The sequence below is a fragment of the Methylophilus sp. VKM B-3414 genome (assembly GCF_032248435.1).
In the GTDB taxonomy this organism is placed as follows: domain Bacteria; phylum Pseudomonadota; class Gammaproteobacteria; order Burkholderiales; family Methylophilaceae; genus Methylophilus; species Methylophilus glucosoxydans.
In genome coordinates, this window is the sequence record NZ_JAVTLI010000007.1 from 226,356 (window position 1) to 284,026 (window position 57,671).

Here is a 57,671-nt window from a genome sequence, read left to right on the forward strand (position 1 = left end):
TTTCTGCCGTATCAATAAAATTAATGCCTTGTGCCAGCGCATAATCCAGCTGGTGTTCTGCATCCTGTTGGGTGTTCTGATCACCATACGTCATGGTGCCCAAGGTGATTCTGGAGACGCGAATACCGCTGTCTCCCAGCGTGATTTGATCCATCAATGTAATACCTGTTTTTCTACCGGGATGTCCATTACGATACTCGAAACGGACTGAGGTTCCTTGGCTGGCGCGGATGGCAGTGTCCAGCCTGCCTCTTTGCTGGCCAACAGCAACATGCGACTGATCGCCAGCACCAGCTCATGGTTCACATTGATGTTCACGTTAATGCCATTGGCGCACACCAGTTGCACATGATTAAGTTGATCGTTGACCGAGACAAAACGTGTTTCCACCGCCAGCAGGGTTTGCTCGGTGACCACACTTTTGGGCGCCTGATAAGCCGTCTCAAAGTCAAGATCATCCAGCGCCTCTACTGCTTCCGCCTCTTGTACAAACTGCTGGGTGGCTTCCGGCAGGCTTTGCTCAGACAAGGGCAACGGACCAGACACCGGCAAATGCGCCTCCTGATTAAATACCTTGAAAATCTGCCTTGCCACGCGGTAGGTAATCCAGACCTGGATTTCCTGTTCGTCACTCACCGCCGCACGCATGAGCAGGCGGTCTTGATGCTGGTCATAAGAAAGATTGATTTGCTGTATGGATTGCGGTTGCATGCGGATTTAACCTATCACGGGACAGGTATTAGCATACCGTGTTGACCCGCAACTGCCTACCTCTAAGCATGCAGAGTTTACCCTTGCGGCATTTAATGACATAAATCTGACAGCTTGTCATCACAAACAAGCCTCTCCAACAACGATAAATTATCGAGATAACATTTACCAAACAAAATAAAAAAGGTTAAGCTTATCAGCAAATCTATTAAGATTAATTAGCGTATGATTACTTTAAGAACCAACTTACCAAGTGTGTGACCAACTTAATGTCTGCTTTGATGGAGTACCGTTCACTTGTTAAACCATAATAAAGAGCTAGAACGTCTGGCGGCAGTTGAAAGCTATCATATCCTTGACACTGCGCCCGAAGCTGATTTTGATCAGTTAGTCGCCCTGGCCTCGACCTTTTTCTCAACACCGATTGCAAGCGTGACAGTGATGGCAGAGGACCGCTTATGGTTCAAATCTGCCAAAGGACTAGATCTCTGCGAAGCCCCGCGTGAAGATGTCTTTTGCCAACTGACGGTGGAACAAAAAACACGGCTGGTGATTGAAGACACACTGCAGGATGCATTGTTCAAGAATAATCCGCTTGTCATTCAGGCGCCGCATATTCGTGCCTATGCCGGAATACCGCTGATTAATGACCAAGGCTATGCCATCGGCACTTTTTGCGTGATGGACCATGTACCTCGCCACTTTAGCGAGGCCGAACTCACTTTGTTGACCATCCTGGCGAACCAGGCGATGAAACTGATGGAGTTGCGCAGAGAGATCGTTCAGCGTACGGAACTGAGCAAGCAGTTACAAGTAATTTATGAACAGCAAGCCAAAAGTCAGGAGCTGTGGAAACAAGCCATGGATGCCGTCGGCGATGGGGTTTGGGATTATGACCTCATCACTGGGCATTACTTTTTTGGCCCCAACTGGCGAAAAATGCTGGGCTACCAAAGTGAGCCGCTGCTCCCGCAACTAGAGACACTGCGTGCGTTGATTCACGAAGAAGATCAGGAACGCTTCACAAACTCTCTCAATGCCTACCTCTATGGCCAACAGCCTGAGTACAAAATCGAATATCGGATTCGCTGCAAAAATGGCGATTACAAATGGGTACTCTCTCGCGGCATGGTGGTGGAACGCACCGCCGAAGACACCCCCAAGCGCATGATAGGCACGCATACCGATATCTCGCAATCGAAATTGCTTGAACAATCCATCTGGCAGCAGGCACATACCGATAACCTGACCGGCCTGCCCAACCGTCGACTGTTTCTGGATCGCTTACAGCAGGCCATTTACAGCAGTCAGCGTGAACAGAAAAAATTTGCGCTGTTTTTTATGGATCTGGATGGCTTCAAAGCAGTGAATGACCTCCATGGCCACCTGGCAGGCGACCAGCTACTGATTGAGATTGCCAGTCGTATCCAGAAAATGTCGCGACAAGCGGATACCTTCGCCCGTTTCGCCGGGGATGAGTTCGCCATTCTAGCGATCAATATCAGCAATAGCGAAGACATGCTGTTGCACGCCCACAAAATCCTGCAAGTGGTGAAAGAACCCATCCCACTCAATGGCTATGCTGCGTCTGTCTCCATCAGTATCGGTATCGCCATCTTCCCCGACCATGGTTGCACAGTCGATACGTTGATTCGTCACGCAGATCAGGCAATGTACGAAGCCAAGGAGTCCGGCAAAAATACCTGCGTTGTGTACCATCCGCACCGTCAATAGCCCCGCTCAGGTGCTTTAAAGATACACTCCGTTACAAAACCAAGCCCGCTCATCGGGAGGGTTTTGCAAGTCCTTCTGTCAGAATTGTTATGTACATAACGTTTTCTGGAGGGCTTATGCAACCGCTAACATCCACACTCAAAAAGATGATTTACCTTAGCCTGGGCGTCTGCTGCGCCCTCGCTAGCCAACTTGCATACGCACATCCGCCTGGCCGCGGCTGGCATGGTGGCGTTGGTCTGTATTTTGGCGCCCCTTACCCGTTTTTTCCTTATGCCTACGCACCCTACGCCTACCCTTACCCGTATGTGTACAGTCCACCGCCCGTGGTGATTACCCAGCCGCAGTCACAGGTATATATCGAGCAGGACAGTAACAATGCCACGAATGCAGCCCCAGGCAACAGCACAGCACCAGCCACCAGCACCAGCAACAATAATGCCTACTGGTATTACTGCGAGGCTGCTAACGGCTATTACCCCTATGTTAAAGAGTGTCCCGCCGGCTGGAAACAAGTCACACCGACGCCGCCAACAAACACACCAGCCAAATAGGAGACTGTCATGCATCTCAATAGGCACATGACCTTGCTACTTATGCTGAGCCTGACTGCCTGCGCGACTAACCCCACAGGCCCCAGCAGCATGGCCCTGCCAGGCACCAGCAAAGACTTCAACGCCTTCAGGGCAGATGACCTGTCTTGCCGGGATTTTGCGCTGACGCAAATTGGCGGCAAGACCGTTAACCAGCAATATAACGCCAGTCTCGCTACCACGACCGCTGTAGGTACTGCCATAGGGGCAGCCATTGGCGCTGCAACTGGTGGCGGCGAAGGCGCAGCGATTGGTGCTGGCATGGGTGCGCTGTCTGGTGGAGCCATCGGCGCCAATACAGCGACCGTCAGTGGCATGAACGCCCAAGACAAATACGACAATGCCTACTATCAATGCATGTATGCAGCTGGACATAAAATCCCGGTGCCTGCCAGCATGGCAAGGACCTATTCACAAGGCAGCCAGCGCGCCTCATCAGCAAGTGTTCCAACCTATTATCCACCGCCCCCACCTCCTCCGGGTTATCAACGTTAGTCCAGCCATCAGGCAGTGGCGTGCTGCCTGATGCGCCTCACTCCCTTGCCAGACCGAGCACGAGAGGGGCAGGCCGAAAGCGCCTTTGTATTAGCACTGAAAACAGTGCTAATACAAGTAGCCAGTATCGCAAACTTAGTCCGGCAATCCTGGTCGTAGAAACATGCGAATCATCAAAAAAATTTTAATCCTCACCCTCGCTCTTTCACTCATGAGTTGTAGCCTGGTCAAGACCGCTTACAACAACGCACCGGCACTCATCGCATGGCGGCTGGATGATTATTTTGATTTTAGTGCAGCGCAAAAAGCCAAACTCAAACCCGCCCTGCGGGACTTGCATGCCTGGCATCGTAAAAATGAGTTACCGCGGTATGTGTCTTTGCTGGATGAAATACATGATGACCTCAGCCATGATGTGAGCGCACAAACGGCCTGCCAGCGCATTGAATCCATCAAATCAAATGTGCAGATGCTACAAACAAAAGTCATCCCTATCATCGTTGACGTCGCCGACACGCTAAGTGATAAACAACTGCAGCATTTCGAGAAAAAGCTGGAAAAACGCAACCAGGAATGGAAAGAGGAATGGTGGCAGGAAACGTTAGAAGAACAGCGAGAAGTGAGGTTAGAGAAATCCACGGATTTTGCTGAAAAAGTCTATGGCGACTTGAACGAAAAACAAATAACCCTTTTAAAACAAGCCATTGCCAAGAGTGACATTGATCCGGCTATCATCTATGCCGAAATTTTGCGGCGCGACGAAGATGCGTTGACTATCCTCAAGGCATTAAGAAATCCCGCCTCGTCAAACGAAGAAAAATCGCAACTGGTCCGCGCAGGGTTTGAACGTATGCAAAACAGCCCGAATCCGGCTTACCAAACTCATATTGATAAAGTCACGCAGCAAACCTGTGAAACCATCGCGAGCCTACATGCCAGTACAACCGCCAAACAACGCCATCATGCGCAGCAATGGGTGGAGGATTACAAGATGCAATTTACCCAGTTGCAGAGCAAATGATTTTGAGTAATTTAAAGCGGATAGACTTAAGATCAATGGTCTTCGGTAGCGTACAAAGTAAAAGTACCGTGTACTTTTTAATCTCGCATCCCCGCTCAGCAGCGAAGTCACCTCGTCATAAAAACCAACCTCCGAGTTTTTAACCGAAGGCAAAGCCCCCTTAAAAACCTCTTCAAATGTTTGTAGCTTGGCTTGGGCATGCGGGCTGATCAATAGCACCATCACCAGCAACATTGTTTTAATTGTGTTTGATATCACTATGCTTCTCCCAAAGCTTATGTTTATTTCATTAAACGGTCACCAGCGCTACCATGATTGATCACCATTGATTCCTCTCAATATTCACTTAAAAAAAGACCCTGTACCCACCGGAGGAAAGTGGCAGGCACAGGGGTTGGAGAGCAGACATACCTGTTAGCGAAAGTGAGGGATAAACTTTCTGAGCATGCCTGACTTCATGAAACCGCGCGTTATTCCAGCTTGAAAGAGACCGGTATTGTTATTTTGAAGCTCTTCTTTTTCAGGCTGTCTTTGACACCGAGTTGCGCAATGGCCTTTTTCACCATGCGCAAGGCTTCTTCATCGAGGGGGACATGTTTACTGCTATCAGCAACCGTCACATTGACCAACTCACCGCGCACAAACTGCGCGACCACAGTGGCCTCGCCTTCGAGGTGACGGCGGATGGCAATGGCCGGATATTGTTTGCTTTTATTCACCAGTGAGCGCAGTTGTTCGCCATAATCCCCCCAAGCATCACTATCACTCGCACTGAGCTCATCAGACTCGGTTGATGCAGCAGCGGTGGTGACAGCGGCAGCGCTGGGCTTGGCATCTTTGGCGGTGTTTTCAGTACTTGAGTTTGTCGCATGTGGCGCACTCTCGGCCGTATTGCTGGGCGCAGGCGGCGCCGGGCTTGGCTCAACCTTGGCGGGCGGCTGTACAGGCTGCTCTTGCACGCGGTAATCTGGGTCATGGCTGCTGGGCGCTGCCAATACCGGCTTGGGCGTCTCTACAGGCGTCACAGGCTTTACCATCGGCTTGGGTTCAGCCTTGGGTGGCTCAGCAGGCTTGGGCGTCTCCACGGGTGGTGACACCTGTTGCACAGCTGGGGCAGGCGCTTTGGTCGAAAAAAACTCAATTTCCATGCGCTCGGGGATGGCAGGCAACTGAATCTGGCTCAATGTTGGATACAGCAACACCACGACCAGATGCAACCCCAGCGAAAGCACAACGGCCCGCCAAAGCAGTGAGTCATGCTGAGCTTGAGGATAAATCAGGGTGGTCATGGCGCGTTACTTTCGTGACTCAGGCGACATCACAAAACTGAACTTGCTGATACCCGCGCGCTGAATCGCGGCCAGCACTTTGGCCACCACGCCATACTGCGCATGCTCATCGGCATAAATCTCCACCGCCGGGTCATGCTTCTGCTTGAGTACGCCCAGCTCTTTGGTCAAGGTGTCTAGCGGCATGTTTTGCTGGTCCAGAAACACCTCCCCGGCATCGGTCACGCTAATGTGTGCGGTTTTAGGCACAGTCACCGCCACCTCGGCACTGGCCTGCGGCAATTTGACCTTCACCGCGTTCATCAGCAATGGCGCCGTCACAATAAACACCGTCAGCAACACCAGCATCACATCGACCAGCGGCGTCACATTGATTTCGCTGACCAAATCTTCGCTCTCACCATCACTAAACATCGCCATGGCATTAACCCTCTACGCCAGATTGTGTCAGCAAGGACTGAAAACGGCTCGCCACTTGCTCCATATCGGCCCTGTGCACTTTTTGCTTGCGCATAAAATAGTTGTAGGCCAACACCGCAGGCACCGCCGTGGCAATGCCAATCGCCGTCGCAATCAGCGCCTCACCAATCGGCCCGGCCACCACATCCAACCCGGCAGAGCCCGTCGCTGTGATCGTCTTGAGCGCATTCATAATGCCCCACACTGTGCCAAACAAGCCGATAAACGGGGCGGTAGAACCAATGCTAGCCAACACCGCCACGCCGCCATCCATGCGTTTTTGCTCCAGATAAGCCTGTTGCTTGAGCGAGAGCAAAATCACCTCCTGGCGCTCGTTGCGGCGCAACACCGAATTCGCCATTACCTCATTCATCGCCCGCATCCCCGCATCACACAACCGCGCAAAGCTGCTGTTACTGTGCGAAATAATGCGCGGCAACTCATAAATGGTTTTCACCTGCTGCCACTCAGACAAAAAACTGTTGGACTCACTGCGCAACTTGAACCACACCCAGCTTTTGACGATGATGATGGACCACACCAGCACCGAGAGCGCACCCAGCAAATACAACACGAGATCAACAATATCAGGCACCAAATCCACAGCTCGCTCCAAAAATAGACTTATCAATAAAAACTGCTCAAATGCAAATTACCGGATCAAGGCCAAGCGCAACCCAAAATTACTATCGCAAAAACCAATCGGGAAAATTCCATACACACAACGGGAATTTTTCACATTTACACCCTCTTACTTGTTTAATCGCTGGCAACGCAAAAAGCCTGACGTCGTTAACATAACTTTACCTAAAGGCCATTAAATCTACTAAATTGAGTGGTTAATCAGGGACGAAATGCCAGTTGAGACTAAACCAAACACCACGAGGCGCACCTGGTGCAACAAAGTTAGTGCTTAACCAATCACTAGAGTTGTGGTTATAGCCATCAGGGCCAATTGCACCCAAAATACTTGGCGAGAATGGATTACGTCCTAAGCGACCCGCACTGAAATATTCCTTATCAAAAATATTGTTGACGATCATCGTCGCGGTCCACTCTTTATTGATTTTGTAACTGGTTTGGAAATTGAATGTGGCATAACCAGCCAGAGTTCCTGAATTGTTTGTTTGTTGCCGAGGAACCTCTACAGAACTGCCCACACCTGTTGCAACGGTCCTGTACATAGTCACTCCTTTTTTATGCTCATTATTCTCATTGCCTCGCGCATAGCTGTCAGAGTGCATAACGGCGGTTAGGCCCACCACCCATTTATCTGTCAAGTCATACGTTAAATTCGCATTCAAGTTGTGCAATGCCGTGCCCGGAATCCGATCACCAGGCTTGACCCTGATGACGCCACGACCAATCGCAGGAACATAAAATGAGCTACTGTTATCATTGCTGATCATTAGAAAATCGTCCTCGAAGGTTGCATCTGTCAAGCTGTAGTTAAGACCAAAACCGAGCCGACCTTCTTTGCCAGATAATCTAGCCTCTATCCCACGACGGCGGGTTTTGCCAATCGTGTCAAAGAAACCTTGCCCATTACCGACAGCAACAAAATAGATGTCATTTTTCAAGTCAGTTTGGTACGCACCCAAGTTCCAACGCATGCTCTCGCCAATGGTGCCACGCATGCCTATGTCGTAAGTAGTGGCTTTAATTTGAGGAAGATAAGGGTCGCCGGATAGTGTTGTGGGCAACGTACATTGACGATTTTCCAAAATACTTTTTGGAATCTCGTAAAAGCCCCCTTGCCCATCAGTTGCAAACTTTCCGGTAGGTGTATGATCCAATGCGCAACCGAGTTCAATCACGCTTGGCGTTCGTGTCCCTTGCGCAACATTAGCGTATAGATTGAGGTTTTCTTTGGCCTGCCAGGTTGCTCCTAAGGAGGGATTCAGTGAGTAATAGCTAAATTTTTCCGTTTCGGCAGAGTCTAGTTGATTGTATAAACTTGGGAGCCTGAAGTTCAGAGGCACATTCGAACAATCGCCATTGGGGCACACAGCAAACTCACTTGGTATGGCAATCACATCTCCTATCTCATAAGCAAACAATCCTCGGCGTGCCGCAATTTTATTTTTAGTATTTGTTTCGTTGTATCGAGCTGAGACGTTGAAGTGCCAGTCATCTACTGGTGTCCAAGTTTCAGAAAAGTAAATACTCTTGGTCGTATTCGTACCTGTGAAATTATTATTTTCGATAGGCACAAACGCGCCGACAAATTGTGGATGTGCTTGTGCTGGATCAAGATAGCCATTTCTCTCCGAATCAAAAAATCCCAAGCGTTGTGAGTTGGTATAGTCAGCACTGGCGGCATCAATCGCTGCGCCCACCATGAACTTGTGATGCTCCAGATTCCAGTTAAATTGAATGGAAGCACCATCTACGATTTGATCAATTTGGTTATCAGTCAGGAGCGCGGTAGGCGTTCCCTGAACATAGCCAGGCTGTCCCAGCCCAGCTCCATCAATATAAACAGGATTACCATTCTGAGTAATCTCATATCCTGATGACGATGGCGGCCTTAATGACAAGCATTGAGACTCGTTAGTAGCTGGTAGCAAAATGACATAGTTTTTAATAACGTCACCGCCGGAAGATGTATAAAAGTAACTTTGATCATCATAGATAACACCTGAACCTTGACTATCAAAGGTTTGAAATAAGGTATCGAAATTTCCTCGAAAAGAAACATCATTTGCATCTGGATCAATTGCACCTGTATTGGGTGGCGGTGGTGGCGCATCTCTGTTATAAAACTGTTGCTCGGTAAAGTTACTGTACAAATTGAAGTTGTACCGATACGTATCTACAAGACCAGGGTTAGTTATAGCGGCATTTAGATTATTTGCATAATTAGGGTTAGTTCGAAAATCTACAGTACCAGGAGTACCGCCAGCACCGGGAAAGTTACTAAGCACATCAGTAAAAAAATCGGACGAATCCAGAGTCTGACCTTGAGTAACGTTAATAGGAATGACAAGGTAATCGGGAAGTCCATACCGATTACTGCTCGTGGTCGTGGTAAATGTACAGGTAAATTCCTCAGCAGGCGTACCATTTGCAGGATCAGCTGGTCTTGGTAGACGCTTAGCTGTTAACTCCTCATCCCAATTTGTCATGACATCAGAACCTTTCTGATGTCGTTTACTATTTCTCCGGTAAACCTGACCTGTAATAGAAAAGCTATCATTGACAAAATAACTGCCACTCAACTGAAATTGTTGCAGCTTGTTCTTAGTCTTGTCCGGAGAAGTAAATACGCCATTTCTATCCCGTTCGTACATTTCGCTTGGAACCAAGCCGTTACCCACTAAATCAGTTTGTACAAGTAGAGTGCTCAAATTGAGATCTAATTTGTCACCACGATAACTGGCCTTGGTGAATAGCTGATTCACCTTACTTGGAGAGTTCGTACGCCATCCGTCTTCAAGGAAGAAATTACCAGCCGCGAACAAACCAACCGTGCCATTATTCCAACCACCTTCAAGCTGTAATTGTTTACGCCCAAAAGAACCAGTAAGCACATCTGCATCCACACCAGCGTTATTAAACCCATCCTTGGTTTTGAGGGCAAAAGCACCTCCCAGAGTATTCAATCCAAAAATAGGGTTGGATCCTGGGAATACGTCAACACTCGCCAAAGCATTCATTGGCATCATGTCCCAGTTAACAACATCACCAAATGGTTCATTCATTCGAATGCCATCCAAGAAAACACTCAATCCCTGCGGCGTGCCAATTTGCGGTCCTGCCGTAAAACCACGATATTGCACATCCATCTGGAACGGGTTACCTTGGTAGTCATTTACCGTCACTGACTGAAGCTTGCGGTTCATGAGGTCGGTGATACTTAGAGAATGCGCCTCTTTAATTTCCTTGGCGGAAAGACTTTGTACGTTGCCGGGAATTTCCTCTTTCGTCAGACCAAGGCCAGGCAAAGGCCCAACTTCGTAAAAGCGTTTAGCGCGAACCTCAATGCCTTCCAGCTTGAGTGCTTTATCTTCTTTTTCTGGTGCGCCGGGGATCGGTTTGGCTTTGGGTGCAGCGCGGCGGAGTTGATAGCGGCCGGATTTGTCTTGCACGACTTCTAGGCCGCTGTCTTTGAGCAAAGCTTCAAAGCCTTCTTGCACGCCGTATTGGCCTTTGAGCGCGGGGCTGCGTTTGCCCTGGGTGAGGATGGGGTCAAAGCCGAGCAGGATGCCGGATTCGGCGGCGTAGTCGGGCAAGGTGTCGCTTAAGTCCCCGGCCGGGATTTGATAGCTCTTTTTAGGCAGGCTCACATTGAGTGTTTCTGCCTGTGCCTGCCAGGCAGAGAGCACCAGGCTCAGGCCAAGCGCGAGCCAATGGGGTGTTGTGTATCCTGATGCGGTTTTATTTTTCATGTGGGTAAGCACTTTCTGCATACGCATAATCTGTGTGATTACTGCTATGCCGAACGAGAAATAAAAACCGGAAGATAAAATTGCGTTTTTTAAAAAAAACCTGCAAAGATCGCTTGAGAAAAAACGTTGTGAAGCGCTCCTCCACGACGGCATTGCGGGCTAAGCAGGACTGAGGGTGGTCCAGAAGCGTGTGAAACGCTCGACTTTGACGGGCAGGGTTTGCTCCAGGGTTTGCAAAATGGCGGGGATATCGTTGAGCGGGAACGAGCCGGAGATTTGCAAGTCGGCCACGGCCGGGTCGCAGCGCAACACGCCGGACTGGTAGCGTGAGAGCTCGGCGGCAAAGTCTTGCAGGCGCATGGCGTAGACCACGATGAGGCCATTGACCCAAGCCATTTCGGTGGCTTTGAGTTTGGTTTTGGCATAGACCTGATTGGCGGAGAAGACCACAGACTCACGGGCGTTGACGCGCACCGGGGATTGCTTGCGGCCAAGTGCACGCACATCGACCATGCCATCAAAGACACTCACTTTGGTGTAGTCGCGTTGCTGCTGTTGCCACTGGCGCACGCTAAAGCGCGTGCCCAGCGCAGTGGCCATGCCTTGCTTGGTCACCACGCTGAATGGGCGGTAAATGCGCAGGTTTTCGTGGGCAGTTTCAACCAGGATTTCACCACACACCAGCTCAACAATCCGGTCAGTATTGCTATAGACCACGTTAATGGCAGAGTGGGTATTGAGGTGCACCAGCGTGCCATCTTCGAGCGTTAACTGGCGGCGTTCGCCGACCTCAGTGCTGATGTCGGCCAGCATGCCACGCCAGGGTTGTTCGCGGTAGGCATAGTAGCCACTGCCGCTGACCATGAGCAGCAGAATCAGCTGCTTGAGCAGGCGTCTGCGTTCGGCCGAAGGCGGAGCCTGCAGCGTGGCGAGTGCCAGCGCACCGGGCACTTTGCCAAAGTAAAGCTGCACGCGTTCAATTTGTTGCCAGGCACGGCTGTGTTCTTCATCGGCTTCTAGCCAGGTTTGCCAGGCACGTTTGGCTTTTTCATCCATCTCGCCTGAGAGCCAACGCGCATACCAGTCGCTGGCTTGCTGCATAGCCGGGGTGACTTGTTGTGCGAGTTCAGGCCGCATGCGGAGGCTCTTGCAACAGCGTCATGCATTGCAGCATGGCGGTAGAAACATAACTGCCTACGGTGCGTACGGAGACGCCCAGACGCTCGGAAATTTGCGGATAGCTGGCACCTTCAAGCTGGGCCAGCAAAAACGCGGTGCGGGTTTTGTGCGGCAAGCCATCGAGCATGATATCGAGCCGCACCAGCAGCTCGAGCATGATGGCGCGCGTTTCTGGCGAGCCGACTTCAGCCGGAGCCATGTAGGCCAGTGCTTCGAGGTAGGCGCGCTCAAGATCCCGGCGGCGCACATGGTCTACCATCAGGCCATGTGCAACCCGGCTCAGATAGGCACGTGGCTCGTTTAATACCGGCAGCTCGTGTTTGAGCAACAGATTGACAAAGGTGTCTTGCGTGAGGTCTGCCGCCCAGTTGGGGCAACCCAGACGCTTTTGTATCCAGGCGCGCAACCAGGCATGGTGCTCAAGGTAGAGCCCTCGAATCAAGCCTTGCGGGTTGGATAACTGACTGGACATGGCAACTCTCTTATCGGTGTTTAGGTCTATGAGTGGCAATATTAATGCCAGCCAGCTAACAAATTGAATTGATTGGTTTTTTCAATAATTCCCGGTTGTAAAACTGGCTGCACGCAACCAACTTACATCGTTTACAACCACCAGTTAAGTCAACTTCAGCACTAAAAGCTTAAAGCGCATTACGGCCACTGATGGGTTGTGGCAGATACACAAAATACCATTCACCGTAATAGCGCTTGTCATTGAGATGCTGCAACTCACCGCGGTAGCCTTTGCTTTTAAAAGGCACTTTGTCCGACAGGCTGTATATGCCCATAATGCCGCCACTCGGCGCTTCGACGATGCCCCAGCCTTCACGCTGCGTGATCGGGTCCTGATAGGGTTTGCGCAGATGCCGGCGCGGCGACGGGAAGCGCTCATCGTTGTACAAAGCCTCCAGCGTCGGTGGAAAAGTTTTAATCACACCCGGCGTCTGGTTGTAATAACGGCCGATGGCATCGCGGTAGGCCAGGCCGACCTTGATCAACTCCTGCTCACGCTCGCGCATTACCTGCGTCTGCCAGCGTGTGGCAGCCTCCGACAAGATCAGGCCGCTCAGCATGATCAGCATAAACATGCCAATCAGGATAAAGCCCTGCGCTCGCCTACCACAAGGCATACGGAGTCCCATCCTCTGCCAGCAGTGCCGAGCCGCTATGCACATCAAACACACTACCCTGCTCGTCGATATTGGGCGGCAGTGTAATCACCCAGGTATCGGCACGCTCGGTGATCGGATCGGGTGGCACAGACTTGAGGTATTGGCGCTCGACCAGCTCGTCCAGCGTTTCCGGGTAACGGTTTTTGTCGTTATAAAATTTGTCGATGGCGTCACGCATGGTGACCAGGTCATGACGCAAAGTGGTCTCTTTGGCGCGCTGCAACATGTGCATAAAGCGTGGCGACACGATGGTCAGCAACATGGCCAGAATCGCCAACACCACCAACATCTCGATCAAGGTAAATCCACGTTTCATTGCCTACCACTCGCTGTAAGGTTGCTGGTTGATGCCAATGGCTGTTGAGCGCGACGAAACGTCGTAGACATCTTTGGCCATGTCGTCGATGGCACCATCATAGGCACGGATACGCCAGGTATCGGCATTACTGAGCTGTTGGTCGGTGGCAAACGGGTCGCGCGGGATGCGGCGTAAAAAAAACATTTTTTTCTTTTTGGTATCCTGGGCATTTTCGACGCCGGTGACGAGGATCGCCAGGTTCGGCGGATAGCCACTGCTCTCTGCGGTTTTTTTAATCAGCCCCTGGTCCACTGCATCTTTATAGGCATCAATGGCGTCGCGTATTTGCCACAAGGCGCGCTTGAGTTCGCGCTCTTTTTCGCGCTTGCCGTTGAGTTGCACCACCGGACTGGCCGCCGTCACCAGCAGCGCCAGTAATACCAGTGTCACCAGCAGCTCGACCAGGGTGAAGCCCTTGCTGCGTTTGGCGTGGGCGGGGTTGGCAGAAAACAGTCGCAACGCAAACATGGTCAACTTATCTCAATGCCATCAGGGCTGTACCGCGCCACCATCGGTGCTGTTCATCATCTGGTTGGCAAAGCCGCTGTCATTACGCACATTGCTGCTTTGCGTACTTTGTGGTGTCACCACGGGCGCAGCGGGCGGAGTGGTGTCTACCGCTTGCACCGTACGTGCGCCGCCTGCCCCGACCGGATTCGCCGTCGCCGCCACCCCGGATGGAATCAGGCTGTACACCGCATTGGCCGGGCTCAGGTTGTGCATGATGCGCGGCGTGATGAGCAGCACAATCTCGTTTTTACGCTTGTCCTGATTGTTGTTGCTGAACAGCCTGCCGATCAAGGGCAAATTGGCCAGGCCAGGCACTTTACGCTGGGTGCGCTGCTCGTCATCGCGGAACAGGCCCGCCAGGATTTGGGTTTCGTTATTGCGCAATTGCAGGGTGGTATTGGCGTTGCGGCTACCAATGGTGTAAGCCAGCACGCCGGAACTGGTGGTGACCTGGTCAGTAATATTGCTGACCTCCATGCCGACCTTGATGCTGACCTGGTCCTGCATCTGGATCACGGGCTCCACATCGAGCTTGATGCCGACCTCGATATAATTCACGTTCTGGCTGACAAAGCCTTGCGCACTGGCGACACTGGTCAGCACCGGGATCTTGTCACCGACATGAATCTTGGCACGGTCACGGTTCTTGACGCGGATTTTGGGGCTGGCCAACAAATTGGTGTCGGTATCCTGATGCAACAAATTCAGCACCACGGCCGGATCGTTGATGGAAAACACGCCCAGTTTGCCGTTAAAGTTGCGCAACTCGGTCAGCGTTAATTTGCCCGCCTGTGGCTGCGTGCCACTCGTGCTGCCCGCAGCATTGCCCTGCACACCCACCCCAATCTGGCTGGGATACTGGATGCCCAGGTTTTCCAGGTTACGGCGGTTGATCTCCATCACTTCCACCTCCAGCATGACTTCCGGCTCATTGAGGTCTTGCGAGGCAATCAGTTTTTCGGCCACCTTGATGCGGTCCAGGGTGTCACGGATCACCAGCGTATTGAGCTTTTCATCCATATACACATCGCTGGCGCGCAGCACGGTTTTCATCATATTGAGCGCGCGCTTGGCATCCATGTGCGTCAGGTAAAAACTGCGCACAAACAGCTCTTCATATTGCGCCGCACGTGATTGCGGGTAAATCAGCAAGGTATTGCTGTTGAGGATTTTTTTGCCAAGCTGGTGGCTGGTCAGGATCACCTCCAGCGCCTGTTCAATCGGTGTATCCCGCAGCAGCACATTGACGCGGATGCCATCACTGAGCTCCTGGTCAAACGAGAAATTCAAATCGCCGGCCTTACCCAGATATTCAAACGCCTGCTTGATCGGGGCGTTTTTAAGCTCCAGTGTCACCTTCTTTTTGAGCGATGACTGCAACGGCCGCACCACACTGCTGCGTTCGTTTTTCTTTTGTTCCAGCTGTTCAAATAACTGTCGCGCTTCTGGCTGCGCGGGTTGCTCGGCCAACACGGTGCGCAAGCCAAACTCTGCGCCGGCCCAATCCTCGGCCGCAATCGCGCTTTTAACCTGCATTAATTGCTGGTCGTGCTGGCGGGCTTGCGTGACTTTTTGCAAGCCATCACTGGCCGCGCGGTTATTCGGTGCTGCTTGCAACACTTGTTCATAAGCCGTCATGGCGGCATCGTATTGTTTGGCCTGCAACAAGCTATCAGCTTCCTGCAATTGCTTTTGCAGCTTTTTCTCCTGTAGCAAACTGAGCCAATTTTTATATTGCGGCTGGCGTGGGTTTGCCTCTACCAGTGGCTGCAACAGCCGGATCGCTTCGTCATCCTGGCCGCGCGCTGCGTAGAGCCGCGCTTGCTCCAAGGCCGCATCGCCATTTTTTTCAGCCGCTTGCCAGTGACTGCAACTGAGCAATAATAGCGGGCTGCCGAGTAGCCACATCCAACGCCAGCCTGTTTGTTTCATCTGTTTGCTCAAAGCATTCCCCCATTTTCCAGCATCATTTCAAAGCGCTCTCCGGCATGTTGCAGCACCAGCCTGTGCTGATCTAGCCGCGTGACCCGCCACCCCTCGGCAAACCGGTCACCTTCACGCACCACATATTGTTGTTGTCCATCACTTAAAAACACCTGCCAGCGGCCTTCTTGCAGCAGGCGGCCGGCATAGGTATACGGGTTGACCGGCTCAGCTGCGGCTGACGCCTCTGCAGGCACTGCTGGCGGCGGGAGTGCCGCAAACAGGTTGACTACTGGTGCATCCATTTTTGCTTCATCGCTAGTCGGCGCATCCATCTTTGCCTTATCTCGCCCCGGGATGTCTGCATTCAACGCAGGCAGCAAGCCCGTGGCGGGTTGCGCGTCGGTCAGCGCGGCATGTAATGCAGGCAGCGCCTGTGACAAAGGTTTGCGCTGCTTGGCCGCCCCAACTGGCATGGCATTCGCAGTGACCGGCGTGGGCGCGGTCTCGGTGTCAGACTGACTGACCCACCAGCAGGCAAACAAGGTCATGGCAAGCGCGGCCACTAAGCCGATTTGCCGGTTCATGCTGGCCTCCGTTTGCGCGTATACAAGTTGAACTCAATATAGGCCTCCAGCCCGGCTTGCTGCACATCGGTGCGTTGCAGTTTGCATTGTGCCAGCGCCAGGCTGGGGTAGCGTTGCAAGACCAGCGTCAGAAAATGCCGCAGTTGCACATAATCGCCACTCAACGGCAGCTTGATACGCTGCACATATAAATCACTTTGCGCAGTCGCGCCGGATTGAAACTCGGCGCGCTCAAACACCATGCCCATGGCATCGGCCAGGGCCAGAATCTCGGCACTGACGCGGTCGGCGTCTTCTTCACTCGGCCATTGCGCCAACACTGGCATGGGCTGCGGTAAGGTCTGATTTGCTGAGGACGTGGACGGCCTGGCCGTTTGCGTCTGGGAGCTATACCCGGCGGCTGGTGCACGCAATCGCTGTTGCCAGTCTTGCTGCAGCCACCAGGCTTGTGCCAGCATGATCACCACTGCCAGCGTCAATGCCAGCAGGCCGAGTAACCAGGGTTGACGCCAAGGACTGTGCTGCCAGGCAAACTGCAGGCGTGCCCACACGCGGCTCAGAGCCTCGCTACCATTACGCCCAGAATTTAAAATTGCCATGCGGCCTCCAGTTGCAAGCTAGTCATGCGCTCGCCATTGACCTCGGTGCTTTCGCTGCTATTGAGTTTGACGGCCGCCAGCGAGGCTTGCTGACGCAAACGCTCAACCAGGGCCCAGCCCTGCTGGCGTTTGTGTGCGAGCACCGTCATCCTGACCAGTTTGCGCTTGGCATCGGGCACCAACTGCATCCAGTAAAGTTCCGCCTGTTGCGCGCGTTCTAGGTCATGCAGCAATGGCAGCCACGGCGTGGCAATCTGCGCCTGCGCCTGCGTCAACTCGGCCTGCAAGGCCGGGCTGATAGGCGCAAGCTGCACCACCGGGGCTGGGCGGCTGGCAGACTGCCTGGCCAGCCTCTGCTGCTGCAAGGCCTGATTTTGCTGGTTAAGGTGCTGATAAAGCGGTACCAGCACCAGCAATAGCAACAGCAAGATCAGGCCGAGCGCACAAGCGACCGGGCCAGGCAGCCGACCAGCGGCATGATTAAAGTCCAAAACTGGCATGGCGGCACGCATCAGGCCAGACTCCACATCGGTTGACCCGCTGGCTCAGTCGTGGGTAAAACAATGACTTTAAACGGCGAGAAATCTTCTGGGCGCAGACCTGCGAGTGCGGTCTGGGCCAGATAAACCGGCAACTGCGCCCGCTCAGGATGCAGGGCCTGCTCGCGCAACAACACCTGGCGCAAGGTATGCCGCCAATCGCTGTCAGGGGAATGGCGGTCTACCGGCAACGTGCGGATCTGCTGCCAGGCACCGTGTTGCAGGCAAGCCAGTGTCAGGCTGGTTGACTCACGGCAGACGATCCAGCCAGCCGCTTCACGGCCCTGCTTTCGCATCCACGCCAGGCTTTGGTTAGCCGAAAGTTGCCAGGCTGGCAGCAGTTGGCCGATAGGCAATCCTGCCGCATCAAACTCGCGATGTAACTGCGTCAGCAAGTCCTCGGCAATCGCATTGATCAAAAATGGCTTGCCATAGCCCGGGCACTGGCTGCGTAGCTGCGATGGCTGCGTCTGAGACCCAAACGCCTGCTGCAAACCATGGGCAAAATAGGCTTGCTGATCCGCACGGCTACGGATCTGATCTTGCCAGGGCAAGGCCAGCCAGCGCACAAATTGATTAGAGAGCACGACCACCACATGCCAGCGTTGCCCGGCATAGGTTGATAACACCAGGCGCAAGGTCTCCCACAATGGCGCAGATGGGGATGCAGCATGGGCATCACTGTGATCATCCACCGCATGCGCCGCGTGTTGCAGGCATTGCGCAGCGCCACCCAATCGTCCGCGCCGAGAGCACTCAAAGGCGACAATGCGGTCATGCGTGATCACTATGCGCAACTCTGGCGCAGTGTAGGCTTGCCACCAGCGGCGGCTGGCGGCGGCATGGCAATCGACGCCGGGCTCAGGCCAATGATGTAACACGGTTAATCTCCTGCAAGGTGGTTTCGCCCGCGGCCACCAGGGCCAGCCCGGATTCACGCATGGAACGGGTGCCGGTGGTGGCTGCCAGTGCCTTGATCTGGCTGATGGGGGCTTTGGATACGATGAGCTCGCGCATGCGGTCATCAAACAACAATAATTCAGCAATGCCCTTGCGGCCCTTGTAACCGCTGCCGTGACACTGGCCACAGCCCTGGCCTTTTTTAAACTGGTAATGGCTGGCGGTCGCTGGTGTGAGGCCAGATTTAGTCAGCAAGGCGGCATCAGGGTGGTCGTCCACCTTGCAATACGGGCAAATCACGCGGATCAGGCGCTGCGCCAGAATCACATTGACCGCCGAGACAAAGCTGTAGGCATCGACCCCCATATTGGTAAAGCGGCCAATGACATCAAACACATTATTGGCATGCACCGTGGTCAGCACCAAATGTCCGGTGAGCGCCGATTGCACGGCAATTTGGGCGGTGTCGCCATCGCGGATTTCGCCCACCATGATTTTGTCCGGGTCATGCCGCAAAATCGAGCGCAAGCCACGGGCAAAGGTCAGGCCTTTTTTCTCATTGACCGGAATTTGCAAGACACCGGGCAGCTGGTACTCCACCGGGTCTTCAATGGTGATGATCTTGTCCTGGCCCTGATTGATCTCGGAGATCATGCCATACAGGGTGGTGGTTTTACCGCTGCCGGTGGGCCCGGTCACCAGCAACATGCCATACGGCGCCTCGGCCTGGGCGCGAATTTGCGCCAGCAAGGCCGGGGCAAATCCAAGGACTTCCAGGCTGATGCCCTGTGCCTCGCTGAGGGCTTTGCGGTCGAGCACGCGCAACACCGCATCCTCGCCCAGCACACTGGGCATGATGGAGACACGCAGGTCAATGTCGCGGCCCAGCGCATGCACCTTGCAGCGCCCATCTTGCGGAATACGGCGCTCGGCAATATCGAGCTCGGACATGACCTTGATGCGCGAAATGGCCTGCTCGGCCTGCATCACGCCATTCAAACCGCCGACTTCGGTGAGCACGCCGTCAATGCGGTATTTGACACGCAAGCCTTGCAGCGTTGATTCGAGATGGATATCACTGGCCCCGGCCTTGAGCGCGTCGTACAAGGTAGAGCGTACAAAACGCACCACCGGGCTACTGTCTTCGCTGATGGATTTGAGCGAGAGCTCTTCCACCGGCGCCTCTTCTTCATGGCTGGTAGCATCACCCGCATGCACCTGATCCATCGCCCGCATTTGCGCCTCGTGAAACTGCAAACAGGCCGCAATATCATTGCGATGCGCCAGTGACCACTGCACCGGTTGCCGCACCAGATGCTGCAAGCGTACCTGCAAGGCCTCGTCAAACGGGTCGGCCATCAGCATGTGCAAAGACTGATCCTCCGCTTGCATCAGGATCACGTGCCAGGCATTGGCGTCATTGAGGCCCAAGGTGTCAAACATGGGCTGCATGGCATGCATGGCCAGCGCGGTCTTGACCGGATAGTGCAGCCAGCGGCCCAAGGCCTCGACAAAGGCATCGGCGGCCAAGCCACTCAGTGATTCCAGCACCTCGACCAGCGGCCGGCCGCTTTGCGCAGCTAACAGTCGCGCCTGCTGCAGCAAGTCGCCGGACAACACGGGGGCCTCGCCCAGAGGCTGCTCCAACATGGATAAATCCTGCATATTCATTTTAAGCTTGCATCCCGTCTACAACCTCTATCCTCTGACACGCCTACTAAAACGCACCTCTTTTTTGGGGGCTCATGATTCAATCGAGACTTTTCATTTGCGGCGCTCATTATTCAATCGCGCCGGCCAACTCAAAAATCGGCATATACATCAACACCACCACCAGCCCGACAATGAGGCCGATGATGACCATCAGTGCCGGTTCCAGCAGCTTGCTCAACCACTCGACGCGGCGCGCGGTATCCTCGTCATAAAACACCCCAATCCGCCCCAGCATCTCGTCCAGCTGGCCGCTGCGTTCACCCACGCGCAACATGCGGTTGGCGATAGAAGTGGTCAAACCATGCACCTCCATGGCACCAGACAGCGGCTTGCCCTCACGCACATCAGCGATCACCTGCTGCAAGGCGCGTTGCATTTCTAGCGGCAACAAAGACTGCACCATGCCCAGGGCCGTCAACAAGGGAATTCCTCCCTGTAACAACATCCCCAGCGTGCGGTAAAAGCGCGCCAGCTGGTAAATGCGCAAGGCCTCACCCAAACTCGGGATCTGCCAGATTTTTTTCATGATCCAGGCCTGGCAAGCCGGACGCGAAAACAGCAACCACAGCATGGCGATACCGCTGATGGTGCTCAATAACACCAGCTCGCCATGCCCTTGCAGCAACTGTCCCCAGCGCAGCAGCATCTGGCTGGCCCAGGGCAGCTTGTCGCCACCACTCTCATAAATCGTGCTAAAGCGCGGCACCACATAACCCAGCAGAAATAGCACCACCAGCCCGCCGACCACGATGAGCAACACCGGATATATCGACGCTGAAATGATTTTTTTACGGATGGCATCGACCTGCGTCTGATAAGCAACATGGCGTTTGAGCGCCTGTGCCATGTCGCCGGTGCGCTCGCTGGCACGGATCAAGGCGACATACAAAGGGCTGAAGACCGCGGGTTGCAAGGCCAGCGCCTGCGACAACGGCAACCCCTCATACAAGGCTGTCCGTAAAGCGGTCAGCACCGCTCTTGAGGTCTCCTGCTGCTCTTTCTCGGCCAGTCCCTCAATCGCCTCAATCAAACTCAGGCCAGACTCCAGCAGCGCCAGCAACTCCTGGCTAAACAAGCTGAGCTGAAAGCTGTTTTTCTTGATCGGCCATTGCGGAAGCGCCCATGCCCGACGCGGCTGGCGCACCTGCAAGACGCCATATCCACGCGCCTGCGCCTGCTGACGTGCAGCCTGCGGGTCGGCCGCCTCCAGCGACATCCAGCTGACCTCGCTGCCCTGCAATACCTTGAGCTCAAACTTCATGACGAGATGGCTGCTTTACCAGTTACCCACATCGCTATCGGCGTCCTGGCCACCCGCCGCACCATCACTGCCCAAGGTCCAGACATCGTAATCGCCATGCTCGCCGGGCGCGCGGTATAGATATGGACGCCCCCACGGATCGGCGGGCACGCCTTTAGCCAGATAAGGCCCCTGCCACTTGGTCTCACCACTGGGTGCCTGATTCAGCGACGCCAGCCCTTGCTCAGTGCTGGGGTAATGGCCAGTGTCCAGCCGGTAGGTGTCCAACGCACGTGACAAGGCCTCAATTTGTGCTTTGGCGGTTTTGGTTTCAGACTTGCCGATCTGCGCAAAGTACTTGGGGCCAACATAGCCAGCCAGCAGACCGATAATCACCATCACCACCAGCAGTTCCAGCAAGGTAAACCCCCACTGTGTGTCTGGCGCAGGCGTGGCCCCTGAACGGATTGCAGATTGATTTTTTTTGGACATGATTTACCCCCGACTACTTGGTCATAAACAATTGGCTCACGCGATTAAGCGTGTCCAGTGACAACAAACCACTGCTGAACTGCAAGTTCACCCAGTCACTAATCAGGCTGTAATAGGCCTTGGTCAGTGCCAGCTGGTTGTTAAACAGCTTTTGCTGGGCTTCCAGCACCTCGTGATTGGTTTTAAATCCGGCCAAAAATCCTTTTTGCGTGCCATCCAGAGCCACCCTGGCCGACTGCACCGCTTGCTGGTAGGCAGTGACGGATTGTTGTTGTGCGTGCAGACTCTGGTAGTACTTGCGCACATTGAACTCCACCTCGCGCAACTTGGCGGTCATGGTTTCTTCACTGGCAGTCAGGCGGCTGGCACTCTGGCGCACATTGGCACTCACATACCCGCCCGCAAACAACGGCACATTCATTTGCAAGGCCAAGGTGGTCGTGTCAAAACGCGAGCCCAAGGTGTTATTGCTGTCGTTCTGGCTGTAAGAGCGCACACCGACCAAATCCAGCGTCGGATAATGCCCTGCCTGTTTTTTCTCGACATCCTTCTTGGCAACCTCAATATTCTGGTAGGCCGCCGCCAGCTCAGGGTGGTGTTGCCGGGCCAGCGCCAGCCAGGTTTCCAGCGGGTGCTCAGCCGGGCTGAGCTGATTCAAGCCATCGACCAGCAGCTCGGCAGACAAGACATGCGTGCTGCCTGTCAGAATCTGCAGGCTTTGCTGACTGGCCTGCAAGTCATTATTAGCTTGCAAGTGCTCCACTTTAGCCACATCCAGGTTGGACTGCGCCTCACTCACCTCGACCACGGTGCCACTGCCGCGCGTATAACGCTGTTCTGCCTGTTGCAATTGCTGGCTGACCGCCTCCAGCTTGCGGGCCTGCACCGTTACGCGGTCTTGCGCGTACAGCGTCTCCAGATAAACCGACACCAGCTTGAGGATCAGCTTTGCGGTTTCCTGCTCCAGCAATGACTCCTGCGCACTCACATAAGATTTGGCGCCACCATACATGGCGAGCGTCTCTTTGTTGTACAGCGGTTGCCTGACCGAGAGGCTGTAATTTTCGAGCGAATAATCGAGCTCACTATTGACGGCCCCCAGCGTGGTTTGCGTCGTGCGGTCCGTATTGCCGCGCCCCTTGAGCAAGCCCAGTTGTACCTTGGGGTAAAACATTGCGCGCGCCTTGGTCAACTCTTCACGCTCAGCCTCGGTATTGGCCAGCGCAGCCCGGTAGTCTGCATTATGGGTCGCCGCCAGTTGATACAGACTGTTGAGGTCGGCCTCGGCGATAGCTACCCCAGTCAGCAGCAAGCCAGCTAGCAGATACAGACACTGGTGCATGGTCATGATAAGCAACCGGCTTAAAGCCTTGCATCGATGCACAGACTCACGAGTAACAGCAACAAATACGGATACAGACAAGGTTATTCTTCTTTCATTGAAGCAGCCAACCGCTTGCTCAGCGGATGCATCAGGTAATTCCACAGCGTGCGTTCCCCGGTCTTGATCACGACCTGTACTGGCATGCCCGGCTGTAACTGGCGGCCTTGCAAGGCTTGCACGCCTTTGTCCGTCAGCTTGACGCGGGCCAGGTAATAACTCTGGCTGCCTTCAGGCGTAGCGGCCGGTTTGCTCAGCAGGTCTTTGGAAACCGATTTGAGCTGGCCCTCTGCCAGCAGTTGCGGGCTGTTGGCAAAGGTTGAAAAGCGGATATCGGCCGCCTGGCCGACATGGATTTTGTCGATCAGGTGTGGCGGAATCTGTGCATCCACAATCAGCGCTTCGCCCGAGGGCACAATATCCATGAGTTTTTGCCCAGGCTGGATCACGGCACCCACGGTGTGCACCTGCAAGCCCACCACCTGGCCTGAGGCTGGCGCGCGGATTTCGGTCCGCCCCAGTTCTTCGCGCAACGCGCGGACTTTTTCGGCATCGGCCTCGACTTGCAATTTGACTTGCGCCATTTCTGCATCAATGTCTTTTTTCTCCAGCTGTTTGCGCTGATAAATTTGCTGTTGCAGCTCGAGAATGGCCCGCTGTGCACGCAACAGATTGGCTTGCGTATTGGCCCGGTCACCATACAGGGCCGCCACACGTTGCTCCAGGTCATTTTGCTGGTTGCGGGGCGCATAGCCCTCGGCCGCCAGGGCGCGCACACCCTGCAGTTGTTCTTCGAGCAGGCGCAGTTGCGATTCATGACTGGTCAACACGCCGCGATAGCCTTCTATCAGCGCCTGATAGCCGGCAATGGCCTCTTGCTTGGCCGCAATATCCGCCGCCAGCGCTGACACTTTGGCCAGCAGCAACTGGCTCTGGTTACGCATCTGTTGCTGAATCAGCGGGTCGGTCTGCTGGCTGATCAAATCCGGGTGAAAATCAATCAGCGTGCGCTGCGTCTGCTCGGCACGCAAGCGGTCTTCCTGTGCGCGCAACCCGGCATAACGGTGACGCACCTCTTCATAGCGTGCCTTGCTGGCCTGGGCATCCAGCTTAAACAACAGGTCACCGGCGTGCACCTCCTGCCCTTCGTGCACAAATAACTCGCTGACCATGCCGCCAGACAAATGCTGCACCACCTTGTGATTGCTTTCCACACTGATCACGCCTTCGGTCGGCACGCCCTCATCCAGTGGCGCCAGCGCGGCCCATAGCACAAACCCGGCCAGGCCCGCCAGCAAAATCAGGGCGCCTTTGCGTGCAGGCCTTGCGTTATGCGCATAGTCTTCAATGGCATGGACATTGTCAGGGACAGGGCTGGTCGACATCAGCGACATGTTTACTCCGTAGTAGCCAAAGGACTGGCTGCTTGTAACTGGTTTAAATAGACGATGCCGGCATCGCGCGGCCCGTGGTGCAATACTTCGCCGCGCTTGAGCACCAGCAGGTCGTCGGTGATTTTGAGGATGCCGGAACGGTGCGAAATGACGACAATAGTGGTGTTAAGGGTTTTCAGCGCCTGCAAGACCTGCAGCAGCCTGGCTTCGCCAAATTCGTCCAGGCTGGCATTGGGCTCATCCAGCACCAGCAAGGCGGGCTCTTTGTAGATGGCGCGGGCCAGACCGAGCAGCTGCCGCTGCCCCCCGGACAAGGGCAAGCCTTGCGCATCCAGCCGAGTGTCGTAGCCTTGTGGCAAGCGCAAAATGGCCTCGTGCAAACCGACACGTTGGCAAGCCTGCAAGATATGCGGCGTCTCAAGTGGCCCAAAACGTGCAACATTCTCGGCAATAGTGCCTTCGAGCAAAGACACTTGCTGCGGCAGGTAACCCACGCTGGTGAGTGACTGCCGCACATTGGCAGGCGTCAGCAATGTCTGATTGACTTCATAGCGCCCGCGCTCGGCAAATACCGCCCCAACCAGCAACCGGGCCAAGGTACTTTTGCCTGCCCCGGAAGGGCCCATCACGCATAACAGGCGGCCCGGCAGAATGCTGACATCCACAGACTGTAGCAACGGGCGGGCCCCATGACTGACCCCGACCTGCGTCAACTGCAAGGTATAGGGCCGCAACAGGGGGGCAGCGGCGACGGTTTCCATTGTTTGCGCCTCAGCCCCCGCCTTCACCGGCACACCCGCTATCATTTGCTGAAGCTCACCGGCGGCCGTCTTGGCTTGCAACCACTGGCGCCAGCTTTGCACCATGACATCAAACGGTTGCAGCGCACGCGCAATCAGCACATTGGAAGCCACCATGGAACCGACACTGATCTCGCCTTCAATGGTCAACCACGCCGCAATCGCCAGCATCAGCGATTGCAGGCAATAACGCACCCATTTGTTGAGAAACTGGCTGCGATCGCTCTGGCGTTGCCAGTGGTCTTCGGTTTCGGCTTGCTGTGCCAGCAACTGTTGCCAGTGCTGGCGCAAGGTCTGCATCATGCCCAGCACATGACTGGTCTGTGCGTGCTGAATTTTCTGTTGCAAAAAATGCTCGGTACGCTGGCGGGCGGCGTGGGTTGCCTGACCAGGCTGCGCCAAGACATGCTGATGCCACCAGGCCACCAGGCACTGCACCAGACAGAATGCAATTGCGGTCATGCCCAGCAGCGGATGCAGGGCAAACAGGACGGCGATGTAAATCAGGCTCCAGGGAATATCCAGCAAGGCAAACAAGCCCTGCCCGGTCAGCCACTGCCTGACTGCCGTCAATTGCTGCAAGGCCTGTTGCGGCACACTGGAAGCCGGGCGACCAGGATCAAACGTGGCAGCAAAAACCTGTTTGCCAAAGCGCAAGTCAAACTGCACCCCGGTCTTTACCGCATACAGGCTCCGCAACCAGTCGGCCCCCGCCATGAACACAAGCAAGCCGGCCGTCAGCAGCGTCATCGCCACCAGCGTCAGCGTATTACGGCTGAGCATAACCCGGTCATACAGTTGCAGCATGTACAGCGTGGGCACCAGCATCAGCACATTGGTTAAAAAACTCAGCCAGAACATCTGCAAAAATGCACCCTGAAAAGGCTGCATAAATGCCCACATTGGCGACTGCCGCCATCCGCCCGCTAAAGCCATCATAAACTCGCCACCTTGCCGGACTCCGGCTGAAAACTGGCCAGTACCTCGGCTGGTTTGCCAAAGCGGATCATCTGGCCCTGACACATCACCAGCATGCAGTCGGCGATGCTTAAAATGTGTTGCAAATGGCTGATGATGACAAAGGTAGTGCCCTGTTGCTTCATGCGTGCAATCGCCTGCTGTAACAATCGCTCACTGGTGGTGTCGAGGTTGGCATTGGGCTCATCGAGCACCACAAAACGCGGCTTGCCATAAAAAGCGCGGGCCAGGCCAATCAACTGCCGTTCGCCGCCAGACAGGTGCATGCCAGATGCGCCAATCACGGTATTCAGCCCCTCTGGTAACTGCTGCACCCACTCGTTGAGGCCCAGTAGATCAAGTACCTCGGCCAGGGCGGCAGGATCAGGCGTTTGAAAACGGCAAATGTTATCCACGAGGCGGCCATCAAACACATCGACCTCTTGCGCTAGATATCCCAGCGAAGGGCCGAGCTGGTTTTTATCCCAACGGTAAATATCCACCCCATCCAAGCGTACCCGGCCGGTGGTGGGGGCCAGCAAGCCGACCAGCAATTTGGCCAGTGTGGTTTTACCTGACGCCGAGGCGCCAGCGACAATCAGCACCTGCCCCGGCGCAAGCTTAAACTGCACCTGGCGGATAAACGCCTCTGCAGGCGTTTTGCCTGCTTGCGGCATGGCATAACCCAGCTGGTCTACACTCAATTCCCCGACTGGCGGCGGCAAGACCATGCCGGGCGCAGTGGCTGGCGCGCCCGCCAGCAAACTGTCTATGCGTTGATGCGCGGTCCAGGCTTGTTCATAGGTTTTCCAATGGCCCACACATTGCACCAGCGGTGCGAGCACGCGGGCAGCCAGAATCGAGGCCACAATCATCATGGCCCCGCCATTGTACAAATCACCTGCAATAAACAGGTAACAGGCCAGGCCCAGAATCAAGCTAGTTTGCAGGGTTTGCAGCCAGCGGGCAGCGGCGGCACTTTTTCCCGCCAGCGCCGAGGCTTGCGCCTGCTGCCACAAAAAGCCGTGCTGGTGTTGCAGCCAGCGCTGCTGCATGGGCGCCAGCATGGCCATGGCATGCATGGCATCGCCATGACGGCTGATGCTGGCAAAATAACGGTGTGACTCGATTGCATGCTGGTTAGCCTGCGCCATCAGCGGGGCCACACGCGACTGGTTATGCCAGGTCAAAATCAATTGTATGGTGAGCCCGGCCAGGGTGAGCAAACCCAGTGCCGGATGAATCCAGAACACGGCCGCTAAAAAAATCAGGCAGAACGGGGCATCTATCAGGCTCAAACAGGCAGAAGAATGCAACGCTTGCTTGAGGGTAGAGAAATCAGAAAATACCTGGCTAGCAGGGAATTCAGGCATGGACAACCTGCTCGCAAATACGCGTTCAAATACGCGTTGCTGCAACAGGGATTCAAATCTTTTGGCCGCTGACTGCAACAAGTTGCGGCGCTGCCACTCGAGCGCTTCCATCACCAGATAGGCAAAGGCCGCCATCACGGTGAGCATCAGCAAGGTCGAAACATTACGGCTATTAATGACGCGGTCGTACACCTCCAGCATATACCAGGAGGGCACCAGAATCAGCAAATTGGTCACCACCCCAAACAACCATACCCGGCGCCACAACGGCCACAGGGCGGGCAATGCTTGCTTGATGGTTTCAGCTTGCGACAACTTCATCACGACTAATGACTTTGATAGAGCGTATCGGCAGGCAGGTTTCCCTGCCCGCCTATCCGCCGCTACTTAAACGACAACAAAGTCCGACACAGACACTGTGCTGACACCAGTCAACACTGCAATGTCTACCTTGGCACCGCTACCATTACCATCTGCGTCATAGCTGAGAGTTTTGGTGGTGGTGTTGTAAATCAGGTAATCATTGGCGTCTTGCGCAGTGCCGGTGCTGTTCACACGCAACATGCTGCTGTTAAACCCTGCCAACTGGCTGTACTGATCCAGGTGCAACTCGATTTTGTCGGTGCCACGGGTGAAATCAGTGATGGTGTCTACCCCGGTCAGGTTAAACGCCGTGTTGGTATAGGTTTGCACACTGGTAGATGAACCAGTCACGACTTGCTCGTAGACTTTGCCGAACACAAACGTATCCGCGCCGCCATTCCCTGTCAGCGTATCGTTACCACCATTGCCAACAAATACGTCTGCTTTGGTTGTACCGATAAAGGTTTGCTGGTTAGCATTACCTTCAAAACGCAGACCATTGGTGGTCAAGCCAGAAGCATCTACGACCACATTATTAATGGTGCCGCCGTTGTTACCCAAGGTGTTGGAGAGATCAGATACCGTGCCGTTGGCTTTGAAGTAGTAATGATCGTTGAGCAACTGCAGGTCAGTGTTTTCAACATTCAAACGACCGACAGTGCCACCCACTTGCACCACTTCCATAGACTGGAAGTTGTCGTTATTGAGCACAACAGTGCCGTTGGCTTTGGTATTAGCACCGATGCCGGTAGTAATGCGCAATGTATCCACACCATCACCACCCACGATCACATCATGCTTGTCGCCAGTCGCAATCCACTCTTTGTTACCGTCATCTGCCTTAGAAGTCGTGCCTTGCACACCACTACCAAAACCGCCGATCACAAAAATGTCATTGCCTTCGCCACCGTCCAGGTAGTCAGCACCGCCATGGCCAATCAGCAAGTCATTGCCGCCGTTACCGTAAACCGTGTCATCACCCAAACGCATGGTCGCGTAATCAACACCCTCGCTACCCAGCACGATTTCATGCGCATCGCTGCCTTCGTTAGCACCGTCGATACGCGTAAAGCTACCAGCTTCGCCTTCAGAGGCGTCATAGGTCACATCTACGTTGTAGTAGAGGTGAGCAACGGAGAAATCATCAACCTCAAACGCAGCCTTGTCGTATGTGACTGGTGTAGCACCGACAATGGTAGCGGCTGGCTCAAAAGTGGCTTCTTCAAACTCAAGCTCAACAGTAACGTTTTCAACATCGCCACCGGCTACGCCGTGAATTTGGTAGCCTGGGTTAATTTCGCCCAAGCTTAGAGATTCACCATTTTCTTCAAGCTGCTCGGCTTCCAAAGTGATGCTCACGCCACTTGCAAGCTCAATACGTTCAATACCAGAGAATTGAATGCCTTCAAATTCACCGGACTTGGTGAACTCAAGAGTATCCACAGCGTTATAACCAGCGATTGTTGTGGCAAAGGTACTGATGGCAGAAGATCCAGGACGAGTGACGATATTGAGACGAACGTCTGTTTCCGCCTCTAATGACATGTCCTCATCTTCAATAGGCACAATATTCCCAGTTGTAGTGTCAATAGCAACTAAACCAGCATCTTCATCAGTTTCGTCAGCCTCAGACAATTCAACATACCGAGCTTCATTACCTGAATTATCAAGTCCTGATACACCAGCCTCAATAATGACAGACTCAGCATTTTCCTCATCGCCGATACGGAAGGTATCATTACCATCTCCACCGATTAGTGCATCGTTCGACGTAACAAGAAAAAGATTACCAACTACAGTTTCATCTCCGGCAGAACTATCATCGCCCTGGAGATAATCTTCTCCTTCACCGCCACTTAGAACATCATCACCATCGCCGCCATAAATTACATCATTACCAGCGCCACCGAATAAGGCATCATCGCCATCACCACCGTAAATATTGTCGATACCATCTCCACCATCAGCGTAATTTTCGCCACTACCTACATCAATAATGTCATCACCAGCGCCACCAACAATTGCATCATCGCCATCGCCGCCTACTAAAATATCATCACCCTCGCCTCCGAAGATAATGTCATCGCCATCGCCACCATCGATAGAATCATTGCCTGCTTGGGCAATAATAATGTCGCCACCACCATTGCCAGCGATATTGTTATCCAAGCCATTGCCAATGATTAAATCTGGATTCGAGGTACCAGTATAATCAGTCTCTGTACCATTAAAAATTTTAATTGCCATTATAAAACTCCTCAAGTTTCGTTATTGGAGCAGCATCTCTGCTACTCCAATGGATTAATTTAAAAGCACTAAAATGATTAAGGTACAGTTGACCCTGGAGGGGCATAACCATCAATGCTAATTTCCTGCATGGTGGTATTTTCTTGTCCAGTCTGACGCAAGCGAATCGCTCCTGTTTTCACCCAACCAGAAACAGCGGTTGAATTGCATGCAGCCTCAACATAAGTCATTGCTGAGTTAATGTTGGTCCCTCCATCATCATCCTGGAACCCAGAGTCCAGAGTAAAATCAATCCAATTACTATTCACTACAGCATCTTGTGTAGCTGTGCTTGTAGAAGCAGCAACTGTTGGACCTATACCAGTTGCCTCGCCACTCAGAGCAGTATTAACAGTATTGGCCGTTGGTAAATCTAGATAATTGGTACCCACTAGAAGCTTATTCGCCGCGGTATCGTACTTTAAGGCGCGATGTTGTACTGAGGTAAACGTACGACCAATGCGGTATACCGGCGATGCATTAGCGGCTTGTATGTAATACCCGGCATTGACTGATGCACTACCAAAGCCACCTCGTGCAATATCGTTAACCTCAAAGTATTGCGTGCCAGCCGTAGTAGAGTCCCAGTCAACATTAGCCGCAGTAAATCTTGCGCCAAAAATACATGAGGTTTGGGCCGCATTACGCCACACACGATCCGATACTGTGCCAACTGTTACCCCGCCAATAACTGCGTTACGATTTGTAGCAGCAATTAAGGTGTAGCCTGAAACTGGTGAGGTTGCTTCGTTTGCAGGAAATACAGCACAAGTATTATTTGCACCCGTAGTTGGTTGTGTTGGAGTACTGGAACCAAAATTACCAGTGGTATTGCACAACGTATAAGCGGTACCACTAAAACCTGTGGCAGGAATAGCCACTAGGCCTGTTGCCATGACAGGCATTGACAGACTAAATGCACCAATTACAGCAAGACTAATCATTACATTTTTCATAATCGCTCCTTAGAGACACTATGCAGACACTGTGGTAGCCCGCATCACCTATTCCCTCCCCCATCTAGTCCCTCGTCAGTTCTAAGCAGGGTGCGGAAAATTTCAAAAGAAAGATTTTTCAGGGTAAAACTGCTCCGGGAGGTGCATAACCATCAACGGAAATCTCTATCAAGCTTTCCCCCTCCTGGCCAGTTTGCCTGAGCCTGATGGCTCCGGATTTAACCCAGCTACTCACATTGGATGAATCACATGCCGCCTCTACATAAACCATAGGCGAATTTACACTGGATCTTAGTTCATAATTTTCCAGGTACACAGCTTCCAAGGTAAAATCAACCCAATTCGAATTTATTGCGGCAGACTGTTTTACAGCCGTGGTTGAAGATGGCCAAACACTGGTAGTCTCGCCATTAATTGCAAGCGTTGATGCCCCGCCAATGATAGGCAATGATAGATAGTTAGCGCCAGGCAGAAGCTTATCGCCTGCATTACCGTTATAAATATTGGCGCGATGCTGAACAGAGGTAAACGTGCGTCCAATACGATATACGGGAGATGCATTGACAGCTTGAATAAAATAACCTGCGTTTATTAACGCACTACCAAAACCGCCCCTGGCAATATCGTTGACTTCAAAATATTGAGTACCCATCGTGCCTGCGTCATAATCAGCATTTGCTGCAGAAAACCTTGCCCCGAAAATACAAGAGTTTTGTGCAGCATTGCGCCAAACTCGATCTGAGACAGTTCCAACAGTTACCCCACCTACCACTGCATTACGAACTACTGCCGCAATTAATGTATAACCAGCGACTGGAGGTGTAGCCTCATTTGTGGGAAACACCGCACAGGTATTGTTTGCAGTTGTTGTAGGTTGTGTTGAAACACTTGAGCCAAAATTGCCGGTTGTATTACATAACGTATATGCTGATTCGCTGAAGCCCGTCGAGGGGATGGCTACCAACCCAGTTGCAAAAACAGATGTTGTATTGAGAGCATACAGTCCTGTCAGGACAATCGCTAGAGCTAGCTTTTTCATGTTATATCCCATGTAAAAAGGTACAATAAGCAGGCATTTGTGGCTGCCCGCATCACCAATTTTGCACAACTTCTAGTCCCTCGTAAGTTCTAAGCAAGGTGTGGCAAAATCCGACCAAGGTAGTCCACAAATGCCTTTTTGCATTTCTTATGGAAATTAAATAACTTCACGCACATTTTCATTAGGATTTTTTCCTGCCATATATTTAGTTAGGCTGGAAATGCCAATTCAAACTAAACCATATACCGCGCGGCGCACTCGGAGAGATAAAGTTTGTACTGCGCCAATCATTAGAGTTATGGTTATATCCATCAGGCCCAATATTGCCCAACACGCTTGGTGAAAAAGGGTTTCTACCTAACCGACCAGCTGTGAAATAGTCTTTATCAAATAAGTTGGTGACCAGTAAGGTTGCTGTCCACTCTTTATTAAAACGATAGCTACTTTGCAGGTTAAAGGTTGCATAGCCAGGCACCTTTCCTGGGTTAGTTGTCGGTGCTAATACTCGGGTATAAACTTCAGGTATAGTTGTTCCATTACCGGTGCCATCATCGACTTGTCGAATCGCGGTGAAGGTTCGTGATACGCCAACTTTATGTTCGTTGTTTTCATTCCCGCGCAGAAAGCTTTCAGAATGTGCGACCATGGTCAGCCCAACATTCCAATTGTCGGTGAGGTCGTAACCCAAGGTCGCATTTAGGTTGTGTAATGAAACACCTGGCATACGATCACCTGGCTTCACATTAATCACTCCCTCACCTAGCGGATTCAAAGTTCTTGCGCTGCTGTTATCAACGCTATACATCAGAAAATCATCTTGAAACGTGGCATCGGTGAGGCCGTAGTTCAAGCCGAAATGCAAACGATCCACATTTCCTTTAACGCCAGCTTCAATGCCACGGCGACGTGTTTTTCCTACAGTGTCAAAAAATCCGCGACCATTGCCAATAGCCACAAAATAGATATCATCCTTAAGGTCAGTTTGATAGGCATTGATATTCCATTGTGTATTCTCACCCCATACGCCTCTCATCCCTAACTCATAACTAGTTGCTTTAATTTGCGGCAGATAAGGGTCGCCAGAAAGGGTAGTTGGAAGAGTACATTGACGGTTCTCTGCAATACTTTTTGGCACTTCATAAGTACCACCATTGCCATCGTTTAAAAATACGCCAGAAGGCCCGTGATCCAGCGCGCAGCCAAGCTCAATCACACTAGGTACGCGTGTGCCCTGTGCCACGTTTGCATAAACATTTAAATCAGGCCTGGCTTGCCAACTGGCACCCAATTGCGGGTTGAAAGAGTTGAATGTAAACTTTTCTGTCTCAGCACTATCCAGTGCATTCACAATTCGTGGAGTGGTGTACTGCGTGGAAACGCCTGTACAAGCAGAGTCAGTACAAATATTGTAAAAATCAGGGTACCCAATCACATCGCCGATTTCATAGGCTCCAATGCCACGACGTGCAGCAATCTTGTTTTTTGTTTGCGTATTGTTATAACGTCCAGATATGCTGAAATGCCAGCTATCAACTGGAGTCCAAGTTTCACTAAAATAAAGACTTTTGGTTGTTTGTGTCCCAGAAAAGTCATTATTGCTAATCCATTCATCTGCACCGGTATACATGGGATGGATATCATCTGGTGCAAGATACGCATTACGGCTTGCATCCAATAGGCCCAACCGTTGTTTGTTAGCATAGGTAGCATCTGCAGCATCGATAGATGCACCGACCATCAGTTTATGATGATCTAGGTGCCAGTTTAATTGTACTGATGCGCCATTGGTGATCTGGTCAATATTGTTATCAGTAAATATCGCTGTAGGTGTGTAGTATTTTTTTCCGGTGTCAGGATCAACTTCATAGACGACACCACCAGTACCGCTACCTGCACCATCAACAGTGGCAAGAGTTGAGGAGTTAGGCGCGAAATAGGAAAACGCGCCATCTTTCGCAGATTTGTCTAGACCTTGCGTGGCTGCACAGTTATCTGCATTTCTAGGTGCAGTAAGCACCACCCAATTTTTGTAATTTACACCATTAACGGTAGAGTAATAATAATTGTCCAAATTAAAATAAACCGTTGCTCCTGGTGTAGCTACGGGAAAAGTCTGTGCCCGGAAATCCCCTACTTTATAGGCATCCTCACCGCCATCTGTTGCTCCGTTAAATTCCGGCGAGTTACCACTATAGCGATAAGCTTCTACAGCTCGATTATAAACAAGGGTCTCCCAAGAGTTTCTATAATATGTATATTGATCCTTAAAAACATTCGCATAATATTCAGGCATCTCAGCATTAAATAAAGCCCCTGTATAGTTAGCTAAGTTGCGTCCGGTCGGATCATTGGCAGCAATAGTTAAATCCGCAAGCCCCCCCAATGCGTCCAATATGAAAGTGTTACTAAACGAGTCATAAAATCCAGGTTGCGTACTGTCCTCTGCGATTGAAACAACGATGTAATCCGGCACGCCGTACTGGTTATTTGCGCTACTTGTAAACAAACAAGTATATTGCTCTGTAGACGAAGGAATGCGGCGCGCGAGGGCTCCATCATCAATCCCCATAAATACATCAGCACCAACCTGATGACGGCGGCTATTCCTGCGATAAGCTTGGCCAGTTACACTAAAAGTATCGGTGACCTGAAATGCACCAGAAAGCTGGAACTGCGCAAGGTTGTTCGTGGTTTGATCTGGACCAGTAAAGATACTAGTAGGATCTTGAGCCCACATTTCACTCGGCAGCAAGCCATTCCCGGTGAGTTTATTTTGTACCAGCAAAGTGCTCAGACTTAAATCCAGTTTGTCGCCTCTATAGCTGGCTTTACCAAACGCCTGGTTGACTCTGCTGGGAGAGTTTTGACGCCAGCCATCTTCGAGAAAGAAGTTGCCGGCACCAAATAAGCCTATTGTGCCGTTATTCCAGCCACCTTCTACCTGAAGCTGTTTACGGCCAAACGAGCCAGTCAAAATATCAACGTCAGCTCCCTTATTATTAAAGCCGTCTTTAGTTTTGAGGGAGAAGGCGCCACCCAAGGTGTTTAAACCAAAAATCGGATTGGAACCAGGGAATACATCCACGCTTGCCAAGGCATTCATAGGTAACATGTCCCAGTTCACCACATCGCCAAACGGTTCGTTGACGCGAATACCATCAATAAACACACTCAGGCCTTGCGGTGTACCAATCTGTGGACCTGCGGTAAAACCACGGTACTGCACATCCATCTGAAAGGGGTTCCCTTGGTAATCATTCACCGTCACTGACTGAAGCTTGCGATTCATGAGGTCGGTAATACTCAACGCATGCGCTTCTTTGATTTCTTTAGCAGAAATACTTTGTACGTTGCCGGGAATTTCCTCTTTCGTCAGACCAAGCCCTGGCAATGGCCCAACTTCGTAAAAACGCTTGGCGCGGACTTCTACCTTATCGAGCTGAATGTCTTTTTTTGTATCTTTTGCGGCCTTTTGAATAAAAATACTATTGCCCTCCACCTTGGGGACAAGGCCGCTCTCACTCAACATCCGCCGCAAGGCTTCCGAGCTCGTCATACGGCCACGCACCTCTGGCGCGGTTTTGCCAGAGACGATGTCGTTGGGGAATGAGATATTCATCCCGGTGGCTTTGCCCAGGTCGTGCAACGAGTTCGCCAAAGGCTGTCTTGGAATGTCCACATTCACTGGCACGCTAAAAGTCTCCTCTTGCTGTGTTGGCAATTGGGTATTCAGTGCTTCTGCCCAAGTGGGCTGTGTTGCCATCACGCTCAATGCAGTGAGCGCTGTGTGTAATCCTCTTTTGTGTATTTTTGTATTTCTAATCACAGATTCTTCTCCTGTCCTATTGACTCATCTGTGAGCGCGACAAAACCCTGACGTCAATTACATAAATTTACATTTTTTATGTTTCAGCATAGCTACATCTGCTTGTAGTGGTGGAGGGGGATGGACTAGATAGAAAAGTGATGTGAGGAACTCTTAAAAGCTTAAAAGAGTGAAAACTCATGTTTTTTCTAACTCACGCTTAAACCGCTTTATTAAATGAGCGTATTTTTTAAATATTGACAAAACTCATTTACAAACATAAAACTAAAAATAGGTGGTCAAGTTCTTATCCAGTCATTAGAGGTGCCAGATGAATGATTTACAACAAAATCAACAATTTATTCAAGCCGTGCAACTCCACAAAAATGGAAGAATAAATGAAGCAAAAAACTTATATCTCACATTGATAGCCGCCTACTCCAATAGTCCTCGCCTATTTAATAACCTGGCAATGATTGAATTTCAACAAGGCCACTTTGAACCAGGATTAGAGTATGTGGAAAAATCACTGGGTATAGACCCCAACCAATTCACCGCTTATGGTAACCGTGGTGCCGCATTGTTTGCGCTTAACCGGTTTGATGAAGCTTATAGTGACTACAACAAAGCGATTGCTTTAAATAGCAACTATGCAGAAGGGTATTACAACCGAGGAATACTGCATGAAAAATATGGTAGATATGAAGACGCACTGACTGATTACGACAAAGCAATAGCACTGAAATCAAACTATACGAACGCTTACAATAACCGCGGGAATGTATTCAAAACGCTGAAACAATATGAAGAAGCACTTTGCAGCTATGAGTATGCAATCGAGCTAAATCCTCGCCATGCAGAAGCGCATTACAATCGTGGCGTGATTTTAAATGAGCTTAAACGGTTTCAGGATGCTTTTAATAGCTATCACCAAGCAATAACTCTCAAAGATAATTATGTCGATGCCTACAATAATTGTGGCAACGTTGCCATAGTGTTAAAAAGGTTTGAAGAAGCACTTGCTTGCTTTCAAAAAGCCATTGAGATTAACCCGAATTATGCTTACGCCTACAATGGCTTAGGCAACGTTTTAATGGAGCTTAAAAGATTTGACGAAGCCTTAGTAAGTTACGAAAAAGCAATCTCGCTTAACTCACATTCACCAGATGCCCATAATGGCAAAAGTAATGCTTTACAGGAACTGAAACGCTATGAGGATGCAGTGTCAGGATATGAAAAAGCCATCGCCTTAAACCCTGACTCTGCGGATACCTATGCAAACCACGGCCTTGCCATGCAAGGCATGAGAAAGTTTAAAGAAGCTCTCCTAAGCTATGACAAAGCGATTGAGCTCAACCCGGAAATGGCAGACCCTTACTGGAACAAGGCGCTCTTAAAGATATTAGTGGGCGAATATGAAGAGGGCTGGCAGTTATATGAGTATCGCCGTTACAAACAAGACCTAAAAGGCTCGTATCCAATCTATGAGCAACCCTTATGGCTGGGGCAAGAATCTGTTGACGGTAAAATTTTGTATATTTACCCTGAGCAGGGATTAGGCGACTTTATCCAATTCTGCCGTTATGTACCCTTAGTAGAAAGTCTCGGTGCAAAAGTCGTCTTAAAAGTGCCAAATGCACTTTACGCAATGATTAAAACGATGGGACTCAATGCTAGGATAGTTAGAAACGATGAGAAGGTTGAGGAATTTGATTTTCATTGCCCGATCATGAGTTTGCCCTTGGCATTTAAAACCACCGTAGAAACGATTCCCAACAAGATCCCTTACTTTTTTTCAGATCAGTTTAAAAAGAATTATTGGGAAAGAAAGTTAGCTTACGCAGGTAATTCATTAAAAGTCGGCCTGGTTTGGTCTGGTTCAAAAGATCATAAAAAAGACCATGATCGTAGTTTGAGATTGGCGCAGTTGGAGCCAATTCTGAATTTACCTGTAACGTTTTACTCCCTCCAAAGGGAAGTGCGGGAACAAGACAAAATAACCCTCTCAAAATTCGACCAGATACAGCAATACCATGAAGAATTAAACGACTTTTCAGATACTGCCGCGATGGTGGACTGCCTGGATCTGGTCATCAGCGTAGATACTTCAGTGGCACATCTGGCTGGCGCAATGGGCAAAAATGTCTGGATATTAATCTCTTATTTACCAGACTACCGATGGATGCTGGATAGAGAGGATACGCCCTGGTACCCGACAGCCCGTCTCTTCAGGCAGACAAATGTTGGTGACTGGGATAGCGCTATATTTAAAGTCAACAAAGCATTGGAAGAATTGCTGACATCCAAGACTTAACACTGGAAAACTGTTCTTTATCACCTCTTGCTATTAAGCAAAGTATATTGCGGCGTTTCTTGAAGCTTGACCGGGGCGATATTGGGCAGGCCGCGCAGGAAATGGTCGATATCCTGGATATTGATATCTGCAGAAATATTGCGCACCTGCTTGCCCTGTGCTTGCACGGGTTTAACGCGGTAGCGCGAAACGGTGTAAGCTATTTCGTCGATATCGGCGCGGTCAAATACCAGGCGGCCTTTCATGAAGGCAAAGGCGTCCGAGGCGGGGCGATTGACCAGTGCCATGGCGTGATTGGGGTAGACCTCTAGCACCTGGCCGTTGGTGATCTCCCTGGCGATGGCGGGCTGGCCTTCAGCGGTTGAGGTGGCTTGTTCAGCTTTAGAGTCGAGATTTGGTTCGACCTTGACTCGGCCATGATCCACGCTGATACGAACCAGTTGTTGCAGACGGTTGACGGCAAAGCGTGTGCCTAGCACAGTGACTTTGGCGGTATCGGTTTCAACAATGAACGGGCGCTCTGGGTCTTTGGTCACTTCAAAAATGGCTTCGCCTTCTTTAAGCAGCACATGGCGCTCGTGGCGGTAGTAAGTGACTTGCATGTCGCTCTTGGCACTGAGGGTGACTTTACTGCCATCATCCAGCGTTTTGGTGACGATTTGACCTACCGGGTTTTGCGCGGCCATTTGCATGACGGGCTGAGCCTGCCAAACCTGGTATTGCTGATGTGAGAAATATCCCATGATACTGATCATGCCTATCATGAGCAGTTGGCCAAGCCGGCGCTGCCGGGTTTTGCGTTTGGCCTCGTTGGCTAAAAACATTCGCTGCTCGGCGGCATCGGCCAGGCTAGAGAGGCTCTCGGCTGAATCCAGTTGCCGCATGGCACGGGCAATGCTGTCGTATTCAGCCGCATGGCGCGGATCATCGGCCAGCCATGCCTCAAACGCTTGCTGCTCGCTCCCACGTGCATTTTTCTCCTGCTCACGCAACCGTAAATACCAGCGCGCCGCCATCTCGCTCAAGGTGAGCGATTTGGCATTGAGTGGCTTGGACTGGGCGGGTTTTGACATGGCAGCAGTTGAGGTCAGTACGCCTTTAATGGTTCAGGCTTTGCTGAAAGGCACGGATGTCCAGCATGGCACGAATCAGGTGTTTTTCTACCATGCTGGTACTGATATCCAGATGCAAGGCGATTTCGCGTTGCTTCATTTCATCCACGTGATACAACCAAAAGACCTGGCGGCATTTTTCTGGCAATAAATCCACAATACGTTGCAAGTGATGCAGTTTTTGCCGAGTTTCATACAGCTGCTCTGGCGTGCAGTCGAGGATCAGGGCGGTTTCGTCCATCTGCTCCTCATCGACAAAGCGGGTGCGGTACCTGAACTCATCGACCAGCAGATGATTCACGATGCCGTTTAAATAGGCCTGTGGCGACTCCTCGCGGGCCGGATGGCTGGAGACGGCAAAAAACACCAGCGCATCATGCAAAATATCTTTGGCCCGCTGTACACAAGCTGTTCGCCGACCAATGCGACGCAACACATCCGTGTAAGCCCATTTTAAATCGATCCCGCACCATGCCAGTGTCTCGCTCATATCCTGCCACCCTACTTTTAGATTTATATTCATAGAGTGCAAAACGCATGCCACATGACACAACCACGTATAAGAGACTGATTCTCAATTATAAAAAAAATGAATAGGGAAAATTTCCTGACATAAAACAGGTTTAAAACAACCACATTTAATAAAAAATGGCTGATAAAAACCAATTTGGTTATGAAACATCCAGCAACCTCTCCGCTGGATCGTGAGGCCTGCAACGCTAACACTTGTTTATCCGTCATGAGTAGGCATCGAATCATGCTGGCATCACAGCGGGAAGCGCCAAACCGCCAAACCGCCAAACCGCCAAACCGCCAAACCGCCAAACCGCCAAACCGCCAAACCGCCAAACCGCCAAAATATTGGCGGCACGGTCATACCCAAAGTTCACAATAAATTGCAAAAATTAGCGATAAATTGAATCTGCGCCCTCCCCCTAGAAGCTCAAAGTTTTCGATAATAGCGCCAACTAACTGGCATCCATCGCCTGAAAAATGGATGCGGGTTCGGACATGGCTGCTTTTATCTGAAGTAAAACGCTTAATAAAGAATAAAACAAAGCGATATTTTGATGATCAAGCCGGTTGCCTCTTGCATAAGATAAGCTATTCCTGAAACCTGTACCGATTTTAATGTCACTGCTCCAGAAACCTGATGCTAACTTATTGCGCGCCCGCTACCACAGCCTGGTAAACGACGTGCCCGTGGTCATTTTTACCGCGATTAGCGCATTGACAATCCAAATGGTGGCGTTGCAGGGTGAGATTGATTGGAAATTTGCCATTTTGCCACCCATGTTGCGCTTGGTGATAGGGGTAATTTTGCTGTGGTTTTGGTACAAGCACAGGCATGACCAGCCGCCGATCGAGAATATCCGCAAACGCCTGGATACCGCCTCTACCTTGCTGATACTGGCAGGCCTGTTTACCTTCTGGCGCAGTTTGTACCTGTTTCCAATCACGGGCAGTTTTTCGCATTATTTTTTAATCGTACACAACACGCTGTATGGCTTGTGCTTTGCCTTTATCCTGAGCAAATTGGGGGCGGCGGCTTATGCCTACAATGTGTTGCTGATTGGAGCGGCGGTGACCTGCGTGTTTCGCGGTGACATTGAACATCCCTATTTGGTCGCCATGCTGATTCTGGTGTTTGAAGTGGGCATGCTGTTAACCATGCGCGCCAGCAACAAGACCTTTGACCAATGGGTGAATGCAACCTTTGAAACGCAAAGCCTGCTTAAGGAAAATCAGCGGCTGGCACAACAGGATGTGTTAACCGCGCTGCCTAACCGGCGTCAGTTCTTTTTGCAAGCGGCACAACAGCAAGCCGAATCCAGCCTGGGCGAGCATTGTTTTGTTGTTGGCATTCTGGATCTTGACCACTTCAAACCGATCAACGATCAGTACGGTCACCATATTGGCGATCTGGTATTAAGCGAGGTGGGCAAGCGGCTGGCTGCGATTCACACAGCAGACGTGCAGTTTTACCGACTGGGTGGCGATGAGTTCGCATTTCATTTATTGTCTGATTGCGAGCATCTGCGCCTCAAGCAAGTGTGTGCAGAAATCAGCCATGCACTGTCTCAAACCATGCATATCGACGAACGGGTACTGACGGTGAGCGCGTCTATCGGCGCCTGTTCCACCTGTGACGCCAAACTTTCTGCGCAAACCATGTATGAACACGCAGACCAGGCGCTGTATCAGGTCAAGCGTGCCGGCCGCGGTCACTTGCAGATATACAGCGAGCCCCTGGACCTTAAAAAAATGGCATAACTTAATAGTAAGCCCTGCCCTTTCGTCTCAATGCACTTTCTAATCTTGCTAACGCATCATTATTGACCGATCACCGCTGCATGCGGTGGCGGTACTAACACTTTTCCCGCCTCAAAATTTGGCTATTTATAACCAAACCAGCACATTTCCGTTTGTTTTCAGCCAAAACCATGTTCATTTTTTAAGCAAATTACATTACCATAAAACTTTACTCAGCCTAAACAGCCCAATGTGTTGAGGTTTATTCTCAGCGAACCCCATTTAGTTTCACCCCTGCAACACAGCAACAACAAGAACGGCTATGAACGCCGATAAAAGGAGGTGGTGCAATGAGTACAAATACGCTATTGATTCTGGATGATGATGTCACGCTGACGACCCAGATGACTGCCGTCGCGAGAGACTTGGCGTTTGAGGTCAAACACTGTGAAGATGGCAGGCAATTTATCGATGCCATCCTCGCCTGGAAGCCATCGCACCTGGCCATCGATTTGGTCATGCCGAGTATTGATGGCATTGAGATTTTGAAAACGCTGGCGCGTATGGACTGCCAAAGCAGCATTATCCTGACCAGCGGCATCGGTTCAGCGCTACTGCCGCTGGCGCAGCTGACCGCCTTGGAACATCAATTGAATATCCGCGGCATTTTGCATCACCCGGTCTTACCGCATCTGCTGCAAAAATTGCTGGCGGACCATCCTTCCGTCGATTTGCATGCCACGGATCATACAGAAGTCATCAAACCACTCAGCATAGACCACGAGAGCATAGACGAGGCGATTCGCCAGCAGCAATTCGTCGTCTATTATCAACCACAAATTGAGTTATTTACCGGCGAGGTGATAGGCTTTGAGGCCTTGCTGCGCTGGCAGCATCCACAGCAGGGCATCCAGTTACCCGAATTATTTATTCATGTGGCAGAAGACACTGGGCAAATAGAAGCCCTGACTGAATACGTGGTTGTGACAGGTATCCAGTTTATCCAATCCATCAGTTCAACCCTATGCTTGTCGGTCAACATTTCAGCCAAAAGCCTGCACAATGACCATTTGATCCAGATGCTGGAACAAGTCTGCCAACGGTTTGCCTTCGATCCCGCGCGCATGATTCTGGAATTGACCGAAACCGCCACCATGCTGGATACGCAACAGGCGGAAAGAATCCTGACTCACTTACGTGAACAAGGCTTTAAGCTCAGTATTGATGATTTTGGCACGGGCTATTCTTCGATGTCACAATTAGCGGCGCTGCCATTTACCGAGCTCAAAATTGACAAGTCATTTGTCACAACCATGGAGGCCTCTTCCAAATCACGCAAGGTGATTGCCTCAACGCTCAAACTGGCAGAAAGCCTGGGGCTGGAGACGATTGCCGAAGGCATAGAAAACAGTATGGCCGCCATCGGTTTACGGGAGCTGGGCTGCCGCTTCGGGCAAGGCTATTTTTTTGCAAGACCCATGGATGCGGCCGCCAGCAAAGTCTGGCTCAGCCACTGGAACGGACAACGCTGACCACAGCAGCTGGCACCGGCATATGGCCAAGGCAGCGCCTGACCCGATGCCGGTCAGGTACGCAGGTAACTGACGATCTCGGGTTCAACCATCGGGCTGGCATAGTAAAAGCCCTGGATAATCTTGCAGCCCATGGAGGATAGCAAGTCGACTTGCTGCTGTGTCTCGGCGCCTTCCACCACGCAATCAACGCCAATGCCATGAGACAGGGCCAGAATGGAACGCACGATCATTTTGCTCTTCGGATTGGTTTCCATATCATGCACAAAGCTGCGGTCCACCTTGATTTTGTTAAGCGGCAAACCTTGCACGTGACTCAGGCTGGAATAACCGGTCCCAAAATCATCCAGCGCCAGGGAAACGCCTGTCTGCCGTAACAACTCGATATTGTTTCTGCTGACAATAAAATCCTGGAGCAGCGCAGTTTCAGTCAACTCAAAGGTAATCCGTGCAGGATCGACACCACTGGCGGCGAGCATCGCCACCAGATCTTGCACCACCTTATCACTGATAATATCAAACGCCGACAGATTAAAAGACAAGCCAATCTGGGCAGGCCAGGCCTGCACGGCCTGCAAGGCCTGAGAAAACAAAGTCAGCGTGAGGCTGGAGATCATGCCTATACTTTCAGCCACCGGGATAAATACGCACGGGCTGACCATCCCCAGTGCCGGACTGTTCCAGCGCGCCAGACATTCAAAGGCGATGGTGCGGCCAGAGGGGATATCCACCATCGGTTGAAAGACCAGAAAAAATTCCTGCACCAGATCCGCAGAACGTAACGCCCGCTCAATTTGCAGGCGGCTTTGCAACCGTTCAAGATGACGGGCCGAAAACAGCTCGGTATGGCTGCGCCCCGTGTTCTTTGCATGGTAGAGCGCATAATCCGCATACTCATAGAGTTTCTCAGACGTATCATCCACCTCAGGAAACACCGCAATACCGATAGAGGCGCTCAAATTGAATAACATCCCCTCTACGGCTACCGGCTCTTCAATCAGCGCAATCAAAGACTGACCAAGCTGCTTGAGCGCCGCTTCATCGCCAGCAAAATGCTTGTGAAAGGCAAATTCGTCGCCGCCCAAGCGGTAGAAGTGAATAGGATGCTGACATCGCGGGTAATGCTTGAGACGCCGACCGACTTCCACCAGCACAAGGTCACCAATGCGGTGCCCATGTGCATCATTCACCTGCTTGAACTTGTCGAGATCAATGATGCCAATCGCAAATTTTTTGCCTTCTGTTTTCAGATGCTCCAGCGATTGCGCTTTAATCGTGGCAAAAAACTGGCGGCGGTTTGGCAGTTCAGTCAGCATGTCCACATTGGCCAGGCGCGCATTTTCGGCGGCCAGATTTTGAGCGTGTAACGAACTGTAGACCAGGGAATCAAAGCTCTTGTTGCGGCGGTACATGGCAATCAACATGCCAATCTCAAAAATCAGGATCATGAATGCAAATGAATGGCTATATTCAATGTCGGCATACAGCACATAAACAAGCGTGGTGACGATCAGCATCAGATTGTAAAGGTAGGCCGGCCGGCCAAGGCTGACCAGCAGAAACGGAAAACAGATGCCATATAGCGTCATCTGCACGACCAAAAAGTAGCGGCTGTAGCCAGATGAGTCTTGCAGCAGATGCAGGTCGCAAATCACAGTGGTGATGCCCGCCACAAGCAGCAAACTGGCGAAAAACTGCAAGCGTTTGCGAACCACATCGGTGTGCGGTTTTTCCTTGCGGTGAATAAACCAGTAGACAAACACTGCGGCCGAAACCAGCGTGAGCATGGCAGGCACGACAAAAGACCAGACAAAGGGCTCATTACGGTGAAACACCGAGATTTGTGTCAGCATCGCCACCACTGCAGCCACAATCACTACAGGCACATAAGGCAGCAACGAAAAGTATCTGGCGTAAAGGATGTTTTCGTCAAAATGACGGTAATATCGTAGGTCAATCATGGGTAACACATCAAAATCTCAAAATTCGGCCCTGCCGGAACAGCCGCAAACACGCCCTATTTGCAGCAGGTGAGTATATTGGCAAATAGGCCGGGGGTTTTGTTAAATAATGCAAAAATAGAGAGGATCAACCGCGGTTGATCTGGATGCATCCTGCGCGGCAACTGCTTTTGCCATGCTGGACACGACTTGCTATGTTTATTTACCGAAGATTTCGTATCACGAATGTCCGGTTTTTTTGAGAATCAGGCAACAAGCGATGCAACCCTGGCCATCGAAGCCGTTGCAATCAGCCCTGTTCCCTTGATGAATGACCAAACCCGAATTAACGCCTGTCATTATAAAAGCGATGCCCGCAATTACTCATAGCCCAATCGGACTATTCAAGCCAGGTGCACGTAAAATGCAGGCGTAGTGACCACGCATACGTAGTGTAACGGTTGCCGAAAGGCCATTATCCAAGTATCTTTAATCGCATCCCCAGTCAGATTCAAGGTCATGATCAAAAAAGAAAAACCTGCAAAAAGCTCTACTGTCGACGCTTTGTATAGCCAGCTCAAGCAAAAAATTATTTCTTTTGAGCTCTATCCGGGCACGCGCATTACCGAACTGGCGCTGGCAGAGATGTTTGGTGTCAGCCGCACGCCGATCCGGCAGGCGTTGCAACGGCTGGAAATAGAGGGTTTTTTGAGCATACGTCCCAAGCAGGGTTGCTTTATCCGTGAGCTGGATGTGAACGAACTGATGGAGTATTACGAGGCACGCATCGCTCTGGAGTTGCTCATCGTCGAATCTGCGGTCAACGCCATGAGTGACAAGCAAGTGGAGCAGATGATGGCACTGTGGCAGCCGGAGAAGCATGATGCGGAATTACAGATGGGTATAGACCTTGGTGAAAAAGATGAGTCTTTTCATGTCGGGCTGGCGCTAGCCAGTGACAAACCGGTGCTGGCCTCGATTTTAAAAAACATTAACCACCGCATCCGCGTCATTCGTCGCCTGGACCTAAACGCTGACAATCGCAGCCAGCGCACCTATAAAGAGCATTATGAGATACTGCAGCTCATTAAAGAGCGCGACACGACCAAGGCCAAACAAGCCATGAAGCGGCATATCCAGCGCAGTCGAGAATTCGCCAAAACCCTGACGCTGACTGCCTTGGCGCGGCAAAAGTTCTTATCCACTCCCTCTGCCTGACCCCCTGAAAGCCACCCAGTCCGCCGCACTGGTACGGCACTTGCTTGGCTTTTGTTGTATACAATATTGCATATCAAAAAAAACCTCACCAAGGAGTTTGCTTTGTCACACGCCATGCTACAAGACACCGAAATCACACCGGCATTTGTTGCCAGCCAATTGCAATTACAGGGTATCACGCTTGACGAACAGGACCTGCTGCAAACCACGCAACATTACCGCCTGCTATTCAGCCATGCCGAACGCGTCATGAGTTGGCCGCTGGACGAGCACATTGAGCCCGCACCAGAGTTTCGCCCACAGGCAGCGAGCTAAGCGCCATGGATGGAAGTCAGAATGCAATCGACATTGCCAACGCAATCCGCCTGGGAACCGTCTCAGCCCTGCGCGTGACCGAGGCGGCGCTGGCCGACATTGCGCGCCATGATGGCCGCTACAACAGCTTTACCACCGTAACTGCGGGGCGTGCGTTGCAAGAGGCCGCGGCCGTGGATGCGGCACGTGACCGTGGCGAGCGCTTGCCACCGTTGGCGGGTGTGCCGTATGCGGTGAAAAACCTGTTTGATATTGCCGGGTTGCCTACCCTGGCCGGGGCCAAAATCAACCAAAGTCATGCCCCCGCCAGCACCGATGCGCAGCTGGTGCAGGCCATGCAGCGAGCGGGAGCCATCTTGCTCGGCGCGCTCAATATGGATGAGTATGCCTATGGCTTCACTACTGAAAACCACCATTTTGGCCCCACCCGCAATCCGCATGATCCGACGCGTAGCGCTGGCGGCTCTTCTGGCGGTTCAGCCGCCGCCGTCGCTGCCGGGCTGGTGCCGCTTACGCTAGGCTCAGACACCAATGGCTCAGTACGGGTGCCCTCGTCCATGTGCGGCCTGTTTGGCCTCAAACCGACGTATGGCGCACTCTCATTGGACGGCATGTTTCCGTTTGTGCACAGTTTTGATCATGCCGGGATTTTTGCGCGCTCCGCGCAAGACTTGTCGCTTTGCTTTGACGTGCTGCAAGGCAACCCCAGCGCGGACTCAACGCCACGATTAGTCTCAGACACGCCACGCCTCGCCCGCCTGGGCGGCTATTTTGAGCAAGGCGATGCGCAAGCAGAGGCCGCCGTCGCCACCGTGTGCAAGGCCTTGCAGGTGACGCAAGTGGTCGAGTTACCCGAAGTGGCGCGCGCCCGCTCAGCCGCCTATCTGATTACCGCCAGCGAGGGCGGCAACCGCCACCTGACCCGCTTGCGCATACAGGCTGCTGACTTTGACCCGCTGACCCGCCCCAGGCTGGCGGCAGGCACCACGCTACCAGCCGCCTGGTATCTGCAGGCACAACGTTTGCGGCGCTGGTTTTTTGAGCAGGCCATGCAAGTGTTTGCGAGCACGGATGTGCTGATTGCACCGGCCACCCCTTGCTGCGCGCAACCGCTGGGGCAAGAAGACATGGTGATCAACGGCAACCGTATGCCGTTGCGACCCAACATGGGCATGTTTACCCAGCCGATTTCGTTTATTGGCTTGCCTGTCGTCGCGGTGCCTGTGCATTTGCCCGGCCAGCTGCCGATTGCGGTACAACTGATAGGTGCGCCCGGCAAGGAGGCGCAGCTGCTACAAGTGGCACACCATTTACAGTCGTTGTCAGTCTGCCAGTCTCCCGTGGTTAGAAACTGATACAGAGGTGACCCATGCTGATTAATCATCCCCCTGTCCTCGCCGAAGTCACAGCGGTATTTGCTGACTACGAACGTGCCCTGGTCAACAATGACGTACAAGCCCTGATCCATTTCTTTTGGCAAAGCCCCCTCGCCGTGCGCTATGGCGCTGCCGAAAACCTGTATGGCTGGGAGCAGATTGTCGCCTTCAGAAAACAACGCACGCCCCCGCCGCCACGCACCCTGTTTAATACAGTCATCACCACCTATGGCCATGACTATGCCAACACCAGCACCGAGTTCAGGCGCGACAATGGCACTGGCCGGCAAAGCCAGAGTTGGATACGCACCGAACAAGGCTGGAAAATCGCAGCGGCGCATGTGTCCCTGATGCCAGACTAATGCGCTTGCTTGGTGCGAGCCGCACTCTTTTGGCGAGCGCTGACTGATTTTCCGCAGCCAGACCAAGCAAATTAAAAAAGAATCCCCTTGTTTTAAAAGCCTTTTTTCCAACCAGGCATAAACGCAACTCAGGCATGTGATTTGCTTTGTTGTATACATTGATGCATTTTATAAAGTCCTTTCAGATGATCTCCACCCTGCCAACAGTCACCGTCGCAGCCACGCCCGAAGCTTTTGTCTTTGATCCCGCACGCACCGCGCTCATGCTCATCGATATGCAACGCGACTTCATTGAAGAAGGGGGCTTTGGCCAAAGTCTGGGCAATGATGTGCGTTTGCTCAAAGCGGCAATTGCCCCCTGCCAGGCCGTGTTGGCGGCGGCCAGGGCGCAAGGCATGTTGGTAATCCATACCCGTGAAGGCCACCGACCAGACATGTCAGATGCCTTTCCAGCCAAAGTGGACCGGGGCGCGCCAAAACTGCGCATCGGCGATCAGGGGCCCATGGGGCGTATTCTGATCCGTGGCGAACCGGGGCACGAGATTATCCCGGCGCTCTCACCCATCGCTGGCGAACCCATTATCGACAAGCCAGGCAAAGGCGCCTTTTATGCCACCGACCTCGAACTGCTATTACGCAAGCGCAACATTGAAGCGCTGATTGTCTGTGGCGTGACGACCGAAGTCTGCGTGCATACCACGGTGCGCGAAGCCAATGACCGCGGTTTCCGTTGCCTGATTCCTGGCGATTGTTGCGCCTCATACCACCCCGAATTTCACGCCGTCAGCCTGCGCATGTTTGCCGCCCAAGGCGCGATTTTTGGCTGGGTCACCGATAGCCTGCCACTGGTACACGCATTGCAAAAATAATCAGGCATCCCGCCATTTGAGGAGAATCCCCATCATGAAAACCGCTTCAGGCATCAAACTCTGGTCACCGGGCGACTGGAACGCGCTCTTTGGTTTTGGCACCAATATTCTGGTCAATCTGCTGGTGCTCACCGGCCTGCTCAGGTTTGTGCTCAAAATGCCGGATGAGATGGTGTTCGGCCGCATCTTGCCGGCCACCGGGCTCATGCTGTTTCTGAGCACCATGTATTACGCCTGGCTCGCCTATCAACTCGCCAGGCAGACCGGTCGCAATGATGTGTGTGCGCTGCCGTCTGGCGTCAGCGTACCGCACATGTTTGTGGTGGTGTTTGTGATCATGTTGCCCATCTCGCTGGCCAGTGGCGATCCGGTCAAAGGCTGGGAGGCCGGACTGGCCTGGGTGTTTATCCAGAGCTTTGTGCTGATGCTGGGCGGCTTTATTGCGCCGGTGATCCGCAAAATCACCCCACGTGCCGCCTTATTGGGCACGCTGGCAGGCGTCTCCGTCGCGTTTATCAGTTTGCGCCCGGCGCTGGAGATGTTCATGACGCCCATGGTCGGCGTGGTCTGCTTCGCCATTATTCTGGCCAGCTGGTTTGGCGGCGTGCGCTATTTCAAAGGCATCCCGGCCGGCCTGGTGGCGATTGCCGCCGGGACGCTCATCGCCTGGGGCTCCAACCTGCTCGGGCTCAATTATGCGCAGATGAATCTCACCAACGTCAGCGCCGCCCTCACCAACTTTGGCTTTTCCATCCCACTGCCCGCCATCAACCATGTGTTTTCCGGCTTTGAATTTTTAGGTGTGATTCTGGTCACCGCCATCCCGTTTGGCATTTATGACCTGGTTGAGGCAATGGACAACGTTGAGAGTGCCGCCGCCGGGGGCGACAGCTTTCCGACAACAAGGGTGTTGACGGCCGACGGCGTGATCAGCCTGATTGGCTGCCTGATGGGCAACCCATTTATCAATGCGGTCTACATCGGCCATCCCGGCTGGAAGGCCATGGGCGGCCGCATCGGCTATTCAGCGGCGACCGGCATCATCGTTTTGCTGCTTTCCTGGCTGGGCATCATCGCCCTCATGGCCTCCTTGATTCCGGTGGTCGCCATTTCGCCTATCTTGCTCTATATCGGCATGCTGATTGGCGCACAAGCATTTCAAGAAACGCCCAAGAGCCACGCGCCTGCCATTATCCTGGCCTTTTTGCCACATGTTGCGGCCTGGGGAAAATTGCAAATTGACAACGTCCTCGCCGTCGCTGGCACCAATGCCGCCACCTTGGGGCTGGATAAACTCGGCCAGGTGGGCGTGCTCTACCATGGGCTGGAGGTGCTGGGTGGTGGCGCCATTTTAGGCGGATTGATGCTGGGTGCGATTGCCGCCCTGGTCATAGACCGCAAACTGGCAAAAGCTGCTGGCTTTGCACTGGCAGCGGCGCTGTTTACTTTTTTCGGCCTCATGCATGGCGAGGCGATAGGCATTGGCCAATCGCTAACGATTGCCGCCAGTTACCTGGTGGTGGCGATCATGCTGTGGCTAAGCAGTAAATATGCGCGCATTGAGGCCTTGCCCACCGGCCTCAGCAGCCAGCACTAACCCCGTGCCAGCCACCCTGACCCACACCGGAGCCATGCCCCACATGAATTTGAACATTTCGCATCTGAGCGCCGCTTATCGCGCTGGCAGCCTGAAACCCAGTCAGCTGGTCCGGCAGCTGGCAGAGAAAATCCATGCCGAGGATACGCACCATGTCTGGATTGACCGGGTCAGCCTGGAAGAGATGCTGATCTACGCCTGCCAACTGGAGGCGATGGACCCGACCAGCCTGCCTTTGTACGGCATCCCGTTTGCCATCAAAGATAATATCGACCTGGCCGGATATCCGACCACGGCCGCTTGCCCGGACTTTGCCTACACGGCCGACCAACATGCCACGGTGGTCAAAAAACTAATTGCCGCGGGGGCGATCCCGGTCGGTAAAACCAACCTTGATCAATTTGCCACCGGCCTGGTCGGCGTACGCTCGCCGTATGGTGCCTGCAAAAACAGCATTGACCCTGACTACATTTCCGGCGGCTCCAGTTCGGGTTCTGCCGTGGCAGTTGCGCTGGGCATGGCCAGTTTTAGCCTGGGCACAGACACGGCAGGTTCTGGGCGGATCCCGTCCGCGTTTAACAATCTGGTTGGCATCAAACCGACCTGCGGCCTGCTTAGCACGCATGGGGTGGTGCCGGCCTGCCGTTCACTCGATTGCGTCTCTATTTTTGCCGGTACCGCCGAAGAGGCACATGCCGTGTTGCAAGTCGCGCAAGGAGAAGACCACGAGGATGCCTATTCACGGCGGGCACCCGCGCAAGCCGTGCACACTTTTCCACCCCGCTTTCGCTTTGGCGTGCCCCGAGCTGAGCAACTGAATTTTTTTGGCAACCCCGAGACGCCCGCGTTGTTTGCCCACGCCGTACAAGCACTGACCGCGATAGGCGGGCAAGCCGTCGAAATAGATTTTTCGGTGTTTCTCAACACGGCGCGCTTGCTTTATGAGGGCGCCATCGTCGCCGAGCGCTATGCCGCCATCCGGCCCTTTATTGAATCACACGCAGAGGCCATGCACCCGGTGACGCGTAGCATCATTCAGGGGGCCAGCAAATTCAGTGCGGCCGACGCCTATGCCACGCTATACCAGCTCAAAGCCAACCAGGCGCAGGCCCAGCAATGCTGGGATGAGGTTGACCTGCTGGTCACGCCGACGGCAGGCACGATTTACACCATAGAAGAAGTGGAACAGGACCCGATCCAGACTAATAGCAACCTGGGCTATTACACCAACTTTATGAACCTGCTGGATTTGTCTGCCATTGCTCTTCCGGCCGGATTCCAGCACAACGGCCTGCCGTTTGGCATTACGCTCTGCGCCCCGGCTTTTCACGACCTTGCGCTGGTTGAACTGGCGCAACGGCTAGGCCGCTAACCGCGCTAAAAATTACAAGGAAACACGCATGTCCATGATAGAAGTCGCCGTCTGCGGCGCGCATATGCAAGGCCTGCCACTCAACCCGCAACTACAGGCATTGCAGGCCACTTTTGTACGCGCCACGCATACCTCGGCCGACTACAAACTCTACCACCTGGCCGGCTTTCACCCACCGCGCCCCGGCTTGATCAGAGTCAATACAGGCGGCAGCGCAATCGCCCTGGAGGTTTGGCAGCTGCCGCTGGAGAACTACGGCAAACTGGTTGCCAGCGTCCCGGCCCCGCTCGGCTTTGGCACCCTGACGCTGCAAGATGGCCAACAAGTGGCTGGCTTTTTGTGTGAAGCCTACGCCAGTGCAACCGCTACGGATATCTCGGTCTTTGGCGGCTGGCGGGCTTATCTGCAAGCACAAAGCCAGGGGCAGCAATGAATAGCGCCCGCCTCCAGGCCGCATGAAAAACCAATTCGTTTTTCATCTGGTCGTAACGGCGAATCAGTGCAGATCAAGCCATTGATTTAACCGGGAGATTGGCACACTCAATGTTCTTTTGCCATTGACTGATGGCATTCGTCGGGCACGGCCCGAGCAGTCCGCGCCTGTGGCTCTATCCAGGTAATGTGCGCGCCACTGGTGTGCGCAATCTGATCCAGTTGCGCGATCTCGTGTGCGGAGCGTTGCCGGCGGTTAAGCTTGAAGCCCAATCCGGCCTTCAAGATGCGGATTAACTGTGTAGTGGGCTGATGATCAAAGCGCATGGCATGGGCCTTTCATAAGCGCGTGCATAAACATAAGCAGTATCCGTCGTATCGCCGGTTGGCCGCATACGGAGACACCAGCGTCAGCAATCCCGCCTAAGCGGGATTGTTGCGGTCAGCATTGCATAAATGCCTGACTCATTTTTCATGGCAATTGCAGGCAGACTGCGTTTTCTGCTGGGCCGAGTTGCAGGCTTCCATCGCTTTTTTTGCACTTTCTTTGGCTTCTGAAACATTATTTTTATGATAGCTCTCTGATGCATTCAGATGATGTTTGGCGGCCGCTTCATGATCAGTCGCTGCTTGTTGATGTAATCCACTGGCTTGATTGGAAATTGACATGGCGTAAATCCTTTATGTGGTCGATCTGTGTCTGGCCGTTGGAAATTCAACAACCAGTCTTTGCAGTCTACCGGGCACGCAAGGGGCTGTTTGTTCGCTAGCCAACACGGTCTTGCTTATTCAGTCGTGACCCCGTCAAAGGGCAGCTTCGAGACATCTGCATACACGCGCAGAGGACAGACGGTGCCCTCTTGATGACTGGGTGGCGAGTAGAGGCTGTGTAGTTTCAAGTCCAGTTTGCACGTATTGATCAGGTGATGATTGACCCCGGCTGGCACAAGGCCGGTTTCCTCGCACGGTTTGAGTGAGATCAGAAGCAACTGGCTATACTGTCTTGTGGATACCACCCGCCTGCAGTCTGTATTCATCCTGAAATCTGTATTCAGCAAAGTGACTTGATGAAGATTCTGGATATATCCATGCATCACGATTTCCTAAGCGCGGCGTCATGCCACAGAGGGTGAGCAAGAGCTCGCCGAACTGGCCCACTTCAGGAGGCAGATCACGAACAGGTGGCCATGACCGGGTGAAAGACCAGGTCATGCGGTTCAATGGTGTTTGATCTCCTGTACCGACTGGGCAAACGCATTGATTTGCTGATTGGCCTCTTGCTTGTTGATGCCGTAAATTTGCTGCAGCTTTTCCACGAGAATCTCCCGCTTGCCCGCAATGTCATAAATATTGTCCTGGGTCAGGCGCCCCCATTTGTCGAGAATCACCGTTTCCAGCGCCTTCCAGTCCGCTTGTATCTCGCTCCATTCCATACTCACTCCTTACTGTTTTTAGGTTGAAATAACCAGGGCATTTTCAATCTCCCGGACCCCGGCAATCTGCCTGCAAATGGCGGAGGCCTTTTCGCTCACGGCCAGGGAGCCCGCATACCCTGTGAGCCTGACCACGCCAGCCAGCGTTTCCACATGGATATCTACGCCCATCATAAGCGCTTCCTGGCTGAGGGCATCGTTAATGCTTGCCGTAATCTGCGCATCGGAGAGTTGATTGCGCGCACCCGGCATTTCTGACGGCGCAGCATATTCAGGGACATCCAGTGGGGTCTTTGTTGACGAATGACGCTCTTCTGCCGTGGGCGCAGGTGTAGACCCAGGCGGGCTGCAAGCAGCCAGCGTCAGGCAAAGGGCGGCCAGCTGCAGGCTGCCCGGCCAAGCAATTGTGGCTGTCCACGCCAGGCGCAACAAAGCAACCTTCATGAGGAAACCAGCTTCAAGTCACAATAATCTTGCGCTGCCAGATGCATCACCGCGGCGACCATCGCCGTTTCCTGCGAAGAGTAGGTGATGACGCAGAGTTGGATAGGCTTGTTGCCGATCAATCGCCATAGCCATGCATAGATGCGTGCAGGTAACCTGACGACCGGTGTTTGCATAACTTGCGCATCGCCCATCCTGGCCCCGGCAATGGCCCCCACCAGCATGCCAATAATCACCCCAGAAGCCAGCCATCTCATGCTAGAGAGGCCTTCGTCAGCAACACGCAGAGGCTGAGCCAGGAGCATCACGCCCAGCTCTGCCAGGCTGGCTAACAAGATGCCAGCAACGGCCCCAATGCAGGCCATGACCAACACTCGTTGAGCGACCTCACTGCCATCCTCGGCCTGGTCTAGGTCAACGCTGCGGGCAAGCCGTCTGCTGATGGAAATCTGTAATGCGGGGACACCGGCGTTAATCAATGCCGCCCTGACCAAGTGTGCCTGCGAAAGCTGTTCAAAGACGCCGGAAATCTGGTGACGATAGAATGGCATGGGCCGCCTTGATCCACAAAAAAGTGAGAGGAGAGCATCATCGGCGCTTGGCAAATGCGGGTCTGTTCGCTACCGCACCCGCGCATGCGCCTGCGGCCAGGCGGCTTCCCCTCAGGCAAAAACATCATCGCGGCAATGCGTGCGCCATCGAACAGAGTCCGTTTTTTGTTTACGTGAAGATGTGCCCAGAGCGATGACCCTCATTGCTCTGTTACCTCACCTTTTAAGGAGCGCACCATGCAATCGAAGATGAAACACGTTTTGATCGGACTCGCATTCACCGGCACGGTTGGACAAGCTTACGCCACCCCACTGTTAGTGAATCTTCCCACGGCAGAGGTGGAGATTGTGGCCTCGGGCTTTGGCGGCACCTTGCTGGATAGTGCCACGACCTTGATTAGCAACGCCAGCTACAATGGCACGGCGCGCACGGCTGTGTATAGCACGGCGACTGGCCTCGACTTTTATTATCAGTTTACCAACAATGCCAGCTCACAAAACGGCATCGACAGACTGACGGCGTTTGACTTCCGTAGCCTGGGCGCTCAGGCCGTCAATGTGTACCAGACTGCTGTCGGCTTTGATCTATTTAGCAACGGCACGGAAGTCTCCAAGTATGCCGACCGGACCATGGCTGGCGTGATTGGCCTGAACTTTTCCCCGGTGAGTATTGCAGATATTCCACCTGGAACCACCAGCTTTATCCAGATCATTCGTACCAGCGCGACCCACTATCAGCCGGGCAATTTCGGGGTTCTGGACGGGATAGGCTCGAATGCAGCCGGCTTTAGCCCGGCCGCTGCCGTCCCCGAGGCGTCGACCTATGGCATGATGTTGCTCGGATTAGGCTTGCTCGGCATGATTGGGATGAGAAAGATGAAAGGCTAATCTCTCGCGATAAGCACTGCAGGCAAGGATGCTGCAAAAACGCCATTCAACCGGCGTTTTTTGCATGTTAAATCTGGCAATGTACGCTATCGCACAGAGCGGCCCCTGGCTGGCGAGCGACCATCATGGTTCAACCGACAAGGGGAGCCCCAGATGAAAACCGACGTGCAATTACAAGAAGATGTGATGAAAGAACTGCAATGGGAGCCTTCAGTCAATGCGGCGAACATCGGCGTGGAAGTGCAGGACGGCATCGTTACTCTGTCAGGCCATGTGGACACCTTTGCCCAGAAATGGGGCGCTGAAAACGCGGCGCAACGGGTCCCTGGCGTCAAGGCGCTGGCCATCGAGATAGCAGTCAAGTTGTCATACGGCGCCGAGCGTCCTGATGCGGATATCGCCCGGTCGGTGAATCATGTGTTGCGCTGGTCCAACGATTTGCATAATAACTCCGTGCAAGTCATGGTCGAGGGTGGCTGGATCACGCTGACCGGCTTTGTGGAATGGCCCTATCAGAAAAAGAATCTCGGCTACGCCATTTGCAATTTGATGGGCGTCACCGGGCTCAGCAATCACTTGAAGATCGAGCCCAGAGTCAAGGTGGAAGCCGTTAAAAATGACATAGAGCAGGTGTTAAAACGCCGAGCCATCGCGAGCGTCAAACATGTCTCGATTAAGGTCAACGGCGCCGAGGTGGTGCTAACTGGCCATGTGGGCAGCTGGCAAGAGCGCGAAGTCATTAACCACTCGGCCTGGAATACGCCGGGGGTTCAGAATGTGATCAATGAGATCAAGGTTGCCTAGTCGCATGAAGGATGCCATGCCGCAGTCTATGCAACAGTTACTGCTGATCAAACACAGCAAGCTCGCCTATCAACTGGATTTTGCGGTGTATTTTTTGCTGATAGCCGGCATCACAGCTTACCTGATTGCCTCCCCGAAACAGCTGTCCACGTTTTCGATGCTGGTTTGCATCTTGCTCGGCAGCCTGAGCTGGACGCTGATTGAGTACCTGTTGCATCGCTGGGTGCTACATCAGTGGCCACCGTTCTCGGCTTGGCATGCCGAGCATCACCGGCAGCCAGATGCATTGATTTGCACGGCCACTGTGGTGAGTCTGGGCACGATTGCCCTCACCGTCTATTTGCCGCTGTACTGGGGCGTCTCGCCTGCAGTCGCCATCTGCTTTACCCTGGGTTTGTTAATCGGCTACCTCGCTTATGCCGTGACCCATCATGCCATTCATCACTGGCCGCATCCAGGCATGCCATGGCTCAAAACCCGGCAAAGGATACATCGGCGGCATCATCGCTTCCCTGAGCACGGTTTTGGCGTGACCACAACCGTTTGGGATCATGTGCTGGGAACAAGCGCCCCGCCCGCAGCGGGCAAAAGTATCAGATC

General features: G+C 52.7%; 53 protein-coding genes (2 of these 53 cut by a window edge). 18 read left to right on the top strand and 35 right to left on the bottom strand.

All coding sequences use genetic code 11. The annotated features are described in order from the left end of the window. Positions 1–154: the start of an aldo/keto reductase gene (locus Q9292_RS08380; protein ID WP_313986759.1), read on the bottom strand. It extends 905 nt beyond the left edge of the window; 154 of the gene's 1,059 nt are visible here — the first part of the coding sequence; it begins with the start codon at positions 152–154; its stop codon lies beyond the left edge, outside the window. Next, entirely contained in the window at positions 154–711 is a 558-nt protein-coding gene (locus Q9292_RS08385; RefSeq protein ID WP_194748510.1) for a hypothetical protein, read from the bottom strand. Before Q9292_RS08385 ends, Q9292_RS08380 begins: the two co-directional genes overlap by 1 nt. Positions 712–1,008: 297 nt before the next feature. Here Q9292_RS08385 and Q9292_RS08390 point away from each other — a divergent pair, with 297 nt between their 5' ends. The 4 genes from Q9292_RS08390 to Q9292_RS08405 all read left to right on the top strand — a co-directional run bounded on the left by Q9292_RS08390 (position 1,009) and on the right by Q9292_RS08405 (position 4,554). Then, positions 1,009–2,445: a diguanylate cyclase domain-containing protein gene (locus Q9292_RS08390; RefSeq protein ID WP_313986763.1), complete on the top strand. Its 1,437-nt coding sequence runs from the start codon at positions 1,009–1,011 to the stop codon at positions 2,443–2,445. Between the two features lie 116 nt (positions 2,446–2,561). Then, positions 2,562–2,999: a hypothetical protein gene (locus tag Q9292_RS08395; protein ID WP_313986766.1), complete on the top strand. Its 438-nt coding sequence runs from the start codon at positions 2,562–2,564 to the stop codon at positions 2,997–2,999. Positions 3,000–3,008: 9 nt separating this feature from the next. Then, positions 3,009–3,533, top strand: a complete 525-nt coding sequence (locus tag Q9292_RS08400; RefSeq protein ID WP_313986772.1) for a YMGG-like glycine zipper-containing protein — start codon at positions 3,009–3,011, stop codon at positions 3,531–3,533. A gap of 163 nt (positions 3,534–3,696) precedes the next feature. Continuing rightward, positions 3,697–4,554, top strand: a complete 858-nt coding sequence (locus Q9292_RS08405) for a DUF6279 family lipoprotein (RefSeq protein ID WP_313986776.1) — start codon at positions 3,697–3,699, stop codon at positions 4,552–4,554. A 470-nt stretch (positions 4,555–5,024) separates the two neighbouring features. Here Q9292_RS08405 and Q9292_RS08410 read toward each other — a convergent pair whose 3' ends face one another. The 25 genes from Q9292_RS08410 to Q9292_RS08530 form a co-directional block, all read right to left on the bottom strand. Then, a complete protein-coding gene (locus Q9292_RS08410; protein ID WP_313986779.1) occupies positions 5,025–5,843 on the bottom strand; it encodes a TonB family protein in 819 nt (272 codons plus the stop codon). A 6-nt stretch (positions 5,844–5,849) separates the two neighbouring features. Then, positions 5,850–6,263, bottom strand: a complete 414-nt coding sequence (locus tag Q9292_RS08415; RefSeq protein ID WP_194748521.1) for an ExbD/TolR family protein — start codon at positions 6,261–6,263, stop codon at positions 5,850–5,852. Between the two features lie 4 nt (positions 6,264–6,267). Continuing rightward, positions 6,268–6,906, bottom strand: coding sequence for a MotA/TolQ/ExbB proton channel family protein (locus Q9292_RS08420; protein ID WP_313986782.1), 639 nt, complete (start codon positions 6,904–6,906; stop codon positions 6,268–6,270). A gap of 235 nt (positions 6,907–7,141) precedes the next feature. Then, the gene (locus Q9292_RS08425) at positions 7,142–10,693 is read right to left on the bottom strand and encodes a TonB-dependent receptor domain-containing protein (protein WP_313986785.1); all 3,552 of its coding nucleotides are present in this window, start codon (positions 10,691–10,693) and stop codon (positions 7,142–7,144) included. 159 nt (positions 10,694–10,852) lie between these two features. Beyond that, positions 10,853–11,830 (bottom strand): FecR domain-containing protein, encoded by a 978-nt coding sequence (locus tag Q9292_RS08430; protein ID WP_313986787.1) that lies wholly within the window; start codon positions 11,828–11,830, stop codon positions 10,853–10,855. After that, positions 11,820–12,344, bottom strand: coding sequence for a sigma-70 family RNA polymerase sigma factor (locus Q9292_RS08435; protein WP_275356135.1), 525 nt, complete (start codon positions 12,342–12,344; stop codon positions 11,820–11,822). The genes Q9292_RS08430 and Q9292_RS08435 overlap by 11 nt, the downstream gene beginning before the upstream one ends. Positions 12,345–12,513: 169 nt before the next feature. Beyond that, positions 12,514–13,002 (bottom strand): type II secretion system protein, encoded by a 489-nt coding sequence (locus Q9292_RS08440; RefSeq protein ID WP_313986792.1) that lies wholly within the window; start codon positions 13,000–13,002, stop codon positions 12,514–12,516. Beyond that, positions 12,989–13,360, bottom strand: coding sequence for a type II secretion system protein (locus tag Q9292_RS08445; RefSeq protein WP_194748526.1), 372 nt, complete (start codon positions 13,358–13,360; stop codon positions 12,989–12,991). Before Q9292_RS08445 ends, Q9292_RS08440 begins: the two co-directional genes overlap by 14 nt. 3 nt (positions 13,361–13,363) lie before the next feature. Continuing rightward, the gene (locus tag Q9292_RS08450; protein ID WP_313986796.1) at positions 13,364–13,870 is read right to left on the bottom strand and encodes a prepilin-type N-terminal cleavage/methylation domain-containing protein; all 507 of its coding nucleotides are present in this window, start codon (positions 13,868–13,870) and stop codon (positions 13,364–13,366) included. 21 nt (positions 13,871–13,891) lie between these two features. Then, positions 13,892–15,844, bottom strand: a complete 1,953-nt coding sequence (locus Q9292_RS08455; RefSeq protein WP_313986799.1) for a tetratricopeptide repeat protein — start codon at positions 15,842–15,844, stop codon at positions 13,892–13,894. Between the two features lie 8 nt (positions 15,845–15,852). Further along, positions 15,853–16,422 carry a hypothetical protein gene (locus Q9292_RS08460; protein ID WP_313986801.1) on the bottom strand — a complete coding sequence of 190 codons (570 nt, stop codon included), beginning with the start codon at positions 16,420–16,422 and terminating at the stop codon, positions 15,853–15,855. Next, complete coding sequence (locus tag Q9292_RS08465) at positions 16,419–17,021, bottom strand: hypothetical protein (RefSeq protein ID WP_313986803.1); 603 nt, start codon at positions 17,019–17,021, stop codon at positions 16,419–16,421. Before Q9292_RS08465 ends, Q9292_RS08460 begins: the two co-directional genes overlap by 4 nt. Beyond that, the gene (locus Q9292_RS08470) at positions 17,009–17,521 is read right to left on the bottom strand and encodes a hypothetical protein (protein WP_313986807.1); all 513 of its coding nucleotides are present in this window, start codon (positions 17,519–17,521) and stop codon (positions 17,009–17,011) included. Before Q9292_RS08470 ends, Q9292_RS08465 begins: the two co-directional genes overlap by 13 nt. An 11-nt stretch (positions 17,522–17,532) precedes the next feature. Next, a complete protein-coding gene (locus Q9292_RS08475; protein ID WP_313986809.1) occupies positions 17,533–18,441 on the bottom strand; it encodes a hypothetical protein in 909 nt (302 codons plus the stop codon). Next, positions 18,422–20,131 (bottom strand): GspE/PulE family protein, encoded by a 1,710-nt coding sequence (locus Q9292_RS08480; RefSeq protein ID WP_409934486.1) that lies wholly within the window; start codon positions 20,129–20,131, stop codon positions 18,422–18,424. Before Q9292_RS08480 ends, Q9292_RS08475 begins: the two co-directional genes overlap by 20 nt. A gap of 109 nt (positions 20,132–20,240) precedes the next feature. Next, complete coding sequence (locus Q9292_RS08485) at positions 20,241–21,434, bottom strand: type II secretion system F family protein (protein ID WP_313986813.1); 1,194 nt, start codon at positions 21,432–21,434, stop codon at positions 20,241–20,243. Between the two features lie 15 nt (positions 21,435–21,449). Continuing rightward, complete coding sequence (gene gspG / locus Q9292_RS08490) at positions 21,450–21,905, bottom strand: type II secretion system major pseudopilin GspG (protein ID WP_313986816.1); 456 nt, start codon at positions 21,903–21,905, stop codon at positions 21,450–21,452. A 13-nt stretch (positions 21,906–21,918) separates the two neighbouring features. Beyond that, positions 21,919–23,253, bottom strand: coding sequence for a TolC family outer membrane protein (locus Q9292_RS08495; RefSeq protein ID WP_313986819.1), 1,335 nt, complete (start codon positions 23,251–23,253; stop codon positions 21,919–21,921). Positions 23,254–23,330: 77 nt separating this feature from the next. Continuing rightward, on the bottom strand, positions 23,331–24,680 hold the full coding sequence (locus Q9292_RS08500; RefSeq protein WP_313986822.1) for an HlyD family type I secretion periplasmic adaptor subunit: 1,350 nt from the start codon (positions 24,678–24,680) through the stop codon (positions 23,331–23,333). Between the two features lie 2 nt (positions 24,681–24,682). Beyond that, positions 24,683–26,419, bottom strand: coding sequence for a type I secretion system permease/ATPase (locus tag Q9292_RS08505; protein WP_313986825.1), 1,737 nt, complete (start codon positions 26,417–26,419; stop codon positions 24,683–24,685). Continuing rightward, the gene (locus Q9292_RS08510) at positions 26,416–28,131 is read right to left on the bottom strand and encodes a type I secretion system permease/ATPase (RefSeq protein WP_313986827.1); all 1,716 of its coding nucleotides are present in this window, start codon (positions 28,129–28,131) and stop codon (positions 26,416–26,418) included. Before Q9292_RS08510 ends, Q9292_RS08505 begins: the two co-directional genes overlap by 4 nt. A 66-nt stretch (positions 28,132–28,197) precedes the next feature. Then, positions 28,198–30,420: a calcium-binding protein gene (locus Q9292_RS08515; RefSeq protein WP_313986830.1), complete on the bottom strand. Its 2,223-nt coding sequence runs from the start codon at positions 30,418–30,420 to the stop codon at positions 28,198–28,200. 77 nt (positions 30,421–30,497) lie between these two features. Beyond that, complete coding sequence (locus Q9292_RS08520) at positions 30,498–31,415, bottom strand: hypothetical protein (RefSeq protein ID WP_313986833.1); 918 nt, start codon at positions 31,413–31,415, stop codon at positions 30,498–30,500. A 118-nt stretch (positions 31,416–31,533) separates the two neighbouring features. After that, complete coding sequence (locus Q9292_RS08525) at positions 31,534–32,454, bottom strand: hypothetical protein (RefSeq protein ID WP_313986836.1); 921 nt, start codon at positions 32,452–32,454, stop codon at positions 31,534–31,536. 205 nt (positions 32,455–32,659) lie between these two features. Next, positions 32,660–36,217 (bottom strand): TonB-dependent receptor domain-containing protein, encoded by a 3,558-nt coding sequence (locus Q9292_RS08530; protein ID WP_313986978.1) that lies wholly within the window; start codon positions 36,215–36,217, stop codon positions 32,660–32,662. Between the two features lie 373 nt (positions 36,218–36,590). On the opposite strand from Q9292_RS08530, the gene Q9292_RS08535 reads away from it, so the two are divergent. After that, entirely contained in the window at positions 36,591–38,573 is a 1,983-nt protein-coding gene (locus Q9292_RS08535; protein ID WP_313986838.1) for a tetratricopeptide repeat protein, read from the top strand. 20 nt (positions 38,574–38,593) lie between these two features. Here the strand turns inward: Q9292_RS08535 and Q9292_RS08540 are convergent, their stop codons facing one another. Then, the gene (locus tag Q9292_RS08540; protein ID WP_313986841.1) at positions 38,594–39,646 is read right to left on the bottom strand and encodes a FecR family protein; all 1,053 of its coding nucleotides are present in this window, start codon (positions 39,644–39,646) and stop codon (positions 38,594–38,596) included. Positions 39,647–39,671: 25 nt separating this feature from the next. Further along, complete coding sequence (locus Q9292_RS08545; RefSeq protein ID WP_194748541.1) at positions 39,672–40,175, bottom strand: RNA polymerase sigma factor; 504 nt, start codon at positions 40,173–40,175, stop codon at positions 39,672–39,674. 641 nt (positions 40,176–40,816) lie between these two features. Between Q9292_RS08545 and Q9292_RS08550 the strand changes: the two genes are divergently transcribed. Beyond that, entirely contained in the window at positions 40,817–41,959 is a 1,143-nt protein-coding gene (locus Q9292_RS08550; RefSeq protein WP_313986845.1) for a sensor domain-containing diguanylate cyclase, read from the top strand. Between the two features lie 329 nt (positions 41,960–42,288). After that, positions 42,289–43,470 (top strand): EAL domain-containing response regulator, encoded by a 1,182-nt coding sequence (locus tag Q9292_RS08555; RefSeq protein WP_313986847.1) that lies wholly within the window; start codon positions 42,289–42,291, stop codon positions 43,468–43,470. 53 nt (positions 43,471–43,523) lie between these two features. On the opposite strand, the gene Q9292_RS08560 is transcribed toward Q9292_RS08555, so the two are convergent. Further along, positions 43,524–45,431, bottom strand: coding sequence for a putative bifunctional diguanylate cyclase/phosphodiesterase (locus Q9292_RS08560; RefSeq protein ID WP_313986849.1), 1,908 nt, complete (start codon positions 45,429–45,431; stop codon positions 43,524–43,526). 498 nt (positions 45,432–45,929) lie between these two features. Between Q9292_RS08560 and Q9292_RS08565 the strand changes: the two genes are divergently transcribed. The 8 genes from Q9292_RS08565 (at position 45,930) to Q9292_RS08600 (ending at position 52,952) form a co-directional block, all read left to right on the top strand. Then, on the top strand, positions 45,930–46,628 hold the full coding sequence (locus Q9292_RS08565) for a GntR family transcriptional regulator (RefSeq protein ID WP_313986852.1): 699 nt from the start codon (positions 45,930–45,932) through the stop codon (positions 46,626–46,628). Positions 46,629–46,730: 102 nt separating this feature from the next. After that, positions 46,731–46,943, top strand: coding sequence for a DUF4089 domain-containing protein (locus Q9292_RS08570; RefSeq protein ID WP_194748546.1), 213 nt, complete (start codon positions 46,731–46,733; stop codon positions 46,941–46,943). Positions 46,944–46,948: 5 nt separating this feature from the next. Further along, entirely contained in the window at positions 46,949–48,298 is a 1,350-nt protein-coding gene (locus tag Q9292_RS08575) for an AtzE family amidohydrolase (protein WP_313986857.1), read from the top strand. Between the two features lie 14 nt (positions 48,299–48,312). Further along, complete coding sequence (gene hpxZ, locus Q9292_RS08580; RefSeq protein WP_313986860.1) at positions 48,313–48,681, top strand: oxalurate catabolism protein HpxZ; 369 nt, start codon at positions 48,313–48,315, stop codon at positions 48,679–48,681. 185 nt (positions 48,682–48,866) lie between these two features. Next, positions 48,867–49,550, top strand: a complete 684-nt coding sequence (locus Q9292_RS08585) for an isochorismatase family cysteine hydrolase (RefSeq protein WP_313986862.1) — start codon at positions 48,867–48,869, stop codon at positions 49,548–49,550. Positions 49,551–49,584: 34 nt separating this feature from the next. Next, positions 49,585–51,147 carry a hypothetical protein gene (locus Q9292_RS08590; protein ID WP_313986864.1) on the top strand — a complete coding sequence of 521 codons (1,563 nt, stop codon included), beginning with the start codon at positions 49,585–49,587 and terminating at the stop codon, positions 51,145–51,147. 43 nt (positions 51,148–51,190) lie between these two features. Beyond that, positions 51,191–52,519 (top strand): allophanate hydrolase, encoded by a 1,329-nt coding sequence (gene atzF, locus Q9292_RS08595; RefSeq protein WP_313986866.1) that lies wholly within the window; start codon positions 51,191–51,193, stop codon positions 52,517–52,519. A 28-nt stretch (positions 52,520–52,547) separates the two neighbouring features. Continuing rightward, complete coding sequence (locus Q9292_RS08600; RefSeq protein WP_313986868.1) at positions 52,548–52,952, top strand: amidase; 405 nt, start codon at positions 52,548–52,550, stop codon at positions 52,950–52,952. Positions 52,953–53,059: 107 nt separating this feature from the next. Here Q9292_RS08600 and Q9292_RS08605 read toward each other — a convergent pair whose 3' ends face one another. The 5 genes from Q9292_RS08605 to Q9292_RS08625 all read right to left on the bottom strand — a co-directional run bounded on the left by Q9292_RS08605 (position 53,060) and on the right by Q9292_RS08625 (position 55,379). Continuing rightward, positions 53,060–53,278: a hypothetical protein gene (locus Q9292_RS08605; protein WP_313986871.1), complete on the bottom strand. Its 219-nt coding sequence runs from the start codon at positions 53,276–53,278 to the stop codon at positions 53,060–53,062. A 138-nt stretch (positions 53,279–53,416) separates the two neighbouring features. Then, on the bottom strand, positions 53,417–53,620 hold the full coding sequence (locus Q9292_RS08610) for a hypothetical protein (protein WP_194748552.1): 204 nt from the start codon (positions 53,618–53,620) through the stop codon (positions 53,417–53,419). A 548-nt stretch (positions 53,621–54,168) separates the two neighbouring features. Beyond that, entirely contained in the window at positions 54,169–54,384 is a 216-nt protein-coding gene (locus Q9292_RS08615; protein WP_313986874.1) for a hypothetical protein, read from the bottom strand. Positions 54,385–54,402: 18 nt separating this feature from the next. Then, the gene (locus Q9292_RS08620) at positions 54,403–54,828 is read right to left on the bottom strand and encodes a BON domain-containing protein (RefSeq protein ID WP_313986877.1); all 426 of its coding nucleotides are present in this window, start codon (positions 54,826–54,828) and stop codon (positions 54,403–54,405) included. Next, complete coding sequence (locus tag Q9292_RS08625) at positions 54,825–55,379, bottom strand: hypothetical protein (RefSeq protein ID WP_313986880.1); 555 nt, start codon at positions 55,377–55,379, stop codon at positions 54,825–54,827. The genes Q9292_RS08620 and Q9292_RS08625 overlap by 4 nt, the downstream gene beginning before the upstream one ends. A gap of 237 nt (positions 55,380–55,616) precedes the next feature. On the opposite strand from Q9292_RS08625, the gene Q9292_RS08630 reads away from it, so the two are divergent. The 3 genes from Q9292_RS08630 to Q9292_RS08640 all read left to right on the top strand — a co-directional run. Next, positions 55,617–56,267 (top strand): PEP-CTERM sorting domain-containing protein, encoded by a 651-nt coding sequence (locus Q9292_RS08630; RefSeq protein ID WP_313986883.1) that lies wholly within the window; start codon positions 55,617–55,619, stop codon positions 56,265–56,267. 153 nt (positions 56,268–56,420) lie between these two features. Next, positions 56,421–57,071 carry a BON domain-containing protein gene (locus Q9292_RS08635; RefSeq protein WP_313986886.1) on the top strand — a complete coding sequence of 217 codons (651 nt, stop codon included), beginning with the start codon at positions 56,421–56,423 and terminating at the stop codon, positions 57,069–57,071. Between the two features lie 28 nt (positions 57,072–57,099). Further along, positions 57,100–57,671: the 5' portion of a sterol desaturase family protein gene (locus Q9292_RS08640; RefSeq protein WP_313986889.1), read on the top strand. The gene runs 13 nt beyond the window's last position; only the first 572 of its 585 coding nucleotides appear in the window; its start codon is at positions 57,100–57,102; its stop codon lies beyond the right edge, outside the window.

Bases quoted from the DNA above. Each gene is read 5' to 3' on its own strand.
- Q9292_RS08385 (WP_194748510.1), bottom strand. From the start codon at position 711: ATGCAACCGCAATCCATACAGCAAATCAATCTTTCTTATGACCAGCAT.
- Q9292_RS08395 (WP_313986766.1), top strand. From the start codon at position 2,562: ATGCAACCGCTAACATCCACACTCAAAAAGATGATTTACCTTAGCCTG.
- Q9292_RS08400 (WP_313986772.1), top strand. From the start codon at position 3,009: ATGCATCTCAATAGGCACATGACCTTGCTACTTATGCTGAGCCTGACT.
- Q9292_RS08405 (WP_313986776.1), top strand. From the start codon at position 3,697: ATGCGAATCATCAAAAAAATTTTAATCCTCACCCTCGCTCTTTCACTC.
- Q9292_RS08410 (WP_313986779.1), bottom strand. From the start codon at position 5,843: ATGACCACCCTGATTTATCCTCAAGCTCAGCATGACTCACTGCTTTGG.
- Q9292_RS08415 (WP_194748521.1), bottom strand. From the start codon at position 6,263: ATGGCGATGTTTAGTGATGGTGAGAGCGAAGATTTGGTCAGCGAAATC.
- Q9292_RS08425 (WP_313986785.1), bottom strand. From the start codon at position 10,693: ATGAAAAATAAAACCGCATCAGGATACACAACACCCCATTGGCTCGCG.
- Q9292_RS08430 (WP_313986787.1), bottom strand. From the start codon at position 11,830: ATGCGGCCTGAACTCGCACAACAAGTCACCCCGGCTATGCAGCAAGCC.
- Q9292_RS08435 (WP_275356135.1), bottom strand. From the start codon at position 12,344: ATGTCCAGTCAGTTATCCAACCCGCAAGGCTTGATTCGAGGGCTCTAC.
- Q9292_RS08440 (WP_313986792.1), bottom strand. From the start codon at position 13,002: ATGCCTTGTGGTAGGCGAGCGCAGGGCTTTATCCTGATTGGCATGTTT.
- Q9292_RS08445 (WP_194748526.1), bottom strand. From the start codon at position 13,360: ATGAAACGTGGATTTACCTTGATCGAGATGTTGGTGGTGTTGGCGATT.
- Q9292_RS08450 (WP_313986796.1), bottom strand. From the start codon at position 13,870: ATGTTTGCGTTGCGACTGTTTTCTGCCAACCCCGCCCACGCCAAACGC.
- Q9292_RS08455 (WP_313986799.1), bottom strand. From the start codon at position 15,844: ATGAAACAAACAGGCTGGCGTTGGATGTGGCTACTCGGCAGCCCGCTA.
- Q9292_RS08460 (WP_313986801.1), bottom strand. From the start codon at position 16,422: ATGAACCGGCAAATCGGCTTAGTGGCCGCGCTTGCCATGACCTTGTTT.
- Q9292_RS08465 (WP_313986803.1), bottom strand. From the start codon at position 17,021: ATGGCAATTTTAAATTCTGGGCGTAATGGTAGCGAGGCTCTGAGCCGC.
- Q9292_RS08470 (WP_313986807.1), bottom strand. From the start codon at position 17,521: ATGCCAGTTTTGGACTTTAATCATGCCGCTGGTCGGCTGCCTGGCCCG.
- Q9292_RS08480 (WP_409934486.1), bottom strand. From the start codon at position 20,131: ATGAATATGCAGGATTTATCCATGTTGGAGCAGCCTCTGGGCGAGGCC.
- Q9292_RS08485 (WP_313986813.1), bottom strand. From the start codon at position 21,434: ATGAAGTTTGAGCTCAAGGTATTGCAGGGCAGCGAGGTCAGCTGGATG.
- gspG (WP_313986816.1), bottom strand. From the start codon at position 21,905: ATGTCCAAAAAAAATCAATCTGCAATCCGTTCAGGGGCCACGCCTGCG.
- Q9292_RS08495 (WP_313986819.1), bottom strand. From the start codon at position 23,253: ATGACCATGCACCAGTGTCTGTATCTGCTAGCTGGCTTGCTGCTGACT.
- Q9292_RS08500 (WP_313986822.1), bottom strand. From the start codon at position 24,680: ATGTCGCTGATGTCGACCAGCCCTGTCCCTGACAATGTCCATGCCATT.
- Q9292_RS08505 (WP_313986825.1), bottom strand. From the start codon at position 26,419: ATGATGGCTTTAGCGGGCGGATGGCGGCAGTCGCCAATGTGGGCATTT.
- Q9292_RS08510 (WP_313986827.1), bottom strand. From the start codon at position 28,131: ATGAAGTTGTCGCAAGCTGAAACCATCAAGCAAGCATTGCCCGCCCTG.
- Q9292_RS08515 (WP_313986830.1), bottom strand. From the start codon at position 30,420: ATGGCAATTAAAATTTTTAATGGTACAGAGACTGATTATACTGGTACC.
- Q9292_RS08520 (WP_313986833.1), bottom strand. From the start codon at position 31,415: ATGAAAAATGTAATGATTAGTCTTGCTGTAATTGGTGCATTTAGTCTG.
- Q9292_RS08525 (WP_313986836.1), bottom strand. From the start codon at position 32,454: ATGAAAAAGCTAGCTCTAGCGATTGTCCTGACAGGACTGTATGCTCTC.
- Q9292_RS08530 (WP_313986978.1), bottom strand. From the start codon at position 36,217: ATGGCAACACAGCCCACTTGGGCAGAAGCACTGAATACCCAATTGCCA.
- Q9292_RS08535 (WP_313986838.1), top strand. From the start codon at position 36,591: ATGAATGATTTACAACAAAATCAACAATTTATTCAAGCCGTGCAACTC.
- Q9292_RS08540 (WP_313986841.1), bottom strand. From the start codon at position 39,646: ATGTCAAAACCCGCCCAGTCCAAGCCACTCAATGCCAAATCGCTCACC.
- Q9292_RS08545 (WP_194748541.1), bottom strand. From the start codon at position 40,175: ATGAGCGAGACACTGGCATGGTGCGGGATCGATTTAAAATGGGCTTAC.
- Q9292_RS08550 (WP_313986845.1), top strand. From the start codon at position 40,817: ATGTCACTGCTCCAGAAACCTGATGCTAACTTATTGCGCGCCCGCTAC.
- Q9292_RS08555 (WP_313986847.1), top strand. From the start codon at position 42,289: ATGAGTACAAATACGCTATTGATTCTGGATGATGATGTCACGCTGACG.
- Q9292_RS08560 (WP_313986849.1), bottom strand. From the start codon at position 45,431: ATGATTGACCTACGATATTACCGTCATTTTGACGAAAACATCCTTTAC.
- Q9292_RS08565 (WP_313986852.1), top strand. From the start codon at position 45,930: ATGATCAAAAAAGAAAAACCTGCAAAAAGCTCTACTGTCGACGCTTTG.
- Q9292_RS08575 (WP_313986857.1), top strand. From the start codon at position 46,949: ATGGATGGAAGTCAGAATGCAATCGACATTGCCAACGCAATCCGCCTG.
- hpxZ (WP_313986860.1), top strand. From the start codon at position 48,313: ATGCTGATTAATCATCCCCCTGTCCTCGCCGAAGTCACAGCGGTATTT.
- Q9292_RS08585 (WP_313986862.1), top strand. From the start codon at position 48,867: ATGATCTCCACCCTGCCAACAGTCACCGTCGCAGCCACGCCCGAAGCT.
- Q9292_RS08590 (WP_313986864.1), top strand. From the start codon at position 49,585: ATGAAAACCGCTTCAGGCATCAAACTCTGGTCACCGGGCGACTGGAAC.
- atzF (WP_313986866.1), top strand. From the start codon at position 51,191: ATGAATTTGAACATTTCGCATCTGAGCGCCGCTTATCGCGCTGGCAGC.
- Q9292_RS08600 (WP_313986868.1), top strand. From the start codon at position 52,548: ATGTCCATGATAGAAGTCGCCGTCTGCGGCGCGCATATGCAAGGCCTG.
- Q9292_RS08605 (WP_313986871.1), bottom strand. From the start codon at position 53,278: ATGCGCTTTGATCATCAGCCCACTACACAGTTAATCCGCATCTTGAAG.
- Q9292_RS08610 (WP_194748552.1), bottom strand. From the start codon at position 53,620: ATGTCAATTTCCAATCAAGCCAGTGGATTACATCAACAAGCAGCGACT.
- Q9292_RS08615 (WP_313986874.1), bottom strand. From the start codon at position 54,384: ATGGAATGGAGCGAGATACAAGCGGACTGGAAGGCGCTGGAAACGGTG.
- Q9292_RS08620 (WP_313986877.1), bottom strand. From the start codon at position 54,828: ATGAAGGTTGCTTTGTTGCGCCTGGCGTGGACAGCCACAATTGCTTGG.
- Q9292_RS08625 (WP_313986880.1), bottom strand. From the start codon at position 55,379: ATGCCATTCTATCGTCACCAGATTTCCGGCGTCTTTGAACAGCTTTCG.
- Q9292_RS08630 (WP_313986883.1), top strand. From the start codon at position 55,617: ATGCAATCGAAGATGAAACACGTTTTGATCGGACTCGCATTCACCGGC.
- Q9292_RS08635 (WP_313986886.1), top strand. From the start codon at position 56,421: ATGAAAACCGACGTGCAATTACAAGAAGATGTGATGAAAGAACTGCAA.